General features: G+C 73.3%; 56 protein-coding genes and 1 riboswitch (2 of these 57 running past the window's edge). Of the genes, 22 read left to right on the top strand and 34 right to left on the bottom strand.

What is annotated here, in order from left to right; translation table 11 throughout:
• Both ABZ312_RS12070 and ABZ312_RS12065 read right to left on the bottom strand, forming a co-directional pair.
• A protein-coding gene (locus ABZ312_RS12070; protein WP_500331206.1) for an alpha/beta hydrolase crosses the window boundary here: on the bottom strand, nt 1–513 show its 5' end (the start). Its footprint begins 1,110 nt before the window's first position; 513 of the gene's 1,623 nt are visible here — the first part of the coding sequence; it begins with the start codon at nt 511–513; the stop codon falls past the left edge of the window.
• A gap of 213 nt (nt 514–726) precedes the next feature.
• Complete coding sequence (locus ABZ312_RS12065; protein ID WP_499510395.1) at nt 727–1,884, bottom strand: ROK family transcriptional regulator; 1,158 nt, start codon at nt 1,882–1,884, stop codon at nt 727–729.
• A 128-nt stretch (nt 1,885–2,012) separates the two neighbouring features.
• On the opposite strand from ABZ312_RS12065, the gene ABZ312_RS12060 reads away from it, so the two are divergent.
• The 4 genes from ABZ312_RS12060 (at nt 2,013) to ABZ312_RS12045 (ending at nt 5,414) form a co-directional block, all read left to right on the top strand.
• Nucleotides 2,013–2,459 carry a hypothetical protein gene (locus ABZ312_RS12060; RefSeq protein ID WP_500331208.1) on the top strand — a complete coding sequence of 149 codons (447 nt, stop codon included), beginning with the start codon at nt 2,013–2,015 and terminating at the stop codon, nt 2,457–2,459.
• A gap of 171 nt (nt 2,460–2,630) precedes the next feature.
• Nucleotides 2,631–3,974, top strand: coding sequence for a glycoside hydrolase domain-containing protein (locus ABZ312_RS12055; protein WP_500331210.1), 1,344 nt, complete (start codon nt 2,631–2,633; stop codon nt 3,972–3,974).
• Between the two features lie 98 nt (nt 3,975–4,072).
• A complete protein-coding gene (ribB, locus tag ABZ312_RS12050) occupies nt 4,073–4,723 on the top strand; it encodes a 3,4-dihydroxy-2-butanone-4-phosphate synthase (RefSeq protein ID WP_500437472.1) in 651 nt (216 codons plus the stop codon).
• 4 nt (nt 4,724–4,727) lie between these two features.
• Nucleotides 4,728–5,414 (top strand): HAD family hydrolase, encoded by a 687-nt coding sequence (locus tag ABZ312_RS12045; RefSeq protein WP_500331213.1) that lies wholly within the window; start codon nt 4,728–4,730, stop codon nt 5,412–5,414.
• Between the two features lie 149 nt (nt 5,415–5,563).
• Here ABZ312_RS12045 and ABZ312_RS12040 read toward each other — a convergent pair whose 3' ends face one another.
• Nucleotides 5,564–5,989, bottom strand: coding sequence for a hypothetical protein (locus ABZ312_RS12040; RefSeq protein WP_500437470.1), 426 nt, complete (start codon nt 5,987–5,989; stop codon nt 5,564–5,566).
• 300 nt (nt 5,990–6,289) lie between these two features.
• Here ABZ312_RS12040 and ABZ312_RS12035 point away from each other — a divergent pair, with 300 nt between their 5' ends.
• Nucleotides 6,290–7,048: a hypothetical protein gene (locus ABZ312_RS12035; RefSeq protein WP_500437468.1), complete on the top strand. Its 759-nt coding sequence runs from the start codon at nt 6,290–6,292 to the stop codon at nt 7,046–7,048.
• 180 nt (nt 7,049–7,228) lie between these two features.
• Entirely contained in the window at nt 7,229–9,370 is a 2,142-nt protein-coding gene (locus ABZ312_RS12030; RefSeq protein WP_500437466.1) for a tetratricopeptide repeat protein, read from the top strand.
• A 65-nt stretch (nt 9,371–9,435) separates the two neighbouring features.
• On the opposite strand, the gene mug is transcribed toward ABZ312_RS12030, so the two are convergent.
• From mug to ABZ312_RS11985, 9 genes are all read right to left on the bottom strand, one after another.
• Nucleotides 9,436–9,927, bottom strand: a complete 492-nt coding sequence (gene mug, locus ABZ312_RS12025; RefSeq protein ID WP_500437464.1) for a G/U mismatch-specific DNA glycosylase — start codon at nt 9,925–9,927, stop codon at nt 9,436–9,438.
• A 68-nt stretch (nt 9,928–9,995) separates the two neighbouring features.
• Nucleotides 9,996–11,429, bottom strand: coding sequence for an adenylosuccinate lyase (purB, locus tag ABZ312_RS12020; protein WP_500370968.1), 1,434 nt, complete (start codon nt 11,427–11,429; stop codon nt 9,996–9,998).
• Nucleotides 11,430–12,103: 674 nt separating this feature from the next.
• On the bottom strand, nt 12,104–12,874 hold the full coding sequence (locus ABZ312_RS12015; protein ID WP_500331220.1) for an SGNH/GDSL hydrolase family protein: 771 nt from the start codon (nt 12,872–12,874) through the stop codon (nt 12,104–12,106).
• 37 nt (nt 12,875–12,911) lie between these two features.
• Entirely contained in the window at nt 12,912–13,937 is a 1,026-nt protein-coding gene (locus tag ABZ312_RS12010; protein WP_500331222.1) for a hemolysin family protein, read from the bottom strand.
• A complete protein-coding gene (locus ABZ312_RS12005; RefSeq protein WP_500331224.1) occupies nt 13,934–15,298 on the bottom strand; it encodes a hemolysin family protein in 1,365 nt (454 codons plus the stop codon). The genes ABZ312_RS12010 and ABZ312_RS12005 overlap by 4 nt, the downstream gene beginning before the upstream one ends.
• Nucleotides 15,299–15,480: 182 nt before the next feature.
• A complete protein-coding gene (locus tag ABZ312_RS12000) occupies nt 15,481–15,912 on the bottom strand; it encodes a GNAT family N-acetyltransferase (protein WP_500331226.1) in 432 nt (143 codons plus the stop codon).
• Between the two features lie 69 nt (nt 15,913–15,981).
• Nucleotides 15,982–16,956, bottom strand: a complete 975-nt coding sequence (locus ABZ312_RS11995; protein WP_500437462.1) for a TIGR03621 family F420-dependent LLM class oxidoreductase — start codon at nt 16,954–16,956, stop codon at nt 15,982–15,984.
• 59 nt (nt 16,957–17,015) lie between these two features.
• Nucleotides 17,016–19,583: an ABC transporter permease gene (locus tag ABZ312_RS11990; protein ID WP_500437461.1), complete on the bottom strand. Its 2,568-nt coding sequence runs from the start codon at nt 19,581–19,583 to the stop codon at nt 17,016–17,018.
• Nucleotides 19,584–19,594: 11 nt separating this feature from the next.
• A complete protein-coding gene (locus ABZ312_RS11985; RefSeq protein ID WP_500331231.1) occupies nt 19,595–20,380 on the bottom strand; it encodes an ABC transporter ATP-binding protein in 786 nt (261 codons plus the stop codon).
• Between the two features lie 243 nt (nt 20,381–20,623).
• Here ABZ312_RS11985 and ABZ312_RS11980 point away from each other — a divergent pair, with 243 nt between their 5' ends.
• The 3 genes from ABZ312_RS11980 (at nt 20,624) to ABZ312_RS11970 (ending at nt 21,949) form a co-directional block, all read left to right on the top strand.
• Nucleotides 20,624–21,214 carry a DUF3558 domain-containing protein gene (locus ABZ312_RS11980; protein ID WP_500331232.1) on the top strand — a complete coding sequence of 197 codons (591 nt, stop codon included), beginning with the start codon at nt 20,624–20,626 and terminating at the stop codon, nt 21,212–21,214.
• A gap of 139 nt (nt 21,215–21,353) precedes the next feature.
• Nucleotides 21,354–21,581 carry a toxin-antitoxin system HicB family antitoxin gene (locus ABZ312_RS11975; RefSeq protein ID WP_499510378.1) on the top strand — a complete coding sequence of 76 codons (228 nt, stop codon included), beginning with the start codon at nt 21,354–21,356 and terminating at the stop codon, nt 21,579–21,581.
• Nucleotides 21,578–21,949: a fic family toxin-antitoxin system, toxin component gene (locus ABZ312_RS11970; protein ID WP_500331234.1), complete on the top strand. Its 372-nt coding sequence runs from the start codon at nt 21,578–21,580 to the stop codon at nt 21,947–21,949. The genes ABZ312_RS11975 and ABZ312_RS11970 overlap by 4 nt, the downstream gene beginning before the upstream one ends.
• A gap of 29 nt (nt 21,950–21,978) precedes the next feature.
• On the opposite strand, the gene ABZ312_RS11965 is transcribed toward ABZ312_RS11970, so the two are convergent.
• From ABZ312_RS11965 to bioB, 10 genes are all read right to left on the bottom strand, one after another.
• Nucleotides 21,979–23,982, bottom strand: coding sequence for a YehQ family protein (locus ABZ312_RS11965; RefSeq protein ID WP_500437460.1), 2,004 nt, complete (start codon nt 23,980–23,982; stop codon nt 21,979–21,981).
• Entirely contained in the window at nt 23,979–25,154 is a 1,176-nt protein-coding gene (locus ABZ312_RS11960; protein ID WP_500358535.1) for a VWA domain-containing protein, read from the bottom strand. Before ABZ312_RS11960 ends, ABZ312_RS11965 begins: the two co-directional genes overlap by 4 nt.
• Complete coding sequence (locus tag ABZ312_RS11955; protein ID WP_500437458.1) at nt 25,151–27,520, bottom strand: DUF5682 family protein; 2,370 nt, start codon at nt 27,518–27,520, stop codon at nt 25,151–25,153. The genes ABZ312_RS11960 and ABZ312_RS11955 overlap by 4 nt, the downstream gene beginning before the upstream one ends.
• Nucleotides 27,520–28,647, bottom strand: coding sequence for an ATP-binding protein (locus tag ABZ312_RS11950; RefSeq protein WP_500358537.1), 1,128 nt, complete (start codon nt 28,645–28,647; stop codon nt 27,520–27,522). Before ABZ312_RS11950 ends, ABZ312_RS11955 begins: the two co-directional genes overlap by 1 nt.
• Nucleotides 28,644–32,276 (bottom strand): WGR and DUF4132 domain-containing protein, encoded by a 3,633-nt coding sequence (locus ABZ312_RS11945; protein ID WP_500437456.1) that lies wholly within the window; start codon nt 32,274–32,276, stop codon nt 28,644–28,646. Before ABZ312_RS11945 ends, ABZ312_RS11950 begins: the two co-directional genes overlap by 4 nt.
• A gap of 125 nt (nt 32,277–32,401) precedes the next feature.
• On the bottom strand, nt 32,402–32,965 hold the full coding sequence (locus ABZ312_RS11940; protein WP_500331244.1) for a TetR/AcrR family transcriptional regulator: 564 nt from the start codon (nt 32,963–32,965) through the stop codon (nt 32,402–32,404).
• A 40-nt stretch (nt 32,966–33,005) separates the two neighbouring features.
• Nucleotides 33,006–33,683: a class I SAM-dependent methyltransferase gene (locus ABZ312_RS11935; protein WP_500437454.1), complete on the bottom strand. Its 678-nt coding sequence runs from the start codon at nt 33,681–33,683 to the stop codon at nt 33,006–33,008.
• 143 nt (nt 33,684–33,826) lie between these two features.
• Nucleotides 33,827–34,558 (bottom strand): dethiobiotin synthase, encoded by a 732-nt coding sequence (gene bioD, locus ABZ312_RS11930; protein ID WP_500437452.1) that lies wholly within the window; start codon nt 34,556–34,558, stop codon nt 33,827–33,829.
• Nucleotides 34,555–35,847 carry an adenosylmethionine--8-amino-7-oxononanoate transaminase gene (locus ABZ312_RS11925; RefSeq protein WP_500331249.1) on the bottom strand — a complete coding sequence of 431 codons (1,293 nt, stop codon included), beginning with the start codon at nt 35,845–35,847 and terminating at the stop codon, nt 34,555–34,557. The genes bioD and ABZ312_RS11925 overlap by 4 nt, the downstream gene beginning before the upstream one ends.
• Nucleotides 35,840–37,063, bottom strand: a complete 1,224-nt coding sequence (gene bioB / locus ABZ312_RS11920) for a biotin synthase BioB (protein WP_500358545.1) — start codon at nt 37,061–37,063, stop codon at nt 35,840–35,842. Before bioB ends, ABZ312_RS11925 begins: the two co-directional genes overlap by 8 nt.
• Nucleotides 37,064–37,210: 147 nt before the next feature.
• On the opposite strand from bioB, the gene ABZ312_RS11915 reads away from it, so the two are divergent.
• Nucleotides 37,211–38,359 carry an 8-amino-7-oxononanoate synthase gene (locus ABZ312_RS11915; RefSeq protein ID WP_500437449.1) on the top strand — a complete coding sequence of 383 codons (1,149 nt, stop codon included), beginning with the start codon at nt 37,211–37,213 and terminating at the stop codon, nt 38,357–38,359.
• A gap of 2 nt (nt 38,360–38,361) precedes the next feature.
• On the opposite strand, the gene ABZ312_RS11910 is transcribed toward ABZ312_RS11915, so the two are convergent.
• Complete coding sequence (locus tag ABZ312_RS11910) at nt 38,362–38,613, bottom strand: DUF397 domain-containing protein (RefSeq protein ID WP_500331253.1); 252 nt, start codon at nt 38,611–38,613, stop codon at nt 38,362–38,364.
• 15 nt (nt 38,614–38,628) lie between these two features.
• Nucleotides 38,629–39,480 (bottom strand): helix-turn-helix domain-containing protein, encoded by an 852-nt coding sequence (locus ABZ312_RS11905; RefSeq protein ID WP_499510364.1) that lies wholly within the window; start codon nt 39,478–39,480, stop codon nt 38,629–38,631.
• A gap of 288 nt (nt 39,481–39,768) precedes the next feature.
• Here ABZ312_RS11905 and ABZ312_RS11900 point away from each other — a divergent pair, with 288 nt between their 5' ends.
• Entirely contained in the window at nt 39,769–40,203 is a 435-nt protein-coding gene (locus ABZ312_RS11900) for an ATP-binding protein (RefSeq protein WP_500331255.1), read from the top strand.
• 12 nt (nt 40,204–40,215) lie between these two features.
• Here ABZ312_RS11900 and ABZ312_RS11895 read toward each other — a convergent pair whose 3' ends face one another.
• From ABZ312_RS11895 to ABZ312_RS11880, 4 genes are all read right to left on the bottom strand, one after another.
• On the bottom strand, nt 40,216–40,860 hold the full coding sequence (locus ABZ312_RS11895; protein WP_500331257.1) for a GNAT family N-acetyltransferase: 645 nt from the start codon (nt 40,858–40,860) through the stop codon (nt 40,216–40,218).
• 77 nt (nt 40,861–40,937) lie between these two features.
• Nucleotides 40,938–41,411: a C40 family peptidase gene (locus ABZ312_RS11890; protein WP_500331259.1), complete on the bottom strand. Its 474-nt coding sequence runs from the start codon at nt 41,409–41,411 to the stop codon at nt 40,938–40,940.
• Nucleotides 41,412–41,414: 3 nt separating this feature from the next.
• A riboswitch (cyclic di-AMP (ydaO/yuaA leader) is annotated at nt 41,415–41,567 on the bottom strand.
• A gap of 348 nt (nt 41,568–41,915) precedes the next feature.
• On the bottom strand, nt 41,916–42,221 hold the full coding sequence (locus ABZ312_RS11885; protein ID WP_500331261.1) for a hypothetical protein: 306 nt from the start codon (nt 42,219–42,221) through the stop codon (nt 41,916–41,918).
• 6 nt (nt 42,222–42,227) lie between these two features.
• Entirely contained in the window at nt 42,228–42,869 is a 642-nt protein-coding gene (locus ABZ312_RS11880; RefSeq protein WP_500331263.1) for an ATP-dependent Clp protease proteolytic subunit, read from the bottom strand.
• Between the two features lie 84 nt (nt 42,870–42,953).
• Between ABZ312_RS11880 and ABZ312_RS11875 the strand changes: the two genes are divergently transcribed.
• The 9 genes from ABZ312_RS11875 to ABZ312_RS11835 all read left to right on the top strand — a co-directional run bounded on the left by ABZ312_RS11875 (nt 42,954) and on the right by ABZ312_RS11835 (nt 48,539).
• The gene (locus ABZ312_RS11875; RefSeq protein WP_500331264.1) at nt 42,954–43,247 is read left to right on the top strand and encodes a type II toxin-antitoxin system Phd/YefM family antitoxin; all 294 of its coding nucleotides are present in this window, start codon (nt 42,954–42,956) and stop codon (nt 43,245–43,247) included.
• 103 nt (nt 43,248–43,350) lie between these two features.
• Nucleotides 43,351–43,488, top strand: coding sequence for a hypothetical protein (locus tag ABZ312_RS11870; protein WP_500331267.1), 138 nt, complete (start codon nt 43,351–43,353; stop codon nt 43,486–43,488).
• Between the two features lie 115 nt (nt 43,489–43,603).
• Nucleotides 43,604–43,906: an urease subunit gamma gene (locus tag ABZ312_RS11865; RefSeq protein WP_499510356.1), complete on the top strand. Its 303-nt coding sequence runs from the start codon at nt 43,604–43,606 to the stop codon at nt 43,904–43,906.
• 10 nt (nt 43,907–43,916) lie between these two features.
• Entirely contained in the window at nt 43,917–44,228 is a 312-nt protein-coding gene (locus ABZ312_RS11860; RefSeq protein WP_499510355.1) for an urease subunit beta, read from the top strand.
• Nucleotides 44,221–45,942, top strand: a complete 1,722-nt coding sequence (locus ABZ312_RS11855) for an urease subunit alpha (RefSeq protein WP_500331269.1) — start codon at nt 44,221–44,223, stop codon at nt 45,940–45,942. Before ABZ312_RS11860 ends, ABZ312_RS11855 begins: the two co-directional genes overlap by 8 nt.
• A gap of 16 nt (nt 45,943–45,958) precedes the next feature.
• A complete protein-coding gene (locus ABZ312_RS11850) occupies nt 45,959–46,633 on the top strand; it encodes an urease accessory protein UreF (RefSeq protein ID WP_500358551.1) in 675 nt (224 codons plus the stop codon).
• A gap of 12 nt (nt 46,634–46,645) precedes the next feature.
• Nucleotides 46,646–47,341, top strand: a complete 696-nt coding sequence (gene ureG, locus ABZ312_RS11845; protein ID WP_500326860.1) for an urease accessory protein UreG — start codon at nt 46,646–46,648, stop codon at nt 47,339–47,341.
• Complete coding sequence (locus ABZ312_RS11840) at nt 47,338–48,099, top strand: urease accessory protein UreD (protein WP_500358553.1); 762 nt, start codon at nt 47,338–47,340, stop codon at nt 48,097–48,099. Before ureG ends, ABZ312_RS11840 begins: the two co-directional genes overlap by 4 nt.
• The gene (locus tag ABZ312_RS11835) at nt 48,096–48,539 is read left to right on the top strand and encodes a type II toxin-antitoxin system PemK/MazF family toxin (protein WP_499510350.1); all 444 of its coding nucleotides are present in this window, start codon (nt 48,096–48,098) and stop codon (nt 48,537–48,539) included. The genes ABZ312_RS11840 and ABZ312_RS11835 overlap by 4 nt, the downstream gene beginning before the upstream one ends.
• A gap of 60 nt (nt 48,540–48,599) precedes the next feature.
• On the opposite strand, the gene ABZ312_RS11830 is transcribed toward ABZ312_RS11835, so the two are convergent.
• Nucleotides 48,600–48,911, bottom strand: a complete 312-nt coding sequence (locus ABZ312_RS11830) for an antibiotic biosynthesis monooxygenase family protein (RefSeq protein WP_499510349.1) — start codon at nt 48,909–48,911, stop codon at nt 48,600–48,602.
• 658 nt (nt 48,912–49,569) lie between these two features.
• Nucleotides 49,570–49,926 (bottom strand): LysR substrate-binding domain-containing protein, encoded by a 357-nt coding sequence (locus ABZ312_RS11825; protein ID WP_500437447.1) that lies wholly within the window; start codon nt 49,924–49,926, stop codon nt 49,570–49,572.
• 131 nt (nt 49,927–50,057) lie between these two features.
• Between ABZ312_RS11825 and ABZ312_RS11820 the strand changes: the two genes are divergently transcribed.
• Nucleotides 50,058–51,659 (top strand): alpha/beta hydrolase, encoded by a 1,602-nt coding sequence (locus ABZ312_RS11820; protein WP_500326866.1) that lies wholly within the window; start codon nt 50,058–50,060, stop codon nt 51,657–51,659.
• A gap of 81 nt (nt 51,660–51,740) precedes the next feature.
• Here ABZ312_RS11820 and ABZ312_RS11815 read toward each other — a convergent pair whose 3' ends face one another.
• From ABZ312_RS11815 to ABZ312_RS11800, 4 genes are all read right to left on the bottom strand, one after another.
• Entirely contained in the window at nt 51,741–52,103 is a 363-nt protein-coding gene (locus ABZ312_RS11815) for a cupin domain-containing protein (protein WP_500326867.1), read from the bottom strand.
• A 9-nt stretch (nt 52,104–52,112) separates the two neighbouring features.
• Complete coding sequence (locus ABZ312_RS11810; protein WP_500326869.1) at nt 52,113–52,943, bottom strand: TIGR02452 family protein; 831 nt, start codon at nt 52,941–52,943, stop codon at nt 52,113–52,115.
• A 38-nt stretch (nt 52,944–52,981) separates the two neighbouring features.
• Entirely contained in the window at nt 52,982–54,040 is a 1,059-nt protein-coding gene (locus ABZ312_RS11805; RefSeq protein ID WP_500326871.1) for an NAD-dependent epimerase/dehydratase family protein, read from the bottom strand.
• Nucleotides 54,041–54,132: 92 nt separating this feature from the next.
• The gene (locus ABZ312_RS11800; RefSeq protein WP_499510343.1) at nt 54,133–54,849 is read right to left on the bottom strand and encodes a lysophospholipid acyltransferase family protein; all 717 of its coding nucleotides are present in this window, start codon (nt 54,847–54,849) and stop codon (nt 54,133–54,135) included.
• Between the two features lie 244 nt (nt 54,850–55,093).
• On the opposite strand from ABZ312_RS11800, the gene ABZ312_RS11795 reads away from it, so the two are divergent.
• A protein-coding gene (locus ABZ312_RS11795) for a S1 family peptidase (protein WP_500437445.1) crosses the window boundary here: on the top strand, nt 55,094–55,457 show its beginning. 827 nt of this gene lie beyond the right edge of the window; only the first 364 of its 1,191 coding nucleotides appear in the window; the start codon lies at nt 55,094–55,096; its stop codon lies off the right edge, out of view.

Here is a 55,457-nt window from a genome sequence, read left to right as displayed (position 1 = left end):
GGGGGAGCGCTGGTGGCCCGCCGGGTCCTGGCAGGACAGCGGCGCGGAGTGGCCGACCCCGCGGGGGTCGAAGCCCACCAGGTCGTACGTCCTGGCCGCGGTCTCCCAGACCTTGCGGGTGACCGCGCCCACGCCGGGCCGGCCCACCGCCGGGAACCACAGCCCCGACGAGCCGGGGCCGCCCGGGTTGAACACCAGGGCACCCTGGCGCACCGAGGCCGGGCCCGCCGCGCGCAAGCGGCTCACCAGCAGGCCGATCGTCGCGCCGCCCGGCTCCGCGTAGTCCACCGGCACCCGGACGGTGCCGCACTGCACGGGCGCCTTGAGCCCGCTGTCCGCCGGGCACGCCCCGAAGACGATCCTGGTGGCCCCGGCCGTCCGGGCCGCGACCGTGGCCCCCGCCATCCGCAGCTGCTCGGCGACCAGGGGATCCGGGGAGTGCCCGGCGGCCGGGGCGGTCGCCGCGCCGGCCGCCAGCACCAGGGACACTGCCAGGACCACTGCTCGCCGCACGAGGGGACGCCCTTTCGCCGGCCGCGCCCGCCGGCGCGGCACGCTCGCCGATGCGACGGATCGTCGGCTGGTCGGACAAACGGGCCAAGCAGGCAGGCCGGTGAGCCGCGGAATTTCGCCCGTATTGCCCTGGCCGGTGGTTCGCGTGGTCGGCGGTGGGGCGGGCCGGTGGGGGCCGGCCGATGGTGGTGCGGCCCGGCTCGCGTCGCGCGCTCAGCGGCCGAGCAGCGAGGTCCTGGCCACCGCGAACAACTGCTCCTCGACGTGGTCCAGCGCGAGCCGCAGGGCCCCCGTGGCCACCGCCTCGTGCCCCAGCGCCGACAGCGCCACCTCCGGCGGCCGCAGGCAGTAGCGCGCCAACTCCGTGCGCAGCGGCTCCAGTACGCCGTCCAGTCCGGCCGCCCAGCCGCCGATCACCACCAGTTCCGGGTCTATCGCCTGCACCAGCGCCGCCACGTCGTGCACCAGGCGCTGCAGGAACCGGTCGAAGGCCTCCCGCGCCTGGACGTCGCCCGACCTCGCGAGCGCGAACACCTCGGCCACCGCGGACTCGTCCAGCGGGTGCAGCGGTGTCCCCGTCGTGGACAGCAGCCGCTCCGGCCGGGCCTCCCGGCCCAGCAGGTGCAGCGCCCCGATCTCGCCCGCGGCCCCGCCGAAGCCGCGGTGCAGCCGGCCCCCGATCAGGGACCCGGCTCCGGGGCTCAGCCCCGCCAGCACGAACACCACGTCGTCGGTGCCGACGGCCGCGCCCTTCCAGTGCTCGGCGACGGCGGCGGCGTTCGCGTCGTTCTCCACCAGGACGGGGCAGCGGAACGACCGGCGCAGCCGCTCGCCCAGCGGCAGCCCCGTCCAGCCGGGCAGCGCCGTGCTCAGCCGGACCGCGCCGTCGGTCTCCACGATCCCCGGGCTGCCCACGCCGACCGCCCACAGGGTGCTGCGGGCCACGCCGGCCTTGCGCAGCAGCTCGGCGACGGTGCCGCGGACCCGCTCCAGGCGCTCCTCGGCCGGCAGGGTGTCGGCGACGTCGTGCGCCAGCGACCCCAGGACGCGACCGCTGAGGTCCGACAGCAACGTCCGGATCTCCCGGGCCCCGATCTCCACGCCCAGCAGGTGCCCCGCCTCCGCGTGGAAGCGGAACCTGCGCGCGGGACGGCCCTGCTTGCGCGCGTCACCGGGCTCCTGCGGCGCCTCCACCACCAGGCCCGACTCCGTCAGGCCCTCGATCACGCCCTCGACGGTCGGCCGTGACAGCCCCGTCGTCTGCACCAGTTCGGTCAGGCTCACGGCGGGCTCGCCGCGCAGCGCATGGAGCACCACCGCGGAATTGATCCGCCGGAGCAGGGACGGGTCCCCGCCGGTGAGCCGCCCCAACGTACGTCCTCCCAGCTTGCGCGCGTGTTGGCCGGATCGTACCCGTCCCGGCGGCCCGCGGCGAGTAGCTCCGGCACAGGGTTACTGACTCGATGTCAAGTGTCACAGGCGCGGGGTTTACTGGAGCCATGGACCTGCCCGGCCACGTGGCCGTCGTCGACGCGCTGCGCGCCCGCCCCTTCCCGGCGCGGCGCGAGCGCTGCGGCGCGGTCGACAGCGGCCCCGGCCACCACATAACGGACCTCCGGATCAGTGAGGACTTCTGGGACGCGGACGGGGACCCCGGGTACAGAGGGCAGGTCGAGGACGACATGGAGGCCGAGTGTCAGGCCCTGGTCGAGGTGCTCACCGAACGCTGGGGCGCGCCCGAGACGGTCGACCTCGCCGCCCACCTCGAACGCTCCTTCCACGGTGAGCCGGTTCCGCCGCCGCTGGACACCCTGTGCGGCTACGCCTGCGAGGCATGGGCCTGGCGCGTCGGGGACCGCTGGATAGGGGTGTGCGTCGGCCAGGGGGACCCTGAACTGCCCTTCCAGCTCATCGCCGCCGTCGGCGACGCCGCGGTCGTACCGTGACCGCGTCGCACTCCTCGACGCGGTCGCCGCACCCCCACTACCCTTTGTCCGCAACGGCCTGATGTGTCGTCATGCGCGACGATTCCCGCCCCGGGGCCCGGCACACACGGCGCGGACGGCTGACCCAGTGATTCCGGCGCCATGGCGCCGTGCCGTACCCGGGGGGCCGTCATGCCGAACCCGCACTTCCTCCACCGCGCCGCGCGAAGACTCCTCGCCGCCGCCTCCGCCCTGCTCCTGGGCGGCGCCACCGCCCTCGTCCTCGCCCCCGCGGCCTCCGCCGAGCCCGCCACCGCGGCCGGCTACCCCGCGGGGGCGGGCGCCACCCGCTACTCCGGGCTCGCCTTCGACACGTGCACCGCGCCGCCGCTCACCACGATCCAGGCGTGGAACGCCTCCCCGTACCGCGCGCTCGGCGTGTACGTATCGGGGGTCAACCGCACCTGCGCCCAGCCGCAGCTCACCGCCTCCTGGGTGACCTCCGTCGCCCGGCTCAAGTGGCGCCTGCTGCCCATACACAAGGGCCTGCAGCCGCCCTGCGGCGCCCGGCCCGGTGACGCCAAGATCAGCACCACCCCCGGCTCCGCGCGGACCGAGGGCACCAGGGCGGCCGGCGAGGCCGTCGCCGCGGCCAAGGCCCTCGGCATGCAGCCCGGCAGCGCCCTCTACAACGACATCGAGAACTACGCCCAGGACGACGCCGCCTGCCGCACCGGCGTCCTCACCTATCTGTCGGCCTGGACGAAGGAACTGCACCGGCTGGGCTACGTCTCCGGCGTCTACATGAACCTCAACCTCGGCGCCAAGCAGCTCGCCGACGTCTACGCCTCCGCCTCCTACGCCCGCCCCGACGCCCTGTGGATCGCCCGCTACGACGGCGCCGACACCCTCAAGGGCTGGACCGGCGTCGCCGACGCCAAGTGGCCCGTCCACCAGCGCGCGAAGCAGTACCGCGGCGGCCACGACGAGACCTACGGCGGCGTCACCGTGAACATCGACAACGACCGGCTCGACGCGCCCGTCGCCACCGTCGCCCTCGGCTACACGGTGACGAGCTCCACCGCCCTCAAGGCGCGCAGCGGCCCCTCGACGACCCATCCCGTCGTCACCACCCATGCGCCCGGCTCCGCCCTGCGCGTCGTCTGCCAGGCCCCGGGCCTGAAGGTGGGCACCACCTCCGTGTGGGACAAGCTCACCGACGGCACCTACGTCAGCGACCACTACGTCAGCACCCCGTCGGCCACGGGCTACAGCGCCCCCCTGCCCCGCTGCGTCCTGCCCTACCAGGTCACCGCGCCCGGCGGCCTCACCGAACGCAGCGGTCCCGGCACCTCCTACGCCGCCAAGGGCACCTCCCCGAACGGCGCGCTGGCCTGGGTCGTCTGCCAGAAGTCCGGATCCAAGGTCGGCGCCACCAAGATCTGGAACCGCCTCGACAACGGCCGCTACGTCTCCGACCACTACGTCGCCACGCCCGGCACGACGGGTTACAGCAAGCCGATCCCGCGCTGTTGAGCGGGGAAAGCCCGTTCGGCGTACGGACTTCTCAAGCTCCCCCGTTCGGTCACCGATGCATCCCGCAGGAAGCGCTACTGCGAGGAGAGGTTGGATCTGTGACGTCAGCATCGGCGCCGCGCTCGGCTGCGGGCCTGGACGCGGTGGCGACCGCCGTCGGCGACCTGCGGGCCGGGCGGCCCGTCATCGTGGTCGACGACGAGGACCGCGAGAACGAGGGCGACCTGGTCATGGCGGCCGAGTTCGCCACCGCGGAGACCATGGGGTTCTTCGTCCGCTGGACCAGCGGCCTGATCTGCGCGCCCTTGGCGCCGGAGATCGCCGACCGCCTGGAACTGCCGCTGATGGTCCCGCCCGGCCCCGGCCTCGACACGGCGGCGTACACCGTCTCCGTCGACGCGGTCGGCGTCGGCTCCGGGATCTCCGCCGCGGACCGGGCCCGGACGGTACGGACGCTGGCCGGCCGGGCGACCCGGCCCGACGAACTGCACCGCCCCGGGCACGTCTTCCCGCTGCGCGCCCGCCCCGGGGGGATCGCCGAGCGGCGCGGGCACACCGAGGCCACCGTCGACCTGCTGCGCCTGGCCGGGTTGCCGCCGGTCGGTGTGATCAGCGAGGTCTGCGAGGACGACGGTTCGGTCGCCCGTTTCGACCGGCTGCGGGCCTTCGCCGACCGGCACGGCCTGGCGCTCATCTCGATCGAGCAGCTGTCGAACGGGCCGCGCCTCGCGGACCCCGCGACGGTGTGACCGGATGAGCCGAGCGACGATCTTCGACCTGGACGACACGCTGGTCGACAGTGCGGACGCATGGGTCCGTGTCTGCGCGGCCTTCGCCGCCCGCCACGGTCACCGCTGGCGGGCGCAGGACACCGCCGCCCTGCACGGCAACGGCGGCTGGGCGGCGTACGTCGCCGGACTGTGCGGTGGCACGGCGAGCCCCGCCGAGGTGGTCCAGGCCTGCACCACCGCGGCGACCGGCGAGGTGGCCGCGGGCCGGGTCCGGGCGCTGCCCGGCGCCGTGGACCTGGTCCTCGAAGCCGGACGGCACGGCCCCGTGGGCCTGGCCACGGCCAGCCCGCGCCGCTTCGTCCTGGCGGTCCTCGACGGACTGGGCCTGACGGGACGGTTGAGCGCCGTCGTGTGCGGGGAGGACGTGGCCCGGGGCAAACCCGCGCCCGACCCCTACCTGCGCGCGGCGGCCGAGATCGGCATGCCGCCGTCCGGCTGCCTGGCCGTCGAGGACTCCCCGGACGGCATCCGCTCGGCGACCGCGGCCGGCATGCGCGTCCTCGCCGTCCCCCGCGGCGGCATGCCGCTGCCGCCCGACGTCGCCCACCTGCCCGCCGCCCAGGCCCCCACGACCGCCGCCGCCCTCCCGCTCCTGACCCGGCTGCTCGCGCCACGTCCCGGACCCCTGGTCCACGGGGGCACCCCGTGAGCGGCCTCCGGGACCGGGCGGGCGGTGTCAGGACGCGGCCCGGAGGGCGGCGTCCCACGCGCCGGGGCTGCGGTGGTGGTTCCGGTGCCCCGCGGCCAGGTGACCGGAAGCGTCCACCATCTTCCCCATGCCTCGGGAGCTCGGGTTGGTCACCGAGGTTCACCTCGCTCGGAGACAGAAGTGTTCCCGAGGCTGATCCCTCCGTTCACCGTGTGGGTCTGGACCACCGTGCCCACCCGGGCGTTGCCGGTCACCTCGTTATGCACTCCCGTCGACTGCGGGACGGAGGCATGGACGGCACCAGTGGTTTCGAGCCACTGGCGCAGGGCAGCCGCGAACTCGACGCTGCGTCCCGCCTCTTCCAGCACTGTTCCGATGAGCACGCGGACTTGCTCCGGATCGTGAGGATCCGGGGCGGACGTCTCCTCTTCCGAGCTCGTCCCTGAACGACCGAGGCACCGGCGCACGAGATCGATGAGTGACGTCCACGCCTCGCGCCCCGCCTCGGTCGCGGCGCCGGAGGCCGCTGCGCTGACCATCGTGGCCACCACCTGGGCCGAAGTAGCGTCGGGCATCGGTATCCCTCCCCTTTTGTCGCGCTCCACGGTATCGTTGCCGTCACGCTCCGCACAGGAGGTGAATGTGTCACCGGCCCAACGGATGCAGGGTGGGAACGGCCGAGCATGTGCGGGTGCCAGGGTGTCGTGAGACCGATGCTCGCGGCCGGCGGTCGATCGTGAGGACGACATGTGGGTACTGAGCCCGTGGACATCGCCCTGGCTGCGATGCGAGTGGATGACAGGTCGGTGAGACTAGACTGCTCCGGCGAGTGGTTGAGGGAGCACTCCGGCCGTGTGTCGGTTTGCGGAGTCCGGATGGCGGCGGCGGACGAGGTCCGCGACGGCTTCGCCGAGCACGCGATCGTCCCGGACGCGGCAGTGCCCTTGACCCCTGCGCGACTCAGGCGTCTGGTGCCGTCCCTTGCCGGTGCCGACACCCCGCCGGGCCTGTGCCTGGGCTTCGGCCGGCTTCGGGACTGCGAGGGCGTGGTGGCTGCTGCCGCGGCCGAGGCCCGGCAAGCGAACTTCGTCCCTCATCAGGGATCCTCGTACAGGCTCGGTCTGCACCGAGCACGGCTGGTGGACGTGCTCCGGGCCCGGCCGGGCACCCGCACGACCACGGTGATGGATCCGAGGATCACCCAGTACTCGGAATCCGGCCCGGCCCGATGGGTGGGGCTGCACTACGACAACACCCTCACGGAAGCCGGCGAGGGTGAGCGGTACCCACGAGGCATTCGCGTCGAGTCCTCGGAACAGCGTGTCCTCCACAACATGGGGCCAGGGTCACGCGCAGTCGTCGTCGCGCTGAATATGTCCGCCCTCCACCTCTCCGACCGGGTGAGGCACGGAGACAGCGGCAATATCCCGACCACCGCGCAGTTGCGGGAGTTTCTTGTCGGGCACCCGTCCGAGGTGTCGAGGATCGTGTGTCTGGTCTGGACGATCGAGGTGGGTGACCTCGTCGTCCTGCCGGCGGGAACAGCGTTGCACGACGGTTCCATGGTGGGGCTTCGGATGCCGTCCAACGCACTGGTCTTCGCCGGGCAGTTTCCCCGCGGGGCGTTCGGCTGAATCAGGACAGCGTGCCACATGTCGCCCCGCGGGCCGCCCTCACGTCGAAACGACTTGTCGGCGAGGCGGCATCGGCATTGCCGATCCGGTGCGACCCATACATCCGGTTTGCCCGTCATGGACAGTGGGAGGCGGGCGCCGCTAACCTGTCGAGAACCATTCTGAGATGGGTGTGGCCTCATGGCAGACCGTAACGATCCACGTCCATCCCAGGGGATGCACAACGAATTTCCCGGGACGGCTGATAACGTCATACAGGCACGGAAAATCGTTGGAGATGTCCACATTCACTCCGCGCAGCGCGGGCCGTTGGTCGTTCCCCGACAACTTCCTTCAAGGCCGACCCACTTCACCGGCCGGACGGTCGAGTTGGCCCAACTCGACGCGTTCCTCGCTCACTATGGTGCCGGACTGCAGTCCACCGTGGTGATCTCGGCCTTCGCCGGCGTCGGCAAGACCGCCCTGGCCGTTCACTGGGCCCATTCCGTGCGTGAGCGCTTCGCCGACGGTGACCTGCACCTCAACTTGCAGGGCTACGACACAGGCCCTCCGCTCTCCGCCCATCAAGCCCTTGAGTACTTCCTCGTGAGTCTCGGTGTCCATGCGGCCAGCATTCCGGCCGATTTGGACGGCAGGACGGCGTTGTACCGGCAGGTCACCAGTGCGCGTCGCCTCGTCATCCTCCTGGACAATGTGCGTAGTGCCGCCCAAGTGCGGCCGCTCCTCCCCGGGTCGTCGTCCTCGCTGGTACTGGTGACCAGCCGCAGCCAGCTGGGTGGCCTGGTTGCCCGGGAGGGAGCGCATCGCATCGACCTCAAGACCCTCACGTCCGAAGAGTCGGTGGATCTGTTGCGATCCATTCTGGGCAGGGAGCGTGTGGACGCGGAACCTCACGCGTCCGCCAGGCTGACCAGCCGTTGTGTCCAGCTCCCTCTGGCCCTGCGCATCGCTGCCGAACGGGTGGCGATCCACCCGAGCCTTTCCTTGGAACACCTCGCGACCCAACTTGAGTCTGGGAATCGCCGACTGGACGCGCTGGCTACCTACGACGACGACGAGTCGACCGCGGTCAGGGTGGTCTTCTCCTGGTCCTACCGTGATCTGTCTGCGGAAGCGGCACGCACGTTCCGCATGCTGTCCCTCATCCCGGGTCCCGACTTCAGTGTTGCGGCGGCCGCTGCCGTCACCGGCCGCTCATTGGGGGAGACCGTTCGCTATCTGGGGCGGCTGGTCGGTTCTTACCTGATCGAGGTCGTGGGACCGGATCGGTACCGATTCCACGACCTGCTGCGTGACTACGCCTGCGAATGCGCTTCGGATGACGACGAGCAGACCCGCTCGGAAGCGGTGAAACGGCTCCTGACGTGGTATCTGCTGTCGGCGCAGAAGGCAGCACTCCAATTGGCCCCCCGGTCGAGATCCAGCGCTGCCGGCGCCTCAGGGGGAGACGACCCAGCGGGCCTGCCGGTGCAGAACTTCCCTACTCAGGCCATGGCGACAAAGTGGTGCGAGCTGGAGATCCTCAATCTCCTTGCCGCTTGCCGCCTGGCCGTCGATGCCGGTGAGTACGCCGTCGCGTGGCAACTTCCCCTGGCCCTCAGGTGGTTCTTCCAGCTACAGCGGCCGACCACCGACTGGGTCGAGGCTTGCCAGATCGCTGTGGGCGCGGCTGCACGCCTTCGGGACCGGCAGGCGGAGATGAACGCGCTGCGCAACCTGGGAGCTGCTTTCGCGTACTGCGCACGGTTCGAGGAGAGCTTGCAGAGCAACACCGAGGCGCTGGCCGCGTGCCGCGAGCTCGGCGAGGACGAGGGGTGGTGCCTCAACAGCATCGGGGACGCCTTGTCGTGGCTCGGTCGCTCTGAAGAGGCCGCCGACATCCTCACCGAGGCTCTGGCCGTCGCCGAACGGAATGGCAATGCCACCTTGGCCGCACACTCCCTGGAGAACCTCGCGCCTGCCTACCGCGCCTTGGGGCGCAATAACGAAGCGATCTCCTCGCTACAGAGGTCTTTGTCGATCTTCCACGAGCTGCAGTATCCGTTCGGAGAAGCTTTGGTGCTCGACAAACTGGCCGACACTCACCTGGCCTTGGGGCATTTCGACGAGGCGGCAGACTTCGGCTTGCAGGCGCTGGCTTTGCACGTGGCCGTGGGTAACCGCCTACATGAGGCGGCTACGTTGCGCATCCTCGCGCGGGCGCATCAGAGCAGCGGCCGGTTGCTGGAGGCCAGGGATCACTTGCGCCGGGCCGTGGAGATCTTGGAGGCCCTCGGCCACCCTGACGCCATAGGGATGAGGGACGAATTGGGCTCCCTCTGACCAGGGGCGGCCGACGATCCGCGACAGAACGAGCTCGGAAGGAATGAGCGCATGTCGCCCGGCCGCTACTTCTGGCCCGACGCGTCGCGGAGGCGGCCGTATTCCTCCGTCATCGCCTGCGTCGACCAACCGGCGTTCAGGCCGCTGGGGTTGGGCAGGGCCCAGATCCGGGTGCCGCCGACCGTGCGTTCCTGGGGGCCGATGCGGGCGCGGGGCTCGGCGAAGGCGACCCGGTAGGCGGTGACGCCCACGACGGCGAGCCAGCGCGGCTCGTGGCGCAGGACCCTCTCCGTCAGCAGCCGCCCGCCCTCCAGCAGTTCGTCGCGGGTCAGTTCGTCGGCCCGGGCGGAGGCGCGCGCGACGACGTTGGTGATCCCCAGCCCGTACGCCAGGAGTTCGTCCTGCTCCGCGGGGTCGAGCCGGCGCGGGGTGAAGCCGGAGGCGTGCAGCACGGGCCAGAAGCGGTTGCCGGGGCGGGCGAAGTGGTGACCGGTGGCGGCCGACATCAGCCCGGGGTTGATGCCGCAGAAGAGCACCCCCAGGCCGTCCGCGATCACGTCGGGGATGACGCGGTCGCGGGCGGCCTCCAGCTCGTCCTGGGTGGGGCGGGTGCGCCCGACCGTGGTCAGAGGATGGCCCCGGGGGTGTAGGCGGCCGCCTGCGGGTGGCGCTCGGCGACCTCGCCGACCCGGCGTACGACCTCCGCGACCTGGTCCGCGGCCGCACCCGTGAAGGAGAGGCGGTCGGCCATGAGCGCGTCCAACTGGGCGCGGTCGAGAGGGATGCGCTCGTCCTCGGCGAGCCGGTCCAGCAGCTCGTTGCGCTCCACGCCCTTCTCGCGCATCGCCAGCGCGGAGGCGACCGCGTGCTCCTTGATGACCTCGTGCGCCAGCTCGCGGCCGACGCCGGCCCGCACCGCGCCCATGAGCACCTTCGTCGTGGCGAGGAACGGCAGGTAGCGGTCGAGCTCGCGGGCGATGACGGCCGGGAAGGCGCCGAACTCGTCGAGGACCGTCAGGAAGGTCTCCAGCAGGCCGTCGAAGGCGAAGAACGCGTCCGGCAGGGCGACCCGGCGCACCACGGAGCAGGAGACGTCGCCCTCGTTCCACTGGTCGCCGGCCAGCTCGCCCACCATCGACGCATAGCCGCGCAGGATGACCGCCAGGCCGTTGACGCGCTCGCAGGAGCGGGTGTTCATCTTGTGCGGCATGGCCGAGGATCCGACCTGGCCGGGCTTGAAGCCCTCGGTGACCAGCTCGTGGCCGGCCATCAGGCGGATCGTCTTGGCGAGCGAGGACGGCGCGGCGGCCAGCTGCACCAGCGCGGTGACGGCGTCGTAGTCCAGCGAGCGCGGGTAGACCTGGCCGACGGAGGTGAAGACCTCGGAGAAGCCGAGGTGCGAGGCGATCCGCCGCTCCAGCTCGGCGAGCTTGGCGGTGTCGCCGCCGAGCAGGTCGAGCATGTCCTGCGCGGTGCCGACCGGGCCCTTGATGCCGCGCAGCGGGTAGCGGCCCAGCAGGTCCTCGACCCGAGCGAAGGCCACCAGCAGCTCGTCGGCCGTGGTCGCGAAGCGCTTGCCGAGGGTGGTGGTCTGGGCGGCCACGTTGTGCGACCGGCCGGCCATGACCAGCTCCGCGTACTCGGCGGCGAGCCTGCCGAGCCGGGTCAGCACGGCGACGGTGCGGTCGCGCACGTGCTCCAGGGAGAGCCGGATCTGCAGCTGCTCGACGTTCTCGGTGAGGTCGCGCGAGGTCATGCCCTTGTGGACGTGCTCGTGCCCGGCGAGGGCGTTGAACTCCTCGATGCGCGCCTTGACGTCGTGCCGGGTGACCTTCTCCCGCTCGGCGATCGACGCCAGGTCGACCTGCTCCAGCACCCGCTCGTAGTCCGCGAGGGCCTGCTCCGGCACCTCGATCCCCAGGTCCTTCTGGGCCCGCAGCACGGCCAGCCACAGACGGCGCTCCAGCACCACCTTCTGCTCGGGGGACCACAGGGTGGCGAGCTCCGCGGAGGCGTAGCGGCCGGCCAGGACGTTGGGGATGCGGGGCTTGGAAGTCACGTAGCGAGATTCTACTGCGCGTCGGCGCAGGTCAGCGCCCCGCACCGGTCTATGCGCGTAGCGCCGTGGGGGCCCGGGAGTGCCCGGGGGTACGCGGGCTGGGTCCGTTCGTCGCCGGACCGACCACCGAGGGCCACCCGGAAGGCTTACGGCGCCCGATAGGCCTGGCGGAAGGCCCGGGGCCCGCGCGACCTCCAGCCCGCCCGCCTCCCCGGCGGCAACGCCCGCCCCGGGCGGTCCCGGCGGTGCTGACGTCCGGACCTGTCACGACTGCCGGTCATCCGTCCGGCTCGGCCCGCGCGAGCTGGTGGAGATCGCGCCAAGCAGGCGCCCTGGTCGGTGGTCGACGGCAAGTTAGGTCATGCGCATGCCGTCATGGCCGAATGCGATCTAGTCGCCCGGACATGATCTCCATAGCGTTTCCCCGACCCGGATCCGCAGATGAGGGGAGGGCACATGCGCGACATCGGATGGCCGGCGAACGACATCCAGTGGGGCTCCTACGACATCAACTGGTAGACCCCGCACATGACGAAGGCGCCCCGCCGTCCCGTGGGCCGGCGGGGCGCACCCGCGGGCCGGGCCGTGGCCAGGTGTTCCCGCATTGTTGCCCGCGGCGGAACGGACGGACGGGGGCTCGTCGGACCTCTTGCCGTGGCGCCGCCGGGGCCCGCTCAGAGCTCGAACGGCACCAGTTCGGCGCGCTTGGGCGGCAGGCCGTCGCCGGAGGAGCGGCCGGTCAGGCGGCGGCCGATCCAGGGGACGAGGTGCCGGCGCGTGAAGCGCAGGTCGGCGGCGCGGCGGGCGGGCCACGACAGGGGCACGTACGTGGGGAGCGGCTCGGTCCAGTCGAACTGCGGGGTGTGGCCGAGGGTCTGCCAGACCGCCTCGGTGACGCGGCGGTGGCCCTCGCCGTCCAGGTGCAGCCGGTCGTCCGCCCACAGCCGCGGGTCGCCCAGCACATGGGCGCCGTACAGGTCCACGACGAGCGCGTCGTGCCGGGCGGCGAGGTCGTCGACGAAGCCGAACAGCTGCTCCATGCGGGGCAGGAATCGGGTCGCGACCGGGCCCCGGCGGGCCGGGCTGCGCATCAGCACCAGCTGCCGGCAGTTCGGCGCCAGCCGCTCCACCGCCTCCTCCAGCAGCGCGCACACCCTCGCCACGTCGCACTTGGGGCGCAGCACGTCGTTGAGCCCGCCCACCAGGGTCACCAGGTCGGCCTCCATCGAGGCGGCGGTCTCCACCTGCTCGTCCACGATCTGCTGGATGAGCTTCCCGCGTACCGCCAGGTTGGCGTAGCGGAAGCCCGGCGCGTGGGCGGACAGGCGCCCGGCGAGGAGGTCCGCCCAGCCCCGGTAGGAGCCGTCGGGGAGCGCGTCGGACATGCCTTCGGTGAAGGAGTCGCCGAGCGCGACGAAGCTGGTGTGGGTGGCGTTCATCTGCATGGCGCGCGTGATCCTACCGGCCCCGCGGACCGTCGCTTCAGGCGGCCGGTGCGTGGCCCACGAGCTCCTTCAGCACGTCCTCCATGGTGACCAGGCCGATGCCGCGGCCCTGGTCGTCGACGACCGCCGCCAGGTGCGCGCCGCTGGCCCGCATCGCCGCCAGGACGTCGTCCAGCGGGGTGGCCGCGACGACCCGGGTGATCCGGCGCAGGGCGCCCCGCGGGAAGGGCTGGTCGTGGCGGCTGGGGCCGAGGGCCAGGGCGTCCTTCACGTGGAGGTAGCCCAGGATGCGGCAGGCGTCGTCGGTCACGGGGAAGCGCGAGAACCCGGACCGCGCGGCCAGGCGCTCCAGCCCCGCCGGGGTTATCCCGAAGCGGGCGGACACCACGCGCTCCCACGGGACGACGACCGCACGGACCGGGCGGCGGCCCAGTTCGAGGGCGTCCTGCAGGCGGATCGCGGCGCGCTCGTCCAGCAGCCCGGCCTGGCCGGCGTCGGTGACCATCCGGGCCAGCTCGTCGTCCGAGAACACCGCCGCGACCTCGTCCTTCGGCTCGACCCGCAGCAGCTTCAGCAGCCCGTTCGCGAAGGCGTTGATCGTGAAGATCACCGGGCGCAGCGCCCGCGCCAGGGTGACCAGCGGGGGACCGAGGACGAGGGCGGTCCGCTCCGGGGCGGCGAGCGCGATGTTCTTCGGCACCATCTCGCCGAGCAGCATGTGCGCGTACGTGGCCAGGGTCAGGGCGATCGCGAACGACAGGGCGTGGATGGCGCCCTGCGGTACGTGCAGCAGGTGGAAGAGCGGCGCGAGCAGGTGCTCGATGGCCGGTTCCGCGACGATGCCCAGCACCAGGGTGCACAGCGTGATGCCCAGCTGGGCGGCGGCCATCAGGGGCGACAGGTGCTGCAGACCCCACAGCACGTGGCGCGCCCCGCGCTCCCCGGCCTCCGCGCGGGGCTCGATCTGGCTGCGCCGGACGGAGATCATCGCGAACTCGGCGCCGACGAAGAAGGCGTTCACGACCAGGGTCAGCGCGCCGATGAACAACTGCAGGAAGATCATCGCGCACCCGCCGTCCCGTCGTCCGCGTCCTGCGGGGCGAGCCCGTTCTGCGCGCGCGGCGCCGGCGAGATCAGCCGTACGTGCGCCGCACGGTGGTGCGAGTCGTCGGTGACCTCGACCATCCAGCCGTTCACCTCGACGGTGTCGCCGGTGGCGGGGATCCGCCCGAGCCGCTCGGCCACCAGGCCGGCCAGTGTCTCGTAGGGGCCGTTCCCGGCCCGCAGGCCGATGTGCGCGAGCCGGTCGGTCCGCACCGCGCCGTCGGCGTCGTAGACGCGGCGGCCGGTGCGGTCCTGGTGGATGAAGGCCAGGTCGGGGGTCTCCTGCGGGTCGTGCTCGTCGCGGACCTCGCCGACGACCTCCTCCACGATGTCCTCCAGGGTGACGACGCCCGCGGTGCCGCCGTACTCGTCGATGACGACGGCCATGCTCATCGAGCCGGAGAGCCGGTCCAGCAGCCGGTCCACACCGAGCGTCTCGGGGACCGGCACCGGCTCCCGCAGCAGCGGGGTGATGGGGTGGCCCTCGCGGCGTTCGTAGGGCACGGCCAGGACGTCCTTGATGTGGACGATGCCGATGACGTTGTCCAGGCCGCCGCGGTGCACGGGGAAGCGGGACAGCCCCGTGGCGCGGGTGATGTCGGCGACGTCCTGGCAGGTGGCGCCCTCCTCCAGGGCGACCACCTGGACCCGGGGGGTCATCACGTTCTCGGCCGTCAGCCCGGCCAGGCTCAGCGTCCGTACGAACAGCTCGGCGGTGTCGGCCTCCAGCGCGCCCGCCCGGGCGGAGTGCCGGGCGAGGGCCACCAGCTCCTCGGGGCTGCGGGCCGAGGCGAGCTCCTCGGTGGGTTCCATGCCCAGGCGGTGCAGCACACGGTTGGCGGTGTTGTTCAGGTGGCGGATCAGCGGGCCGAAGGCGGCGGTGAAGACGGTCTGCGGCGGGGCGACGGCCTTGGCCACCGGCAGCGGCCGGGAGATCGCCCAGTTCTTGGGGACGAGCTCGCCCACCACCATGAGCACCACCGTGGACACGCCGGTGCCGAGCACCAGGCCCAGCGACGCGGCCCCGGCGGCGGACATCCCCAGCGCGCGCAGCGGGCCGGCCAGCAGCTCGGCGATGGAGGCCTGCGCCAGCATGCCGATCACCAGGCCGGTGACGGTGATGCCGAGCTGGGCGCCCGACAGCTGCACCGTCAGGCTGCGCACGGCCCGCAGGGCCGCGGAGGCACCGCGCTCGCCCGCCTTCTCGGCCCGTTCCAGGTCGGTGCGCTCGACCGTGGTCAGGGAGAACTCCGCGGCGACGAAGACGGCGCAGGCCAGGGTCAGCAGCAGGGCGACGGCCAGGAGCAGCACTTCGGTCATCGGGACACCTCCGTCCCATGATCGGTCAGGCCGGGGTGGACCGCGCGCTGCAGGCGTGGGCGACGGGAAGGGAGACGTGACGGACTCGCAGGGTCGTCCATACGCCCATCGTAGGAAGCGCGGGCGCAACGGACAGCCCGGGAACGCGGCCAGGGAGGTGCGCCCCGGACCCGCCCGGCGCGCTACCGGGTGCGCTGGAAGGGCTTGGTCCAGCGGCGCCAGTGGTGCTCGGGCGCGTAGCCCGCCGAGCGCCAGGCGTGGTGGGCGCGCTCGTTGCGCTCCAGCACCATGGCGTCGCCACGCCGGCCGCCCAGCGCGGTGAAGCGCTCCTCGGCCGCCGCCAGCAGGGCCCGGGCGATGCCCTGCCGCCGCCGCTCGGGGTGGACCGCCAGCCGGTACAGATGGCAGCGCCAGCCGTCGAAGCCGGCGATGACCGTGCCGACGAGCACGCCGCCGTCCTCGGCGAGCAGCAGGGCCTCGGGGTCGCGTGCGATCAGGCGCGCCACGCCCTCCGGGTCGTCGCTGACGCTGGTGCCCTCGGCGGCCGTCTTCCAGAAGTCCAGCACCCGTTCGGCGTCGGCCGGTACCGCGTTGCGTATCCCGAGATCGTCCATGAGGGTCAGCCAACCATCCTCCAGGCCCGGGCGGCGAGCGTATGACGCCTCCCCGCGCTCCTACCCGTCTTACTCGTGCACTTCCTCGTGCCCTTCGCCTGCTTCGTCGCGGCGCAGCTCCTCGATCACCGGGGCGAACGCCTCCATCGAGGGTTCCAGCACCGTGACGTAGCTGAAGCCGAAGCGCTCGCGGCCCCGCCGCAGCTGCTCCGCGATCTCCGCGACCGTGCCGACGAGTAGCGTCGGCAGGTCGAGCAGCTCCTTCTCGTCCAGGTGCGGCGCGTGCGGGGCGAACTCCCCGGCCGCCGCCCCGCGGTCCTCGGTGATCACGACCCGCTGGACGAGGACGTTGAACTCGGGGTCGGTGCCGTACGACGTGGCGAAGCCGCGCGCGGTGGCGACCCGCTCCTCCACGGTCGTGGCGGACAGCAGCCGCAGCGTGCCGTCGTCCTTGGCCGGGTCGGCCTCGGCGCCGGTGAAGGCGACGACGGCCGCGTGCCGTGCCGCGAGGCGCAGCATGCGCGGGCCGTTCCCGCCCAGGAGCAGCGGGGTCAGGGGCGCACCGGCGCCGTCCGTTCTGCCTGATCCCGTTCCGTCCGTTCCCGTTCCGTCCGTTCCCGTTCCGTCCGTGCCGTGCGGCCCCGCGAGCAGCCCGGTCAGCGCCTCGACGGTGCGTTCCAGGTGGTCGACCCGGTCGCGGGCGGTGCCGTAGGCCAGGCCCGCGCGTTCGGACTCGGCGCGCACGTACCCCGCGCCGAGGCCCAGCTCCAGGCGGCCGCCGGTGAGCCGGGCGGTGGTGGCGACCTCGCGGGCGAGCAGGACCGGGTTCCAGAACGCGGCGTTGAGCACGAAGGTCCCCAGCCGTGGGCGCCGCGTGGCGTTCGCCGCCGCGACCAGCGAGGGGAACGGCGCGGGCCAGTCCAGGTGGTCCGGCACCTGGAGGACGTCGTAGCCGAGTGCCTCCGCCCGGCGGCACTTGCGCTCCCACGCGTCGCCCTGCGCGGGCTCGAGCAGATTCACACCGAACCGGAACCGTCGTGCCATGACCGCCCCCTCGTCCCGACCCTTCCGCCGGTCAACGACCTTCCCCGCCCGCGGGTCGCTCACTCGTGGGCGATCGCGGCGAGGACGTTCATCCTGGAGGCGCGCAGGGCCGGCAGCAACGCCGCGACCAGGCCGACCACCACCGAACCGGCCATGACCGCCCCCACCGTGGTCCACGGGACGGTGAACGCCCGCATGCCCTCCAGCGCCAGCACCTCGTGCGTGACCACGCCCCAGACCAGCCCCAGGGCGAGCCCCAGCACCGCGCCGAAGACCGCGATCACCACGGACTCCAGCCGGATCATCCGGCGCAGTTGCAGCCGCGACAGACCGATCGCCCTGAGCAGCCCGATCTCCCGGGTGCGCTCGATCACCGACAGGGCGAGGGTGTTGACGACCCCCAGCACGGCGATGATGATCGCCAGGCCGAGCAGGGCGTACACCAGGTTCAGCAGCACGGAGATCTGGGTGCGCACCAGTTGCTTGTAGTCGGCCTGGTCACGGACCTCCACCTGCGGGTACGGCTTGAGGGCCCGTTCCAGGTTCGCGCGTAGCGTGGGCTTGTCGGTGCCGGGGGCGGCGTTCACGTAGAGCGCGGCGTCCTGGCCGCGGGGGAGGAACCGCTCGGCGGTGGCCAGGCCCATGGTGAGGGTGGCGTCGTCCCCGAGCAGGGTGCTCTGGCTGGTGGTCAGCGCGCGCAGGGTGAACGTCGTGGAGCGGCCGTCGACGAAGCGCACGGGGATGCGGCTGCCCACGCGCAGCCCGTGGTGGGCGGCGTACGCCGCGGAGAGCGAGAGGCTGTCGCGGGCCAGGGCGTGCGCCGTGTCGCCCGCGGCGTAGTCCAGGTTGAGCGCCCGGTCCGCGCCGGGGCCGATCGCGGTGCCCGTCAGCTTGGTCGTGCGGTGGTCGGGCAGGGTCATCAGGACGGAGACGTAGCGCACCCGCACCACCTCCCCGGCCCCGGGCACCTTCCGGACGCGGTCGGTGATCTCCGGGGAGAAGGGCGCGAAGTGGTCGCCCTGCACGACGTAGTCCGCGCCCAGGGCCTTGTCGATCTCCTGATCGAAGGAGCTCGCCATCGACGTGCCGGCGATGGACATGCCGGTGACCAGGGCCAGCCCGATCATCAGCGCGCCGGCCGTCGCACCCGTGCGGCGCGGGTTGCGCAGCGCGTTGCGCTGGCTCATCCGCCCCACAGGACCGAACACGTGGGGGAACGCCCCGCCGAGCACCCGGATCACCGGCCGTACCAGCAGCGGCCCCACGACCACCGCCGCGATCAGCGAAAGACCGATGCCGATCCCCAGGAACGTCGCCGCGTCACCGGTGCTCCCGGCCACCGCCGCCCCGGCCAGCGTCCCCGCGGCCACCAGCGTCGCGACCGCGCCGCCCACCGCCCGCGACCGCAGGCTCCGCCCGCTCCCGGCGACCTCGGCGTCGGACAGCGCGGCCATGGGGGAGACCCGTGCCGCCCGGCGCGCCGGCAGGTAGGCCGCGACCAGCGTCACCAGCAGACCGACGGCGTACGCGGCGACCGGCACGCGCCAGCGGATGACCATCTCGGCGGCGTCGATGTTCATCCCGAACACCCCGAGCAGCCGGAAGAGGCCCGCCGCGAGTCCGACTCCGCAGACCAGGCCGACGGTGGAGCCCACCGCCCCCAGCAGCAACGCCTCCACCAGCACCGACCGCCGCACCTGTCCGCGTTCCGCCCCGAGCGCGCGCAGCAGGCCGAGTTCCCGGGTGCGCTGGGCGATCAGCATCGAGTAGGTGTTGACGATCAGGAAGACCCCGACCAGCACCGCGACCCCGGCGAAGCCCAGCATCACGTACTTGATCACGTCCAGGAAGGTGGCCAGGCTCTCCACCGCCGACTTCGCCTGCTCCGCCTGGGTCGTGTACGTGTAGCGCGGACCGAGCGCGGCGGCGATCCGCTTCTTCAGCACGTCGTCCGAGACCCCGGGTGCGGCGTCGGCCTGCACCGAAGTCGCGACACCGGTCCGGCCCAGCAGGCGGGACTGCGAGGTGGGGGTGTCGACGAACAACAGGGCGGCGCCCGGATTGGTCGTGGTGAAGGTGGCGATGCCCACGAGCCGGACCGAGAACGCGCCCGGCTGTGCCAGCACCCGCAGCCGGTCGCCGATCTCCAGGTGACGCTTCGCCGCGGTGTCGGCGTCGATCAGCGCCTCGTCGGGGCCGTGCGGCGCGTGCCCGCTGGTCAGCCGGACGGGACTGCGCGGGTTCCCCGACCAGTTGGTGGCCACGGTGAGGGCGCCGGTGGTCGGCTCCACCGGCCGGCCCTCCGCGTCGACGACGGTGGTGTTGTGCACGGTGACGTCGATCCGCGCGTCGGCGACGCCCCGTACCGCCTTCACCCGGTCCAGCAGGGACGCCGGCAGGGTGCGCACCTGGCCGGAGGCGAACTGCTGGTCCTCGCTGAAGGCCTCCGGGGGGCCCACCGTCACATCGGCGGCCGTCGAGGCGAACAGGCGGTCGAAGGTGCGGTTGACGGTGTCGGAGAAGATCATGCTGCCGGTGACGAAGGCCACCGACAGCAGGACGGCGAGCGCGCTGAGCAGCAGCCGGCCCTTGTGGGCCAGGAAGCTGCGCAGCGTCGCCCGGAGCATTTCGCCGGTGCCTAGCCGTGCTTGCGCAGCGCGTCGAACCGCTTGAGCCGTTCCAGGACGCCGTCCGCGGTGGGCCCGTGCATCTCGTCGACGATCCGTCCGTCGCCCAGGAAGAGCACCAGGTCCGACCAGGCCGCCGCGGTGGGGTCGTGGGTCACCATCACCACGGTCTGGCCGAGGGCGTCCACGGCCTCGCGGAGGAAGCCGAGCACCTCGGCGCCCGCCTGTGAGTCGAGGTTGCCGGTCGGCTCGTCGGCGAAGATCAGCTGCGGCCGGGAGGCCAGGGCGCGGGCGCACGCCACACGCTGCTGCTGCCCGCCCGACAGCTGCGCGGGACGGTGCCCCAGCCGGTCGCGCAGGCCCAGGGTGTCGATCACCCGGTCCACCCACTCCCGGTCGGGCCTGCGGCCGGCGATGTCCATGGGCAGCGTGATGTTCTCGGCCGCCGTGAGCGTCGGCAGCAGGTTGAACGCCTGGAAGACGAAGCCGACCTGGTCGCGGCGGAGCCGGGTCAGTTCGCGTTCCGCCAGACGGGTGATCTCGGTCTCGCCGATCCAGACCTGCCCCGAGGTGACCGAGTCCAGCCCCGCCAGGCAGTGCATGAGCGTGGACTTGCCGGAGCCGGACGGCCCCATGACGGCGGTGAAGCGGCCGCGGGCGATCTCCACGTCCACCGCGTCCAGCGCCACGACCCGTGTCTCGCCCGTCCCGTACGCCTTCGTCAGCGCGGTCGCCCGCGCGGCGGGCTCCGCTCCCGCCTCGATGCCCTCTGTGTCCGCTGCCGTCCATGTCGACACGCTTGCCCCCCAAGATGAGGAAGTGCGTACTTGTCCGTATGCGACCCGAGCGTAGGTCGTCGGGTGCGGTGCCGCATCGTCCCCGAGGGTGAGCGCCGGGGGCGCGCGGGCGGCCGCCGTGCGACCGCGAGTTCGTCCGGCCGAAACCGGCCGGCCGTCCCGGTACGTCTGTAGGTGCACCCGGGCAGGGCACGGTGTGGCCGGGTGGGGGACGAGGGCCAGTACCGAGGGGGGACCGAATCGATGGTGCACGCACGTATCCGGACCGGGTCCGGTGACCGCAGGCGCACGCGGGCCTGGGCGGTGGCGCCCGTGGTGGCGCTGCTGGCCCTGGCGCTCCAGGGGTGCCAGGACCCGGCGGCCGACGACGCTGGCGACGAGCCGTCCGCGACCGCGCCGGGCACCCCGGGCGCGGCGGGGTCGTCCGCGGCGTCCCCGGGGCAGCCGTCCGCGTCGTCGCCGGGCGGGACGGCCGGCGACCCGTGCGCCCTGGTGACGCAGGAGGAGGCCGAGCGGCTCGCCGGTACGGCCCTCGAACCCGGTCAGGACCTGGAAGGGACCTGCACCTACCCCGCACCGGAGTCCGGCCCGACGGCCCAGGTCGAGGTCTTCGCGGGGGAGTCGGGGAAGAACTACTACGACGCCGAACGCGGGCTCGGCCACGAACTGAAGCCGCTCGACGGCATCGGCGACGAGGCCTGGCTGGAGGACGGTTCGGTCTTCCTGCGGGTGTCCGGGCAGTGGGTCGCGATCCGGCTGGTCCGCAACGAGGAGCCGTCCCGGTTCGACGAGCCGCTCGAGGAACTGGCGCGCACGGTGGCGGGCCGCCTCTGAACGCGCTCCCCGTCCCCCCCCCCCCCCCGGGCCCCCCGGGCCCCCCCGGGCCCCGTCGGGCCCCGGGGCGCACGGGCCCAGGGCGGATGCGCCCGGGAGCCGCTTGTCACTGCTAGTGCATCGGCGCTAGCTTGAGGGTATGGCCAAGACGCAGTTGAACGTGCGGGTGGACGAGACCACCGCCGCGGCCGCCCGCGAGCGGGCCGCGCAGCGGGGCGTCAGCGTCAACCGGTACATCGAGGAACTCGTCCGGAAGGACGCGGGGGAAGCGGGCCGCAGCTTCGTCGAGGCCGCCGCCGACTTCATGCAGCGCTACGAGTCCGTCTTCGCCGAGGAGTTCGGCACGGAGCGCGAAGGACGCCGTTGACCCTGCAGATCGACCTCGCCTGGCTGCTCATGGTCGCCGAGCGCAACACCCCCGGTGACCCCCAGGTGACCGACTGGGGCGCCCTCGTCGCCGCGGTCGGCCGCCACCAGGCGGAGATATTCGGCGTCCCCGTCTACGCCGACCCCCACGAGCGCGCCGCGTGCCTGCTGCAACTGCTGGTCCACGTACCGGCCCTGGAGCGGTCCAACGCGCTCTTCGCCTCCGCGGTCGCCTACGCCTACCTGGTGGCCAGCGGCCTGAAGGTCGCCACGTCCCCTGAACGGGTGCGCGACCTGGCCCGGCTGGTCAAGGGCGGCACCGCCGACGTGCACGAGATCGCCGACGAGCTGCGCTCCTGGTGCGTCTGAGGCCCGGCCGCAGACCGGGTCGGCCGTCGTCAGGCATCGGCCTCCTGGTGCAGTTCGAGGCTGACCAGAAAGTGGATCACGGCGTCCACCCACGGAGCCGTCGCTGCCCCGGCTGTTTCCCCGTCCAAGCTCCTGGCGAGCGAGTCGAGCAGCGCCGCGGCGGACTGGAGCCCGGTACGGCGGAGTCCTGCGGCCGCCCCTGCGAGCCGGTCGCGAGCCGAAGGACCGCGGCCGCGCAGGCCGCTGTGCGCGATGTCCGCGAGGGCGGACAAGCCCGATTCGAGTGCCTGGGCGATCGGGTCGGAGGTGCGCGGAGCAGCCTCGGCGAGTGCACCCGTGCCCTCGCCCGCTTCGAGGTCGGGTACGACGAGTCCGTCCTCGGTGAGGACGGCCAGCGGGTCGAGCACGGGACGGCCGCCCTCCCGGCCCAGCAGGCCGCTCACGAATCGGACCCGGGGGCTGCCGAGTGCGGTGGCCAGCGCGTCCAGGCCGCCGGGACAGGCGGGGTTGTGGTCGGCACGGACCACCGCCGCGTTGCCCGACGGATCCCGGACGACCGCTTCGAGTCGTTGCTGGGCGGCGTCGTAGCCGACGGACTCGACGCAGGCCACGGCCAGTACCCGGGCGGTGTCGGCCTCCACCCTGGGCCGGATCAAGTGCGGTGGCCGGCCCGCCCAGGAAGACAGCGCTGCGGCGAGATCGCTGATCAGGAGGGTGTCGGGGAGATCGGCCCAGGCCGAACCGAGCGGCGTGACACTCGTGGCGGCGATGCGTCCGCGTCCGATGGTCACGGTGCGGCTGGGACTGCGGGAGATGTGCTCGCTGACGACGTTGGCCCCGGACAGCGCCCGCAGCGGGGATCCGAGCAGGCGGCGTGAAGCCAGGTCGTGGCCGGTGAGGGAGTGGCCTTCCGCCACCTCCCAGCGCTTGCGCAGGACCAGGGCGATCCCGGCGGCCGGGTGCGCGAAGTACACCTCGGCGGTGCGCTCCGACGCCGTCCGGCCGGTGACCCGGCAGCCGAGGGAGACCAGCCGTACCCGGCGCAGCGGGGTGTCGGCCGGCTCCTGCGTACCGAGCACGCCGGGGCGGTCGGACCCACCCGCGCGACGGCGGGCGTGCAGTTCGGCGAGGAGGTGGGCCACACGCCCGGCCTCGTGGTGGGCATCGCGCCCGGCGTAGGCGTCGACCTGGCGGCGCAGGTCCGCCATGATCGCGGCGGGCCAGTGGAGCGAGGCATGCGACAGCTGCGCGCCGGCGCGGGCCAATTGCGCTGCGAACACCGGGGTCGTGTGCGCGATGCCGTCCAGCAGCAACTCATCGGCCAGGGCGACGGCGGCGTCGAGCGCGTCGTCCGCGTCCGGCGCGGCGGGCGGGCGTCCGCCGACGACGACCTGCGCGTCCGCGCCGACCGCGGCGTCGCCGTCCGCGGCGCGGAAGGCCCAGACCGCAAGCGTGATCATCTCCCCGCGGCGCGGGGCCGCGGCGTCGGTGAGGGCGTAGCCGAGCTGGTGCGGGACGGGGAAGCGCACGGTGCACGTCGGCAGATCGACCGTCGGCACGGGCCGCACCGCGTTCGGGCGGTGCACGGTCGCCGAGAAGCCGCGGTCCCGAATCCGGCGCGCGGCCAGCAGAGCGGCCCGTCCCAGCCCGGCTTCGAGTGCGGCGTCGTCGAACTCGCCCGGCGACCACGCGGCCACCTCCGGGCCCGTGGGTTCGGCGGTACCGTCCAGCCGCTGGTACGCCAGTACCAGGCCGATCCGATGGCGGCACACCCCGGTCGCCCCGCAGCTGCACTCCGCAGCCTCCAGGCCGGTGCCGACGGGCAGCCGTGTCCGGGTGCCGTCCGGGTAGGTGCCGCAGACGGTTCCGTCGGCCTCGCAGCTGACGTCCGGCCCCGAGCCGGCATCCACATCCTTGGCGGCGCGCTTCACCAAGCCGCGGTTGGAGAGGGAGGCGAGCGTGTCGGTGCTGAGGGCCAGCAGATCCTCGCGCGGCGGCGCGCCGGCAGCCGAAGAAGTCGTCGTACCGCTCACCGGGCCACCTTCTCGGCGACGAACTCGGCCAGCCGCCCAGGGGTCATGGCACCCACGTGGGCTCCCTCCTGGGCCAGCCGGGCCGCGAGTGCCCGGTCGTAGTCGGGGTTGGCCTCCTCGTCCAGCGCGGCCAGGCCGAGCACGGTGGCGCCCTGCTGGACCAGGCTGCGCACGGTGCGGACCAGCCGATGGGCATCGCCGCCCTCGTAGAAGTCGGACACGATCGCGACGATGGTGCGGCGCGGGTTGTCCACCAGGTCCGCGGCGTAGGCGACGGCGCGTGCGATGTCCGTGCCGCCACCGAGCTGGACCCGCATCAGCAGCTCCACGGGGTCGGTGACGTCCGCGGTCAGATCGACCACCTGGGTGTCGAAGGCGACGAGGTGCGTGCGGAGACCGGGCAGGCTCCACAGACAGGCGGCGGTGACCGCAGAGTGGATGACCGAGCCCGCCATCGAGCCGGACTGGTCCACCAGCAGGATCAGCTGCCACTGCTGGAGGTGCCGCCGAGTCCGTGAGTGGAAGCGCGGCCGCTCGATCAGTATCCGGCGCTCCGCGGGCTGGTAGTGGGCCAGGTTCGCCCGGATCGTGCCCCGGAAATCGAAGTCCCGCGCCAGCGGCAGCCGGCTGGGGCGGCGCGAGCGGGCGCCCGCGAAAGCCTGGCGCACCTCCGGGCGCAGCCGTTCCATCAGATCCCCGACCACCGCCTCGACGATGCGCCTGGCCATCGCCAGCACCTGCGGGTTCATCAGGTGCTTGGTGCGCAGTACGGCGCGGAGCAGGGTCGCGTTCGGCTCCACGCGGGAGAGCACGTCGGGGTCGGTGACGATCTCGTTGATCTCGTACTGCTCCACGGCGTCGCGCTCGAGCCGCTCGACGGTCTCCTTGGGGAACAGCCGGTGGACGTCGTCGAGCCAGTCCACCGCGGTGATCCGGGAGGCCCCGTCACCGCCCTCCCGTCCTGCGGAGGCGCCACGGCGCACCCCGCGTCGCTCCAGGTCCGGGTCGCGGCCGTAGAGCCAGTCCAGTGCCACGTCGCGGGCGGCGGCCTGCGGGCCGAGCGGGCCCGTGCAGCGGTCGGCCGGCGCCCCCAGGATCAGCCGCCACCGCTCCAGCCCGGCGTCGGGGAGCTGCGGGGCGGAGCCGGCCGTGGGGTGGTTGCGCTCGGTCATCGCTTCGCCTGCCCGGCTCGCAGACCGTACCTGTCGAGCAGGCGGATCACGTTCTCCTCCAAGGCGCGGGCGCGGGCGAGGACCAAGGGGTCGGCGGACGTGCGCAGCAGTGAGCGGGCCGAGCCGCGCCGGCCGCGACGCTCCAGCAGATGCTCCGCGATGCGCTCGCGCTCACGGGGCGGGAAGAAGGCGAAGGCCTGCCGCAGCGCGGGCAGGCCGATCAGGAAGTCCGTGTCCGCCATGGAGACGACGATCTCGTCGAGCACGTCCAGCAGGGAGGGGCCCGACCCGTCGGCGACCGTTCCACCGCCGGCCGTCAACTCGTCCCGGGCCAGGGCGAACAGTCCGGCCAGCCAGTCGCCGAGCTCCTCGGGATCCGAGGTCGCGAGGAGACGTGCCTGGCCGACGGCGTCGTCACCGGCCGGACCGAGGGACAGCCGCAGGCCCAGAGCCGCGCCACGCAGGTCCGCGGGGGCGGCGGCGTCGGCACCGATCCGCCGGGCCGTGTCGGCCGCCGCCGTCGGGGAGAGCGTCAGAAGGCGCTCCGCGTGCCGCAGTGCGTCGCGGGCGGCGGACAGGGCCCGCAGCCGGGCGAAGTCGACGCCCTTGCCCCCGTGCAGGCCCTCGGCCAGCCAGAACACCCGGTCGACCGCCTTGTCGACGACTTCGCCGAGCAGGGGATTCCCGGCCATGCCGTACACGCGGTCGTGCCGCCACAGCTGGAGCGCGGTGGTCAGCACCGCACCAGCCGGGCCGAGCTCACCGAGCCCGCCCACGCGAGACGCCAGGGAGCCCAGCAGCTCGGTGGAGAGCGTGTCCGCACCGCAGAGCACCGCGTCGAAGAGCACCTCCGACAAGGTGGCCGTGGCCGAATCCGGCGACCCACCGGGTGTGCCCCCCGCGGACCGCACGCGCGCCGACAGCGCCACGGCGGCGGCCTCATCCAGTCGCGCGCCGTACGCACCGGCCTCGATCAGCGCGGCCTCGCGTCCGTGTGCCGGGCCGGGCTCCCAGCGTTCGGCGAAGACCGGGTCCGATCCGGTCGCGGGGCCCGAGGTGCGGACGTGCCCCGGAACGCCCAGGACACGCAGCCGGTGCAGCAACCGGCTGCGGGCGAGGCCGGCCGGCTCGGTCAGGTCGGCCGTGACCCGTTCTCCCAGGACGATCCCGCACTGCTGCAACTGGGCCGCCACATCCAGGACGAGCGGCGGGGCAGGCGTGTCCGGATGCAGGAGGCCGGTCCGGTCGCCGGTGCTCGCGGCGACCATCTCGACCACCGCCGGATCCTTGCCCGGCGTGAGCGTGCCGTGCCCGGTCCAGGGCAACGGCTGCTCCAGAGCATCGCTGATCACCGTGGCCGCCAGGCCGTCGAGCACATCGGTCCGGGCCGGCAGCGGGTGCCCTCGCATCGCGGCCAGACCCTGGGAGAGGCTCCTGGCCGCGATCAGATCGGCGGTCGACACCGGAAGGCGTCGTCCTCGCAGCCGTCCGACGACCTGTTCCAGCAGTCCGTCCGCCGCCGCAGCGGGGCCGTGCTCCCACAGCAGTTGGTAGTAGCCGGGCGAGGGCATACCGGACTGGTAACCGGCGAAGGCGTCGAGCTGGTGGAAGGAGTACGGCACCAGGAAGCTGCCGCCGACGGCCCCGGCGGGCGGTTCGGGAATCCCGGGCCACGGCGCCGACGTGGTCCCCGGTGCGTCCGTGGTGCGGACCGGTGGCGCGGCCAGCGCACGCAGCGCCGGCGTGTGGAATCCGCCGGTGACCACGAGCACCGGCCGCTCCTCCGCCCGGGCGGCCGCGGCGCGGATCCAGGAGGCCATGTACTGCTCCCGCGCCCGGTCGCCCTGTTCGGCATCGGAGTCGCCCCGAACCAGGTCGAAGTAGGCGTCGAGCCGCCGCTGGAGCCCCTCAGGACCGGCGATCTCGAACAGCCGGTCCCACAGCGCGTCGACGCAGTCCACGTCGAACCGGCTGCACAGGCGCTGGGTCGCCGCCACGTAGCGGGCCTCGGCGTCTGCGTAGCGGTTGGCCAGCGGCTCGGGGCGCCCGGTGAAGGCCGGGTGCCAGGCGGGCAGGTCGATGAAGCGCACCTGTGCGCCGACGGCCCGGCCGGACCGCAGCGCGACCCACTCGGGGGAGTAGTCGCACAGCGGTGTCCAGGACGTCGCCGTGCGCTCTTCGTCGCGGTAGTGGCTGAACACGGCGATCGGCAGCTCATGGCCCAGCAGCAGCTCGTCCAGCCGCCCGTTCATGTCGGCCGGCCCCTCCACCAGTACGTAGGCCGGCCGGAGCGCCTCGATGGTGCGGGCCACCAGGAGGGCGCAGGCCGGCGAGTGGTGGCGAACGCCGATGAAGACCGTGGTCATCAGTCGGCCAGCAGGTGTCGTGCCTCGTGGAGGGCCTGCCACTGGGCGCCGTGCCGACGCCCTGCCTGCTGGTCGAGGAACCGGCGCAGCCGGGCCAGGTCCTCCGGGCTGTCCTTGGCCGCGGTGCCGGCCAGGCAGGTGACCAGATCGGCGGCGTCGCCGGGCTCCCCGCGCAGGAACCAGCCGCGCACGCCCACCGCGTGCGCCACCGAGACGGCCTCCGCGGTGCTCATCACAGCGGAGAGCCGCTCGCCGGACGCCTGCTGCCCGCGCAGCTCGCGAAAGGTCCCCACCAGTACCTCGAGCACGTCGCGGTCCGGCGGCGCCTCCACCCCGGACCGGCGCAGCAGGGCTCCCGCCTCCGCTTCGACGAGTGCGAGCTCGGTGTCGAAGTCCGCGATGGGGAAGACCGTCTCGAAGTTGAATCGCCGCTTGAGCGCGGCGCTCATCTCGTTGACGCCCCGGTCACGGGTGTTGGCGGTGGCGATGACGTTGAATCCGCTCCGCGCGAAGACCATTCCCTCGGGACCGTCCAGCTCCGGAACGGCCAGGACGCGTTCGGACAGCAGCGAGAGCAGGCAGTCCTGCACCTCCAGCGGACAGCGGGTGATCTCCTCGAAGCGGACGATCCGGCCCTCGGCCATGCCGTGCAGCATCGGCGCGGGCACCAGCGAGCGCGGTGAAGGCCCCTCGGAGACGAGCAGCGCGTAGTTCCAGGAGTACTTGATCTGGTCCTCGGTGGTGGCCGCGCCGCCCTGGACGGTCAGCGTCGAGGTGCCGCTGACCGCCGCGGCGATCAGCTCCGACAGAAGCGACTTTGCCGTGCCCGGCTCGCCGACCAGCATCAGGCCGCGGTTGGTCGCCAGCGTCACCAGCGCGCGCTCGACCAGGGAACGGTTGCCGACGAACTTGCGGCTGATCCCGGCCTCCGCGTCCCCGACGATGAAACGGCGCGCCGCCCGCAGGCTCAGTTGCCACCCCGGCGGGCGGGGGTCCTCGTCCCGGGCCCGGAGAGCCGCCAGTTCCTCCGCGTACCTGACCTCGGCAGGGGGGCGCTGCAGCGGGGGGCCTTCCGGATCCAGGGCCCGGTCGGGCCGGGTCGCGGATGCGTCGTCGACGGCGGTCACCGGGCCGTCACCCCTTCCAGGTCGGCGAGCAGTTCGGAGGCGGCGATCGGGTCGAGGTCGCCGAAGCGCAAGGGGTACTCCCGGCTGGGCCAGTGGTCGCAGGGCTCCGTGTCCAGCCAGACCGTCTCGAAGGTCTGGTCGGGGAACATGTCGACGACGCCGACGGCGATGCCCTCGTCCAGGGCGATGACCAGGTGACAGCCCTCGGCGAGCCGCTTGGAGAACCACCGCTCGACGCCGGCGTCCTGCGGCTCCCCCCGCTCCCACCCCCGCTTGGTCAGTCCGAGCAGGCGGCCCACCGGCACCTTGCACCCCTCGAACCGGTGCAGGCGGTTGGCGGTCTCCTCCTGCGGCGTCAGCCGAAGTACCGGTCGGCCGAGCTGCGGGAAGGGCTGGAGGATCTCGTAGTCCGCGAACAGCTCGGACCACTCCGGCACCGTGTCGCCCAAGTGCAGCGGATGGGCCAGCCGGACCGTCGCCTCGGCGGCGAGCGTGAACTCGTCGTCGTCGACGTCGGCGAAGCTGCGGTCCTCGGCGACCCTGAAGGCGGTCGCCGCGCCGGCCGCGTCGGCGAGCCAGACCAGTCGGCGCACCAGGTGCCAGACCAGGGGGTGCTGCACGAACAACTCACGGAACTCCGCCGCGGTCCAGGTCCGCTGCGTGACCATGGCCGCCTCCAGACGGCGGATCTGGTCGGAGGCGATGGTGCGGACGTCCTTCTTCAACGCCGCGAAGCGTTTGCGCTCGGCCGGGGCGAGCTCCTGGTCGTCCTTGACGCCGGGGGCGGGCAGATCCTTGCGGCGCTTCCCGTCGGCGTCCAGCACGAAGGGGCGCAGCTGCTCGTCGAAGCCCACGGTGAAGCGGCGCGTGCCGTAGTCGACGACCGTCGTGCCGTCCGGGTCCAGTCCGAGATCGGGCACCAGTCGGTCCGCCAGCTGCTCGCCGGTCAGCCCGAGTCCCTCCGCCACCTCGGAGATCTTCTCCTGGGCCCGGACCTTGAGCGCCTTGAACTTCACCCGCTGGGCGACGCCGTGGAGGTGCATGAGGGCGACGTCGCTGCCGATCTCGGCCAGCACGTTCAGGCCCTCGACCGCGCGGTGGTGCGCCCCCTGACCCGGCCAGTCGCGCAGGATCGGAGTGAGCCGGCGCACCGTCTCGTCGTCCCCCAGCCGACCGAGCGCGTGCAGGATCCAGCTCTCCTTGGCCGGCATGGCCGCCTGCCGCCACTCCTCGAACAGGGCCCAGACGAAGGCGGCCAGCGAGTCGGCGCGGCACGCCTCTCCGACGACGGCGACCCCGGGGTACGGGTCACCGGGTTTCGACAGGGCGAGCATGGTCAGCACGTGGCGGACCGCCTCCTCCGGCAGTGCCTCGCCGGAGGGGAGCAGGATCTGCGGGAGGACCGAGGGCTGCACCCAGCTGGGCAGGGCCGGTATCCGGGCGGGGAGCGCGATCTCCAGGGGGTCCGCGGCCAGCGTCTCGGCGACGATCTCGGCCGCCTCGCCGCCGTGTGCCGCGGTCACGGCGGCCAGGACGGCGTCCGTCCCCTCGGCGGACGCGACCAGGCGCAACGCCTGTTCGGCCGCCTTCCGGGCCGGGCCGGGCTGCCCGACGGCGTCCGGTACGAGCAGCAGGCCCGCGTCGATCCCGTACCGGGCGAACCAGGAGCGGGCCGTCATCTGCACCGACTTGAGCCGGACCAGCCCGTCCGCCATCAACCGTGCCGCGCCCAGATCGAGGAAGGGCATCAGGAGCGGGGTGAGGTGCGCCGGCTTGGCCGAGGCCACCTTGAGGGCGAGCGGCAGCGCCGCCATGCCGTATTTGGCGACGACAGGCTTGAGGAGGTCCACGCCACCCCAGAGGTCCTCCGGCGACCACTTCTCCAGCCAGGGCGAGAGCACGTCGAGTGGGCCCTGGACGAAGAAGCGCGTCGAGTGCCACAGGCCCGATTCGCGTCCGACGATCTTGCGGGCCTCCTGGTCCCAGTCGGTCGTCCGGGGGTATTCCCAGCCCCAGGACGGGTGCCCGGCCCAACGCTCCCTTTCACCCTCGCGCCACGCCAGCCGCCGCGTGCCGTCCGGCAGCAGGCCCGTGAGCACCCGTGGCTTGAGGGGCGTTCGCCTGCGCGTCCAGGGCGGTGAGACGAGCAGCGCCGGCAACACCTCCGGTGCCGCCTCGGTGACGCGCTCGCGCGCACCGTCGAGCGACCGCACCAGCTCCGCCTCCGCGGCGCCGAGTCGCGGCAGCAGCTCGGGCAGCTGGGCGTTGTTCAGCATCACGTGCGTGTTGAGGAGTTGGCGTGCCGCAGGGGCGTTCTTCCCGTCCTTCAGGCCCGCTTCGGCGAGCAGACGCAGGGCCCGGCCCGGGTAGCGCTGCATGGCCTCCTGTATGGCGGGGCGGATGTGCTTGTTGTCCAGACGGGACAGCAGCAGCCTGAAGGCCTCGTCGGTCGGGAAGTTCGCCACCGCCATGGTGATGCTCCGGAACTGGTCGGAGTCCCAGGACCGTTCGATCGCCTCGTCGAGGAAGGGCACGCACTCCGTGCCCAGGCCGTCGGCGAGCGTGGCGACCAGTGTCACGGACCAGCCGCGCCAGACGAGTTTGGGGGCCGTGCCGAGCCGGCCGACCTGCCCGGGATCGTCGAGCGCGCAGAGCAGCAGCGGCCGGAGCACGTCACCGCCGGATCCGTATCCGGGCTCCTCGGCGATGCACTCGTCGGCCCAGCCGGGCGTGCCCGGCGCGAGATAGGCGGCGACGACCCGGCGCCGCGCGGTGGTGCGGCACTCACGCAGCGCGGTGACGGTCTCCCGGTAGCTCTCGTCGTCCGTGCAGGCGAGCAGCGCACGCACCCGGTCCGCCAGCTGACGTGCGGGTTGGGGCGTGATGTGGTCGGTCAGGCCCCGGAAGCGCAGTGTCGGGATGCTGTGACCCTGTCGATACCGCTGGCCGGCGTCGATGTCGAAGACCTCCACCACCGCCCGCGCGGCGAAGGCCGGCCCGTGGCTCGCGGCCCACGCGTCGGCGAACGGGAAATCCTCCCTTGCGGCGGGGGGCCAGACCGGCGTCACCAGGTTCGCCAGGACGGCTGCCCCGCGGGGGTCCGGCTTCCCCGCCAGATAGGCGCGCGCTGCCTTGACCAGCGCCGGATCCGCCTGCTGTGCGGCGAGAACCTGCTCGATCCAGTCCAGCTCGGCCACGATCCGTTCCTGGACCTGATCGATGGCATCCGGCGCCGGCACGGCGGCGGGCCGCCGAACCCCGCCGCGGCGCGGGTGCAGCACCCGGCGCCATGAGCCGGGCAGGACGAACGTGTCCTCGTCGGGAAGTCCGCCCTCCGGCGGCGCCTCCGGCAGCGGCTGTGATTCCGGCTTGGCCGCTGCCGCTGCCGCTGCCGCTGTCGGCTCCGGCTGCTGCGGCGCCGACGAACCGACCTCGAGGTAGCCCTTGCGCTCCTTCTCGGCGACCAGCTTGCCGAAGTGCAACGATGCCGCTTCGGCCGACCCCAACTCCTTCTCCTGGAGCCGCCCCTCGGCGCCTATCCGGCCGTAGCGCACGGTCACCAGCGCGCCGTCGACCGCCGCTTCCCAGAATTTCGCGGATCCACCACCGACAAGTTCCCAGCGCCGCACAGCAACCCCTCCCACCCACGACCGCACACCGGAGGCATCACTCGTCCGGTGATCAACGGGCGTCACCCTAGTAGTCGCCTGTGACAAGCGGTCCGGCGCAGGGGCCGTCCCTCGCCGGACGCCGCTCAGGCCCGCTGTGCCAGCAGGGCGAGCGCGCCGCTGACGGCCTGGTCGAAGGGCGCGGCCGAGCCGGCCGCGCGGGCGAGCACGTAGCCGCCCTGGAGCACGGCCACGAGCGCGGTCGCGATGTCGCCGGTGTCGAGGCCGGGCGCGATCTCCCCGCGCGCCTGGCCCTCGGCGAGCACGTCCGCGAGCCGGCCGCGCAGCCACTCGAAGGTCTCGTCGAGCGGCGCCCGCAGTTGCGGGCTGGCGACGACCTCCGGGTCCTGGGTGAGCCGCCCGATCGGGCAGCCGCGCAGCACGTCGCGTTCGCGGCGCAGGTACCGCGAGACCCGCTCGACCGCCGAGCCCGGGCCGGCGAGTTCGCGCTCGGCGGTCTGCCGCATCTGCTCGGCGGTACGGCGCACGGCGGCGAGCGCGAGCTCCGGCTTGCCCGAGAAATGGTGGTACATGCTGCCCTGGCCGACGCCGGAGCGTTGCTGGATGGCCTTCGGGCTGGTGCCGACGTAGCCGCGTTCCCAGAGCAGTTCGCGGGTGCTCTCGATCAGGCGTTCCGACGTCGTCTCCATGCCGGCAGTGTACATACCAGTAGGTACAGGGCGGTGGAGCTCAAGCGGGGCGGCGCGCGGTGGCCAGGATGTGCGGGGCGCTCGGCACGGGCAGGGTGAGGCCCTTGGCGCGCTCCGGAACACGGAAGCGGCGCAGCTCCAGCACTTCGAAGCCGGCCGCCTCGACCGCGGCGAGCGTGTCCCGCCCGGTCCGGCAGCCGCCGAACAGCAGCGGCCACACGGTGCGGTCCACCGCCCACTGCAGCGCCGCGTGCGCTCGGCCCTCGGCCCGGCAGTGCTCCAGCAGCCGCAGTTCCCCGCCCGGGCGCAGTACCCGGCGGAGCTCGGCCAGGGCGCGCTCTTGGTCGCGTACGGAGCACAGCACCAGCGAGGCGACCGCCGCGTCGAAGGCCTCGCTCTTGACCGGCAGTGCCTCGGCGACCCCGGGTACGACGTCCACCGGCACCTCGGCGTGCTGCGCGGCGTCGACGGCCAGCCGGCGCAGATGCCGTTCCGGCTCGATCGCCACGACCTCGGCGACGGTGCGCGGGTAGTGACGGAAGTTCAGCCCCGAGCCCGCGCCGATCTCGATGACCCGGCCGGTGAGTCCCGCGAGCACGGTCCGCCGGTGCGCGCCGAAGCCCGCGCGGGCGTCCATCACCGGACCGCAGCGGGCGTAGAAGCGGGCGAACAGCGGGTGGTGGACGGCTTCGCTCGTCACTCCGGTACGGCTCCTCATGGCCGGACCCCCTTCGTCTCGGCACCCCTCACTTCCGATTCTGCCGCTTCTGAGCCCGTCCCAAGCCTCCCCGTTGCGGGGCAGATCCGGCGTGTCGCCCGCCGTCCGCCCCGGACGCGGCCGGGGCCGGACGGCGGTGCGGGTCAGGCGGGGTCGGCGGGCGCCCAGTACGAGGTGAAGGCGGCGGTGTCCCAGATGCCGCCGATGCGGGGGGAGAGCCAACCGGGCGCCGCCTGCCGGAAGTCGGCGGGGTCGAGGGCGGCCGCGCCGGCGGGCAGGGCGCCCACGAGCGGGGCGCCGGTGACCTCGGGCAGGTCGGCGAGGTTGCAGCGGGCGGCCAGGTCCGCGTCGTCCGGCCAGCTGCCGATGACGACGCCCGCGCACTTCAGGTCCCGCGCCTTCAGGGCCTCCGCCGTCAGCGCGGCACCGTTGAGGGTGCCGAGCCCGGCCGGGGCGACCACGAGCACCGGGGCCGCGAGCATCCGTGCCGCGTCCGCCAGCGTCGAGCCCGTGTCGTCGAGACGGACGAGCAGCCCGCCCGCGCCCTCGACGAGGACGATGTCGTGCACCGCCGCCAGCTTCGCCGCCGCCTCCGCGATGTCGGCCGGGCCCACCGGGGCGAGTCCGGAGCGTCGCGCGGCCGTGGCGGGCGCCAGCGGCTCGGGGTACCGGGCCAGTTCGACGCCGGTGACCTCGGGACCGGCCAGCCGGGTGACCTCGGCGGCGTCGCCCGGCTCGCCGGGGCCCACCCCGGTCTGCGCGGGCTTCAGGTAGGCGACGCTGTACTCGCCGAGCAGCACCGTCGCCGCGATCGCGGCCGTCGTCACCGTCTTGCCGATCTCCGTGCCCGTACCGGTCACGAACAACACCGTCATGCCGCCTCCGCCGCCGCGCGCACCGCCGCGCAGATGCGCGCGACGTCCTCGTCCCCCGTGACGTACGGGGGCATCGTGTAGATCAAGTCCCGGAACGGCCGCAACCATACCCCGCTGCGGGCGGCGGCCCGCGTCGCGGCGGCGAGGTCGACCTGGTGGTCGAGCTGGACGACACCGATCGCGCCCAGCACCCGCACGTCGCGTACCCCGGGGAGGCCGGCGGCGGGTGCGAGCCCTTCGCGCAGCCCGGCCTCGATCCGCTTGACCTCCTGCGCCCAGTCCTGGCCGAGCAGCAGGTCGAGAGAGGCGCAGGCGACCGCCGCGGCCAGCGGGTTGCCCATGAAGGTCGGGCCGTGGGCGAGCACCGGCACCTCGCCGCGGGAGATCCCGTCGGCGACGCGCGCGGTGCACAAGGTGGCGGCCATCGTGAGGTATCCCCCGGTCAGGGCCTTGCCTACGCACATCACGTCCGGTGAGACGCCCGCCTGGTCGGCGGCGAACAGCGTCCCGGTCCGCCCGAAGCCGGTGGCGATCTCGTCGAACACCAGCAGCACGTCGTGCTCGTCGCAGGCCTCGCGCAGCACCCGCAGGTAGGCGGGGGAGTGGAAGGTCATGCCGCCCGCGCCCTGCACGACCGGCTCGACGACGACCGCGGCGAGTTCGTGCGCGTGAGCGGCGATCGTCTCCCGCAGGTGGCCGGCGTACGCCTCCTCGTACGCGGCCGGCGGCGCGTCCGCGAAGACCTGCCGGGGCAGGACGCCGGACCACAGCCCGTGCATGCCGCCCTCGGGGTCGCAGACGGACATCGGCTGCCACGTGTCGCCGTGGTAGCCGCCGCGCCAGGTCATCAGGCGCTGCTTCTCCGGCCGTCCGAGCGAACGCCAGTACTGCAGGCACATCTTGACCGCGACCTCGACCGACACCGAGCCGGAGTCGGCGAGGAAGACGTGCCGCAGCGGATCGGGGGTGATCTCGACCAGGCGGGCGGCGAGCCGCACGGCGGGCTCGTGGGTGAGCCCGCCGAACATCACGTGGCTCATCCGGTCCAGCTGGCCGCGGGCGGCCTCGTTGAGCACCGGGTGGTTGTAGCCGTGGATCGCCGACCACCAGGACGACATCCCGTCGACGAGTTCGCCCGCGCCTTCGAACGGCTCGGCGAGCCGCAGCCGGACCCCGGCCGCGGACGCGACGACGAGCGGTTCCTGACGGCCCGGCATGGGCCCGTACGGATGCCAGACGTGCTGCCGGTCCAGTGCCAGCAGCTCGCCCGGGGTGAGCGGCTCAGGCATTGGGCGGCAGGTCCGTGCCGGTGCCGCGGCGGCGCACGGCCACCAGGTCGGTGCGGGCGGCACCGGTCGTCGCGGGCTGCGCGAGGTCGCCGTGGCTGTCGCCGTGGGCGTGGCCGCCGCAGGGGCCGCAGCCGCCGCCCTCGCCCTCGCCGTGCGAGCCGCAGCCGGCGGAGGAGTGGGAACCGCAGCCCCCGGCCGCGGCCGCCACGTCCGCCCGGTGCTCGGGCAGGGTCACCTCGCCGGCGCCCTCCACCTCGAAACCGGCGTCCGCGATCATGTCGAGGTCGGTCTTGCCGGCTTGGCCCTCGCTGGTGAGGTAGTCGCCCAGGAAGATCGAGTTCGCCAGGTGCAGCGCGAGCGGCTGCATGCTCCGCAGGTGCACCTCGCGGCCGCCCGCGATGCGGACCTCCACATCGGGACAGACGAACCGGACCATCGAAAGAATCCGCAGGCACCGCTGCGGGGTGAGGTTCCACTCCTTCGCCAGCGGGGTGCCCTCGAAGGGGATGAGGAAGTTCACCGGGACGGAGTCGGGGTCCAGCTCGCGCAGCGCGAAGACCACGTCGACCAGGTCCTCGTCGCTCTCGCCCATGCCCGCGATCAGTCCGGAGCAGGCCGAAAGGCCCGCCGCCTGGGCCTGTTGCACCGTTTCGACCCGGTCCGCGTAGGTGTGCGTGGTGGTGATGTCCCCGTAGGTGGCCTCGGAGGTGTTGAGGTTGTGGTTGTACGCGTCGGCGCCCGCGCCGCGCAGCCGCTCGGCCTGCCCGTCGGAGAGGAGGCCCAGGCAGGCGCAGACCTCGACGGCCTCGTTCTGCTCCTTGATGGCCTCGATGGTCTTGGAGACCCGGTCCACGTCGCGGTCGGTCGGGCCGCGTCCGCTCGCCACCAGGCAGACCCGCTTGGCACCGCCGGCGACCCCCGCCGCCGCGGCGGCCGCCGCCTCGTCGGGCTTGAGCCAGGTGTACTTGAGGATCCCGGCCTCCGAGCCGAGCCGCTGCGAGCAGTACGAGCAGTCCTCCGGGCACAGTCCCGACTTGAGGTTGACCAGGTAGTTCAGCTTCACCCGGCGGCCGAACCACGCGCGGCGCACCTTGCCGGCCGCGGCCACCACGTCGAGGAGTTCGTCGTCGGAGGTCGCCAGCACGGCGAGCGCCTCCTCACGGGTGGGCAGCTCGCGGCGCAGGCCCTTCCCGACCAAAGCATTCAGCAGATCCATGTCGCGATCCTGGCGTACCGCACGCGCCCGGGCCAATGGGGCATCCCACAAGACCGCTCGCTCAGGGTGTGTGCATCACCACACCGTGCGAGACGATCCGGCACACTACGGTGGCGCCGAACCCTCCGCCGACCCCAGGGGACGACCATGAGCCGCGACCCGTTCGACTGGATCGACGCGCACGCCGAACGGCGTCGCGCGGCCGGGCTGGTGCGCACCCTGCGGCCGCGGCCCGCACGGTCGCCCCTGCTGGACCTCGCCTCCAACGACTACCTGGGGCTCGCCCACCATCCCGAGGTGACCCGGGCCGGTGCGGACGCCTGCCTGCGCTGGGGCGCCGGCTCGACCGGTTCACGGCTGGTCACCGGCAGCACCGAGCTCCACGCCGAGCTGGAGGCCGAACTGGCCGCCTTCTGCGGCTTCGAGGCGGCGCTGGTCCTGGCCTCCGGGTACGCCGCCAACCTCGCCGCCGTCACGGCGCTCAGCACCGAGCCGGGCACGCTCCTCGTCTCCGACAGCGGCAACCACGCCTCGCTCATCGACGGCTGCCGGCTCTCCCGCGCCACCACCGAGGTCGTGCGGCACGCCGATCCGGACGCCCTGCGCAAGGCGCTGACCGGCCACGACGGCTCCGCCGTGGCCGTCACCGACTCGGTCTTCTCGGTGGACGGCGACGCGGCCCCGCTCGGCGCGCTGGCCACCGCCTGCCGCGAGCACGGCGCCGCGCTGCTGGTGGACGACGCCCACGGGCTCGGGGTGCTCGGTCCCGGAGGCCGGGGGGCGGCCGCGGAGGCGGGTCTGGCGGGCGCGCCCGGACTGGTGTGCACCGCCACGCTCTCCAAGTCCCTGGGCAGCCAGGGCGGCGTGGTGCTGGGACCGGCCCGCGTCATCGAGCACCTGGTCAACGCCGCGCGGACGTTCATCTTCGACACGGGCCTCGCCCCGGCGGCCACCGGCGCGGCGCTCGGTGCGCTGCGTCTGCTGGGGCGTGAGCCGGAACGCGCCGTACGGGCCCGGGCGGTCGCCCGCGAGCTGTACGAGCGGCTGGTGGGGGCGGGCCTGGACGCCACCGCGCCGGACGCGTGCGTGGTGTCGGTGCGGGCGCCGTCGCCCGAGGCGGCCGTCGCGTGGGCCGGGGCGTGCCGTGAGGCGGGTCTCGCCGTGGGCTGCTTCCGGCCACCGTCCGTGCCCGACGGGATCTCGCGGTTGCGGCTCACCGCGCGGGCGGACCTGACGGACCGGGAGATCGGCGACGCCGTGGGGACGATCGTCCGTACGGCGCCGCCGCGCCCCTGAGTTCAGGGGCGTTCGGTCAGGCTCCCCGTCGTCACGGCGGTGAGGAACTCCGCCCAGGCCGCCGGGGGGAAGAGCAGGGCGGGGCCGCGCACATCCTTGGAGTCGCGTACGGCGAGCTGTCCCGAGAGCGGCCCGTCCCCGATGAGGGCCGTCTCGACGCAGTTGTTCGCCGCCGTGCTGTAGCTGCTGCGTCGCCAATTCACACCTGAGAGGGACGCACTGGAGGTGACGTACTGAGGCAGAGCGTTGGACATGGGGGGTGTGCCTCCTTACGCGCCTTTGCCGATGCCGGAGATGAAGGACAGCGACTGCTCACTCGACAGGGCATGGGAGCGCAACCGATTGAAGGCAGCACCGTACGCCCTGACGTCCTCGTGCTGATCTAGATAGAGACTACTCGTCAAATGGTCGAGAACAACCACGTCGAGATCAGCAATGCGCGGAAATGAGAAGATTACGAAAGGGCCTGTGACGCCTATATGCCCACCGGCCGAGAAAGGCAGCACCTGCAGATGCACATGAGGCAGTGAACCCAGCTCCACAAGATGGCTCAATTGCGCCGCCATCACTCCGGGACCCCCGACCCTGCGGCGTAGCACCGCCTCGTCCAGCACCGCCCACAGCTCCAGCGGAGGATCGGCGCGCAGCACCGCCTGGCGGGCCATCCGCACCTGCACCAGGGTCGCGATCTGCCGCGGACCGAGCTGCGGCAGGACGGACCGGGTGAGCTCGCGGGCGTAGTCCGGGGTCTGCAGCAGTCCCGGTACCACCGTCGTCTCCAGGGTCCGCGCCCGGCAGGCGTCGGTCTCCAGGGAGATGAAGTCCCGGTAGGCGGACGGGAGTTCCTCGCGGAACTCATGCCACCAGCCACGCCGGTCGCCCTCGCCCGCCAGCGCGGAGAGCATCTCCCGCAACCGCTGGTCGCGCACCCCGTACACGTCCAGCAGTGCGGTGACGTCCTCGGGGCGCACGCCGCTGCGGCCGGTCTCGATCCGGCTGACCTTGGACTGGTGCCATCCCAGGCGCTGGGCGGCCTCACCGCTCGTGAGCCCCGCCGTGTCGCGCAGACGACGCAATTCCGAGCCGATCTTGCGGCGGCGTACCGCCGGCACCTGCTGCATGGTGTGTGCACCTCCCGGTTCCCGGCACCCCCGCCGGTCCCCGGGCGAAGTCTGCCGCGCAAATACGTTCTCTCGTAGCAGAGTTCACCGCTTTGGGCGACAGATATATGCATATAGCTGTGGTGACACCCGATTAAGGGCACGATGAGTGACACTCTGGCGCGTGAGTGCCGAACGGGGACGTGCCGCGCGGAAGGCGGGGCACGGCGCCGCCGGCCGTCGCGCGCGCGGCCACGGGCGCGGCAGGCGCCGGCGTCCTGGTCACGGCGGGAAAGGGACAGCGTCGCCATGGCAGACCACCAGGAAGCATCCGTCACCCTGCCGAGCGACCCTGCCTCGGTCCCCGCGGTACGTCGCTACGTGAGCGAGCTGCTGGTGGAGTGGGGCATGCCCGAGGACTCGGACCCCGCCGACTCCGTCCGGCTCATCGTCTCCGAGCTCGCGACCAACGCCGTGCTGCACACCCTCGGCCAGTCCCCCACCTTCACCCTCGACGTCCAGTTGGACCGGGACGAGCAGCTGCGCATCGGTATCACCGACAGCCACCCCCGGTGGCCCCAGCGGCTGCCCGCCGCCGTGCAGCAGGACAACGGCCGCGGCATGGTGATCATCCGTCACCTCACGGCGGAGGCGGGTGGCACGCTCCTGGTCACCCCCACCGCGGAGGGCGGCAAGACGGTGTGGATCAGCCTGCCCTGGGCCACCGCCGCCGCCGTCGAGTGACCCCGGCGGCCCTCAGCCCTCCCGGGTGAGCAGCAGCGCCTCGGCGCCCATCGGCACGAAGCCCGCCGCCGTGAACGCCCGCACGCTCGCCGCGTTGCCCGGGGCGATCTGCGCCCACACCGTCCCGCCCTCCGGGACGAGATGACGTGCCGCCAGCGCGAGCCGGCGGCCGAGGCCCGCACCGCGCGCCCCCGGATCGACCTCCACGGCCGCCTCCCAGCGGCCCGCCACACCCCGGCCCGTCAGCACGGTGCCCCCGGGCACCGTCCACGCCCGTACCCCGTCACGGTGCCGCAGGGCCCGGACGATCCGCGGATGACCCCGGTCGGCGGTCTCCCGCAGGGGCAGGCCCAGGGCGGCCGGCGGAGGCCCCGGCAGGGCCGGGGCGGCGGTCAGCAGGTCGACGTTGTTCACCGTGCGGTCCAGCAGTCCGCACAGCGCGGTGAGGAACGGCGGATTGAGCGGCGCCGAGAGGTCGCCGGGCGGGAGCAGTCCGCGGATCCGCTCCGGATCGGCGTCCGCGAAGACCACGGCATGGGCGGTGAAGGCGATCACCCCGGCGTCGCGCGGCGCGGGCTGCGGCACGACCGTCACCGAGCCGTCGGCGGGCGGGAAGACGCCCGCGGCGGCGTCGGCGAGGATCCGTATCAGGGACACACCGGCACGCTACCGGCACGTCCGCGGCGCCGGCCGCGTTGCCCGGGAGCCCCGGCTCCCGGGCAACGCGACCGGGGTCACTTCACCCGGCCGTACCAGACGCTGCGGCTCCAGATCTTCTCCAGCCGCACCCGCCCGCCGGGTTTGGGGGAGTGCCAGATCTTCCCGTGCCCGGCGTACATCCCCACGTGGTACACGTTGCTCCCGTAGTGGAAGAAGACCAGGTCACCACGGGTCCGTGAGGACTTCCGGATGTGCCGGACGCTGTTGTACTGGGCGCCCGCGGTGCGGGGGAGCTTCTTGCCCGCCTTCTTGAAGGAGTAGAAGGTGAGCCCGGAGCAGTCGAACCTGCCGGGGCCGGCGGCCCCGTACTGGTACGGCGCGCCCCTCTTGGACGCCGCGATTTTCAGCGCCTTGGCGGAGACCGCCGCCGCGTCTGCCTGCTGGGCGAGCTCCGGCAGTACGGCGGGACCGGCCACGGCGGCCGCCGTGAGGGCGGAGACCGCTCCGAGCCGGCACAGGACCCCGGACATGGCTGTTGGCGCACTCATGCGCAACCCTTCGTCGTCCGCCTGCGAAGGATGACCTGTCGGGTTCGGGCAGGCGAAGATGCCCGGCCGCGCTGCGGCTTCACCCCAAGGGTCCGGCGACCGGACCCGTACTGCTCGGGTCCTCCGCTCCTGCCGATGAGTCGTCGTCGACCTGGCATCCGCGCGGCGGCAGGATTCGGCGTCCGCACGGACCGCCCCGCCGGGATGACGGGGGCTTGTCGTCGAAGGGATGATCACCCACCGAAGCGGCCGATTCCCAGCACAACCGGTCGAATGTGAGTCTGTTCACGACTCACCTATTCGGGTGGACTCCGCGACACGGGACCCGGACTGACGACTCGAAAGGAGTCGAACACCAGGGACGGAGCGTCAGATTCCGGATGTGTGCGGCCATATCGCGCAACTCGGGGCCACCCGGCCGTCCACGGCAGATACAACGATCGGGCGAGTCCATTCGGTTCGAGTTCGCGCCGCCCGAACGGACCAGTGTGTCGTGACGCGCCGTCAGCACGGCCGTGGTGGCGGCAAGGTGACCTGACCGGTGCGCCGTTCGCCGTCCAGCACCCGCAGCGCCCGTTCCATCGTCGCCGTGTGCACCTCGCCCTCCCCGCGCATGTGCATCAGCGTCAGCGCGTCACGTAGCTCGGCCGCCCTCCCCACCAGGGCCTGCGCGGCGCGCAGCGCCCCGTAGGTGTCCCGGGAGCGGGACGGGTTGATCCGGCCCAGCAGGTCCACGACCTGCAGGTAGGTGTCGATCAGCTCGCCCTCGGCCCGCGTCAGTGCGGGGAGCGGGGGAAGTTCGGGCACCACGACCGGTCACCGCAGGGCGCGCGGGGCGCGGCCGGCGCCGTCCTTGCGGCTCAGCGTCAGCCGGTCCACCAGGCCGTAGGCGAGGGCCGACGGTGCGTCAAAAATGGTGTCCCGTTCGATGTCGGCCCCGATCCGCTCCGGTGCCTGACCGGTGTGGCGTACCAGCAGCTCCTCCAACTGCTCCCGACGGCGGAGCAGTTCCCGGGCCTGGATCTCCAGGTCCGCGGTGGTGCCCTGGATCACCTCCGCGAACGAGGGCTGGTGGATCAGCACCCGCGCGCCGGGGGTCATCAGCCGCTTGCCGGGCGCTCCGGCGGCGAGCAGGACGGCCGCCGCCGAGGCCGCCTGGCCGACGCACACCGTCGACACGTCGCAGCTGACGAACTGCATGGTGTCGTAGATCGCGGTCATCGCGGTGAAGGACCCGCCGGGAGAGTTGATGTAGAGCGAGATGTCCTGGTCCGGGGCGGCGGCCTCCAGGTGGATGAGCTGGGCCATCACGTCGTTCGCCGAGATGTCGTCGATGGGCGTCCCGAGCAGGACGATCCGCTCCTGGAGCAGCTTGGAGTACGGGTCCATGGTCCGTACGCCCTCGCTGGTGCGCTCGGTGAACTCGGGCAGGACGTGGCGGGCGGTCGGTCGAAGCATCGCTGCACCTCCGTGGGCACCCGGGCAGGGGTGCCCGTCGCTGTAAAAAATGTACAGGACGTACATCTCGTTATGATGGGGAGCATGGCCCATGAAGTCCCGGTGACACAAGCGCGTGCGGAGCTGGCGGAACTGATCAACCGCGTCGTCTACGGCGGTGAGCGGGTGGTCGTGACGCGTCACGGCAAACCGCTCGTCGCCCTGGTATCCGCCGCTGACCTGCAACGACTCCAAGAACTGGACGCCGCTCCCGAGGAGGCGGTGGTCAGTACGGTCTCCTCGGTGCGCGGGGTGGTGTCCGCCACGGGCGAACGCCGCCGGTTCGGCATCGCCGCGGAGCACCGCGGTACGACGGACGCCCATCACGACGGGGTCTGAGCGGTTCGTGGCGGCGCGGACCTGAGGGAGCCGATCCGCCGGCCGTCCCCGAGGGGGTCGTGTGTGCCGGCTCGCCCGGCGGCCGGGGCAGGGGTGCGCCCGGGTGGTCGCCGGACTCGTGTCGTACGCGGAGGAGCGGGAACGCCGTGGCATGCTGCCGGAGGAGGCCGGGCCCGACGAGGTCGCCCGCACCCCGCTCCCCCGCGCGCCCGCCGGCTTCACCCCGGAGCCCGGGAGTTAACGCGGACGAAACGCCGCCGAACTAGCCTGCGGCTGCCGGACAACGGCAGGGCGGATCCGCCGGCCGGGGACGCCCCCGTGGGTCCGTTCACCCGGGACGACTGCGAGGTGTGGCCATGCAATTGACCCCCCACGAGCAGGAACGCCTGCTCGTCCATGTCGCCGCGGACGTGGCGGAGAGGCGGCGGGCCAGGGGCCTGAGGCTGAACCACCCCGAGGCCATCGCCCTGATCACCTCGCACCTCCTCGAGGGCGCCCGGGACGGCCGCAGCGTCGCCGAACTCATGGCCTCCGGCCGCAAGGTGCTCACCAGGGACGACGTGATGGAGGGCGTGCCGGAGATGATCCACGACGTCCAGGTCGAGGCCACCTTCCCGGACGGCACCAAGCTCGTCACCGTCCACGAGCCGATCGTCTAGGGGGCGCCGCGTGATTCCCGGGGAGATCCTCCACGCGGGTGAGCCCGTCGTGCTCAACGCGGGCAAGCCGGTCACCCGGCTGACCGTGCTCAACTCCGCCGACCGGCCGGTCCAGGTCGGTTCCCACTACCACTTCGCCGAGGCCAACCCGGGTCTCGTCTTCGACCGCGCCGCCGCCCGCGGCAAGCGCCTGGCCGTCGCGGCCGGGACCGCCGTGCGCTTCGAGCCCGGCATCCCCGTCGAGGTCGAGCTCGTGCCGCTGGGCGGCGCGCGGATCGTGGCGGGGCTGCGCGGAGAGACCGGAGGTGCCCTCGATGGCTGAGCTCTCGCGTGCCGTCTACGCCGACCTGTTCGGGCCGACCACCGGGGACCGTATACGGCTCGCCGACACCGACCTGCTGATCGAGGTCGAGCGGGACCTGTCGGGCGGCGCCGACGGCTCGGGCGACGAGGTCGTCTTCGGCGGCGGCAAGGTGATCCGCGAGTCGATGGGGCAGGCCCGGGCCACCCGGGCCGAGGGCACCCCCGACACGGTGATCACCGGCGCCGTCGTCCTGGACCACTGGGGCGTGGTCAAGGCCGACATCGGCATCCGCGACGGGCGGATCGCGGCGCTGGGCAAGGCCGGCAACCCCGACACCATGGACGGCGTCCATCCGGACCTCGTCATCGGGCCCGAGACGGAGGTCATCGCCGGCAACGGCAGGATCGTCACCGCCGGGGCCGTCGACGCGCACGTCCACTTCATCTCCCCGACGATCGTGGACGAGGCGCTGGCCGCCGGCATCACCACGCTCGTCGGCGGCGGCACGGGCCCGGCCGAGGGCACCAAGGCCACCACCATCACGCCGGGGCCCTGGCACCTGGCGCGGATGTTCGCGGCGCTGGAGCACTACCCGGTCAACATCGGCCTGCTCGGCAAGGGCAACACCGTCTCCCACGAGGCGATGCTCTCCCAGTTGCGGGGCGGGGCCGTCGGCTTCAAGATCCACGAGGACTGGGGCGCCACCCCGGCCGCCATCGACGCCTGCCTGACGGTGTGCGAGGCGACCGGCGCCCAGCTCGCCGTCCACACCGACACCCTCAACGAGGCCGGCTTCGTCGAGGACACCCTCGCCGCCATCGCCGGCCGGGGCATCCACGCGTACCACACCGAGGGCGCGGGCGGCGGGCACGCGCCGGACATCATGACCGTCGTCGCCCACCCCAACGTCCTGCCGTCCTCGACCAACCCGACCCGGCCCCACACCGTCAACACCGTCGAGGAGCACCTCGACATGCTGATGGTCTGCCACCACCTCAACCCCTCCGTGCCCGAGGACCTCGCCTTCGCCGAGTCGCGGATCAGGCCCGGCACGATCGCGGCCGAGGACGTCCTGCACGACCTCGGGGCGATCTCGATCATCTCCTCGGACTCGCAGGCCATGGGACGGGTCGGCGAGGTCGTCCTGCGCACCTGGCAGACCGCGCACGTCATGAAGCGGCGGCGCGGGGCCCTGCCCGGCGACGGACGGGCCGACAACCTGCGCGCACGTCGATATGTCGCCAAGTACACCATCAACCCCGCCGTCGCCCAGGGCCTCGACGGCGAGATCGGCTCGGTCGAGAGCGGCAAGCTCGCCGACCTGGTGCTGTGGGACCCGGCGTTCTTCGGCGTCAAACCGCACCTCGTGCTCAAGGGCGGCCAGATCGCCTACGCGCAGATGGGCGACGCCAACGCCTCCATCCCGACCCCCCAGCCGGTCCTGCCGCGCCCGATGTTCGGCGCGATCGGCCGCGCTCCCGCCGCCAACTCCTTCACCTTCGTGACGCACACCGCCCTCGACGAAGGCCTCCCCGAACGCCTCGCCCTCGGCAAGCGGTTCCTCCCGATCCGCGACACCCGGCGCGTCACCAAGGCGGACATGCGCGAGAACGACGCCATGCCGCACGTCGAGGTCGACCCCGACACCTTCACCGTCCGCATCGACGGAGACGTCGTCGAACCCGCCCCGGCCGTGGAACTCCCCATGGCCCAGCGGTACTTCCTGTTCTGAACGGAGCAGGGGGACGATGAACCGCGCCGCGCTGCTGCTGCTCGCCGACGGCCGCTTCCCCGCCGGGGGCCACGCCCACTCCGGAGGGGCCGAGGCGGCCGTCACGGCGGGCCGCATCACCGGCCCCGACACGCTCGAGGAGTTCTGCCGGGGCAGGCTGCACACCACGGGCCTGGTGGCCGCGGCGCTCGCCGCCGCGGCCGCCGCGGGCGCCGACCCGCTCGCACTGGACGAGGCCGCCGACGCCCGTACCCCCTCGCCCGCGCTGCGGCAGACCGCCCGCCGCCTCGGCCGCCAGATGACGCGGGCCGCCCGCGCCGCCTGGCCGTCGCCCGCGCTCGACGCGCTCGCCGCCGCCCGGCCGCGGGGGGCCCACCAGCCCGTCGTGCTCGGCGTGACCGCCCGGGCCGCCGGCCTCACCCCGCTGGACGCCGCCCACGCGGCGGCGTACGAGGCCGTGACCGGCCCGGCCACCGCCGCCGTACGCCTGCTGAGCCTCGACCCGTTCGCGGTGACCGCCGTGCTGGCCCGGCTCGCCCCGGACCTGGACGAGGTCGCCGGCCGGGCCGCCGACGCCGCCCACCGCTGCCTCACCGAGGGCACCGACGCCCTGCCCGCCGCCTCCGCGCCGCTGCTCGACGTGTACGCCGAGGCCCACGCCGGGTGGCCCGTCCGCCTCTTCGCCTCCTAGGGGGACCCCCTCATGCACCTCGACCACGACCACACCGTCTTCCCGCAACGGCACACCTGGGCCACCCCAACCGCCCGCCCCGACGGCAGCCGCCGCGCCCTGCGCATCGGCCTCGGCGGCCCGGTCGGCTCGGGCAAGACCGCCACCGTCGCCGCGCTGTGCCGCGCGCTGCGCGAGGAGTTGTCCATCGCCGTCGTGACCAACGACATCTACACCCGCGAGGACGCCGACTTCCTCCTGCGCAAAGCCGTCCTGCCGCCCGAGCGGATCGCCGCGGTGGAGACCGGTGCGTGCCCGCACACCGCGATCCGCGACGACATCTCGGCCAACCTCGAGGCCGTCGAGGACCTGGAGGACAGCGTCGGGCCGCTCGACCTCGTCCTCGTGGAGTCCGGTGGCGACAACCTCACCGCCACCTTCTCCAAGGGCCTGGTCGACGCCCAGGTCTTCGTGATCGACGTGGCCGGCGGCGACGACATCCCGCGCAAGGGCGGCCCCGGGGTCACCACCGCGGACCTGCTGGTCGTCAACAAGACCGACCTCGCCCCGTACGTCGGCTCGGACCTCGGCCGCATGGCGCGCGACGCGAAGCGGCAGCGCGGCGACCTGCCGGTGGTCTTCACCTCCCTCGTCGCCGAGAACGGCGTCGCCCCCGTCGCCGAGTGGATCCGTACGCGGCTGACGGCCTGGGCGGCGGTCCCCGCGTGAGCGGCGTCCACGCCACCGCCCGGATCACCGCCGTCCCGGACGGCCGCGGCGGCACCGCACTGCCCGAACTCACCGGGGAGGGGCCGCTCGCGCTGCGCCGTACGCGGTCCGCCGACGCACGGGCGGCCCGGGTGACGGTCGTCGGCGCCATGAGCGCGCCGCTGGGCGGCGACCGGCTGGCCGTGCACGTCACCGCCCGGCCCGGCGCCGTGCTCCACGTGGACGCGGCGGCGGCCACCGTGTCGCTGCCCGGACGGGGCGGGGAGCAGGCGCGGTACGACGTACGGCTCACCGTCGGCGAGGACGCCGTGCTGCACTGGCTGCCGGAGCCGCTGATCGCCGCGGAGGGCAGCGACCTGCTCATGACCACGACGGCCGAACTCGCCCCGGGCGCCCGCCTCGTGCTGCGCGAGGAGCAGATCCTCGGCCGGGCGGGGGAGCGGCCGGGCGGGCTCACCACCCGCCTCACGGTACGGGTCGGGGGCCGTCCGCTGCTGGACCAGCAGCTCTCCTTCGGGCCGGGCGCGGCGGGCTGGTCAGGGCCCGCCGTCCTGCACACGCACCGGGCGGCGGGCCAACTGCTGGTCGTGGACCCCGCGTTCACGGACAAGCCGGTGGAGGCACGGGTGCCGGTGCGGGACGCAGAACAGGGCGAGGCCGTGCTGACCCCGCTCGCCGGTCCCGCCGCGCTGCTGACCGCGCTCGCGCCGGACGGGCTGTGCCTGCGCCGCATCCTGTCGGCTAGCGTGGCCCCGTGACGTCGATAGACACCGAGAACCCGGGCCGTTACGGCCCCAGTGCGACCACCGAGGCCCAGCCGGAGCAGGTCGGCCCCGTCCGCACCGAGTACGCACCCGCCCACGACGGCGACCCCGACCCGGGCGAGATCGTCTGGACGTGGGTGCCCTACGAGGAGAACGACGGCCGCGGCAAGGACCGTCCGGTCCTCGTCGTCGCGCGCGAGCGGACCGACACGCTGCTCGCCGTGCAGCTGTCCAGCAAGGAGCACAACGACGACCGGGAGTGGGTCGCCATCGGCTCCGGCCCGTGGGACAAGTCCGGCCGCCCGTCCTGGGTGAACGTCGACCGCGTGCTGCGCGTCCACCCCGACGGCATGCGCCGCGAGGCCTGCGCGCTGGACCGGGGCCGCTTCAACATCGTCGTGAACCGGCTCAAGGAGCTGTACCGCTGGCGCTGACGCGCACGCGGACCGGCCCCGGGGGCGGCTACCGTCCCCGGGGCCGGGGCCTTCACGGCGTCACGGCTTCACGTCGGCGACGACCGCGTACTGCGTCGACTCGTGCTCCACGATGCACTCGCGCAGCCCGACCCGCCGCGCCTTGAAGTCCTCGCTCGCCAGGTAGGCGAGGTACTGGTCGAGCGACCGCCACTCGCTGGTCACGATCCAGCTGTCCGGGTCCGCGTGGGACCGGCACAGCTGCGAGCTGATGAAGCCGTCTGCCGAGACGATGCCTTGGTGCACGAGGTCGTATGCCGCCGCATACTGATCCCCCTTGCCCTCGTGCAGGCGAATCCGCAGAACGACGCGTGTCTTCGGTGTGCTGTCCATGGGACCTCGATCCTTGGGGGCGCGAGGACCGTGCGCACGCCGCAGCCGCGCTCAGGACGGTGGCGTGGGGCCCGGGCGGGCCGTTCGATCGCACGGGGCGGCGCGGGAGTCGCGTGGCAGGGGCCGTCGAGCGCGGGTCCCGGGACGGTCGCCCGGGGGACCGCCTCGTCCACCCCGGGGGGATGGGGCGCCCAGATACCGCCGTCCCTCGACTGTGCGGCCGTCACCTGGGCGGGGCAAAAGGCACTGGGCCGAACGGGTGAGCCCCGTCGGCCGCTGCGGGCCGGGCGCCCTGGTCAGCAGGCCGGTCAGCACAGCCGCCCGGCCCGCGCCGCCGCGGTGCAGCACCTCCGTACGGTGGACCAGCCGCGGTGCGGTGAGCGGCACCACGGCGACGCCGGGCGCCCCCCCCCGCGGCCGCGGAGCACGGCAGCAGCGCCGGACCGAGCCCCGACCTGACGAGTCACCGTCCAGACCTCGGGCCCCTCGTGCCGCACGCCCGCCCGGAAGCCGTCCCGGCCGCGGCCGGATGCAGCAGCGCCGGTGGCAGCGCGGCGGCCGGCGCGTCGACCCACAGGGCGTCCGTGAGGTCCGGCCAGCCGCACTCCCCGCCGGCGGGGCCGGCGGGCCGGCGGATGATCCTCCGCCAGGACCACCGTCAGGTCCTCCTCGGAGCAGCGCACCGCGTGCAGCGGGCCGGCCTCGGCAGCCGCAGCGGATCGCCGGACGCCGCCGCGCCGTCGACCAGCCCGACGTCGAGCCCTCCTGCCGCCACCCCGGTGACGACCTCCGCGCGGTCCAGCTCCCGCAGCGTCACCCGGGCGCGCGGGCGCAGTTCCCGCAGCCGTGCCAGGGCCCTCGCCGTCCGGGCGCCGGCCGCCAGGGGCGAGGCCCCGGCCACGACCCCGACGGCGAACCCCGGGTCGCCGAACTCCCGGGCCACCCGTTCCACCTGGCGGCCCTCGTCCAGCCGGAGCCGGCCGGCGACGGTCCGGTGACCCGCGCACGCCGCCAACCGGAGCTCCCGCCTTATGCGTTGGTAAAGAAACACTCATAAGATCTTCTCCCCGGGGCCTCCGGGACGAAAGGATCCCCCTGCAGTTGCGTTCAGGCCGCCACGAGCGGCACCAACAGCAGGGGGAGTTCATGGTGAGACGCACGGCCGTGCTCGGGCTGACCGCGGCCCTGATAGCCGGCACCGTCGCCACGGCGGCACCGCAGACCGCGGTCGCCCGCAGCGCGCCGAAGGCCCACGGACACAGCGGCGCCGCCGAGGCCCGCGGCGTCCGGATCGCCGCCGCGCACGCGGCGAAGAAGGGCATCGACTGGGCCGCGTGCCCGGCCGACTGGGGCATCGCGAACCCCGTCCAGTGCGGCTGGGTGACCGTTCCGGTCGACTACGCCAAGCCCTTCGGCAAGACGATCAAGATCGCCGTGGACCGCATCGGCAACACCGGCACCGCCGCCGAGCGCCAGGGCGCCCTCATCTACAACCCGGGCGGGCCTGGTGGCTCCGGCATGCGGTTCCCGCTCCGCGTGACGACCAAGAACCCGATCTGGGCGGCGACCGCCAAGGCCTACGACTTCGTCGGCTTCGACCCGCGCGGTGTCGGCCACTCGGCGCCCATCTCCTGCGCCGACCCGCAGGAGTTCGTGAAGGCCCCCAAGGCCGACCCGGTTCCCGACAGCGAGGCCGACAAGCGGGCGCAGCGCAAGCTGGCCGCCGAGTACGCGGAAGGCTGCAAGGAGCGCACCGGTGCCGCGATGCTGTCGCAGATGACGACGGCCAACACCGCCCGCGACCTCGACGTCGTCCGCGCCGCCCTCGGCGAGCGCAAGCTCAACTACCTCGGTGTCTCCTACGGCACCTACCTCGGCGCCGTCTACGCCACGCTCTTCCCGTCGCACGTGCGCCGCATGGTCGTCGACAGCGTCGTCAACCCGTCCCGCGACCAGATCTGGTACCGGAACAACCTCGACCAGGACGTCGCCTTCGAGGGCCGCTGGAACGACTGGAAGGCCTGGGTCGCCAGTTACGACTCCGTCTACCACATCGGCAACACCCCGGCGAAGGTCCAGGCGAAGTGGGAGCAGTTGCGGGCCGCCGCCAAGGCGCACCCCATCGGCGGGGTCGTGGGCCCGGCCGAACTGCTCGGCCTCTTCCAGAGCGCGCCGTACTACGACTCGTCGTGGGCGGCCGTGGCCGGGATCTGGAGCGCCTACCTCGCGGGTGACACCCAGGCGCTGGTCGACGCCGCGGCGCCCGACCTGTCGGACACCGCGGGCAACATCTCCTCGGAGAACGGCAACGCGGTCTACACGGCGGTGGAGTGCACCGACGCCAAGTGGCCCCGTGACTGGCGCACCTGGGACCGCGACAACACCCGTCTGCACGCCAAGTACCCGTTCCTGACCTGGTCCAACGCGTGGATGAACCTGCCGTGCGCCACCTGGGGCGTCCCGCAGCAGAACCCCGTGGAAGTGCGGACCGGCCACGGCCTGCCGCGCGTCATGATCGTCCAGAGCACCCGTGACGCGGCGACCCCGTACACCGGCGCCGTGGAGCTGCACAAGCGGCTCAAGGGCTCGCTCATGATCACCGAGAAGGGCGCCGGTTCGCACGGCGTCACCGGCCTGGTCAACCCCTGCATCAACGACCGGGTCACCGGCTACTTCGTGACGGGCAGGCTCGACCGGTCCGACGTGACGTGCGCCCCGCACGCCACGCCGGTGCCGCCCACGAGCTGACCCTCCGCGGTACACAGGCGGACGGCCCCGCGGCGCCCACAGGGGCGCGGCGGGGCCGTCCGGCGTTCCGGGCCCGTCCGGCTATCCGAGCCGTACCCCGGTCGTGCCCGTGCCCTCGTTGCCGTCGCCGGTGTTGACCGTGCCGCGCGGCTCGAACATCAGGATGCGGGTGCCCTCCTCGGCGCGCGGGCGGTGCGGGACACCGCGGGGCACGGTGAACACCTCGTGCGGGCCGAGGGTCACCGTACGGTCCGGCAGCTCCAGGTGCAGACGGCCGGCGAGGACGAGGAAGAACTCGTCGGTGTCCGCGTGCGCGTGCTCGGTGAAGTCGCCCTCGACGTTGGCCACCTTCACGTCGTAGTCGTTGACCTCGGCGAGGACGTGCGGCATCCACTTCTGGTCCACGGCGTCCATCACGGTGTCGATGTTGCGTTTGTCGCTCATGGGACTCCTCTACCCGGGGAAGGCGGCGGCGAAGGCCGCTCGGGTGGGCGAGTCCGCGCGCCGGTCCAGTACGGCGAAGACGACCCGGCCGAAGCGGTCCGCGAACCGGCCGCCCGGCCAGAGGTGCTCGCGGAAGGCGGCCGCGACCGCGGCCGGGTCGTTGCGGAACACCCCGCAGCCCCAGGCGCCCAGCACCAGGCAGGGGTAGCCGTGCGCCGCGGCGACCTCGAGCACCCTGCCCGCCCGCGCCGTCAGGGCGGCCGGCACCCGGTCCGTGGCGCCGGGGTCCTGGCGGGCGATCACCCCCGCGTTCGGCGCGGCGGAGGTGAGGAAGCCGGCCTCGAAGGGCTCGTCCAGCAGGACGCCGTGCTCGTCGCGGAAGACCGGGACGGCGGGGGAGTGGATCACCCGGTCGCTGTAGAAGGGGCTGCGGTCGGCCCGGTGCCAGTCGTAGAACTGCCTCGCCGTGAGCAGCGTCGTGTACAGCGCCGACGCGCGGCACACCGCCTCCTCCTGGGCCTGCGCCCCGTTGAGGTAGCCGCCGCCGGGGTTGCGCGCCGAGGCGAAGTTCAGCACGGCGACCGGGACCCCCGGTGCCTGCCGCACCAGGCGGCGCGCGGCCTGCAGGCTGTCCTCGCCGGTCACCTCGAAGGCCGTGGGCCCGGTGCGTTCCGTGCGGGGGCCGGGATCGACGGGCCCGGGGCCGTACATCCGCGTCCCCCGCACGGCCCGCGCGACGGCCTCCCCGATCGCCACCTCCACGCCGCGTGCCGTGCGGTACCGGCCGGTCGCGACGAGGCCTTCCGTCTCCTTGGCGAGGGCCCGCAGCCGCGCACTCATGTCCGGTCCTTTCCCACGCCCCGAGGCTAGTGGGGCTCTCAGGGCGCGGCGAGCGGTTTTCCGGAGGCCAGCCAGCGGTCCTCGGCCGCGTAGTCGAACAGGTCGCCGAACCGGTCGTACGTCGACGCCAGGACGGGGAAGGCCTCCCGCCAGTCCCGCCCGCCGAGCCGCTCGACCAGCCAGGCCACGTTCTCCGGCAGCGACTGCACGTAGCCGGTCACGGCGCGGTAGCCCAGCTCGCGCTCCGCGGCCGACATGTCGAGCACGAAGGGGTGGGCCGTGGTCCACGGGGTGTCGCCGACGTTCTTCGCCGGGGGAGGGCCGTCCACGGTGTACGTCTCCGTCTCGTGGCCCAGCACCGCGCCGACGGCGTCCGCGATCTCCGCCACCGTCGGGGCGTACGGGTCACCGGCGTTGAGCACCCGGGAGCCCGGGCGGCGGGCGGCCAGCCGCACCAGTTCGGCGAGGTTCGCGGCGTGCACCGGGTGGAAGCGACTCTCCCCGCCGTACGCGAGCACCCGGAACGGCCGCCGGTCCACGGCCCGCTTGACGAAGTACAGCTCCCTGGGCCGCAGGCTGTGCGGGCCGTGGACGGCCCCGGCGCGCAGCAGCGTGACGGGCAACCGTCCCTCAGCCGCGAGGAGGTCGCGCTCCAGCGCCACCTTGCGCGGCGAGTAGCCGCCCTCGCCCGGGGCCAGCACCGGCTGTGCCTCCGTGACGGGCACCGGGAAGACGGGCGCGCCGCCGGGCTCCCCGTCGGTGTCCAGGCTGCGGCCGCGGCCGTCCTCGTAGACGGAGCAACTGGACACGACGACCGCGGAGCCGATCCGGTCCGCCAGGTCCGTCAGCTGCCGCGCGTGCTCCGGACCGTAGGCGACGCAGTCCAGCAGCACGTCGCAGCCCTCGCCGAGCGCCGACGCCAGGGCCGCCGTGTCCTCGCGGTCCACGGCCACCGGCCGTACCCCGTCGGGCCAGTCCACGTCACCGCCGCCCCCGCGGGAGGCGGCCCGCACCTCCCAGCCGTCCTCGGCGAGGGCGCGTACCGACGCCCGGCCGATCTGTCCCGTCGCCCCGATCACGAACGCAGTCCTCGTCATGACGGCGACGCTAGGCGGCCGGTGACGGCGGGGCCAGGCCCGTTCGCCGTGCGCGGATCCGCCCAGGGCGCAACCGCCCAGGGTGCGACCGGTCAGGCGCTGCGGCGCAGCCGGGAGCCGATGCCGGACTGGCCCTGCTGCTCCGCCTTGACCTCGGAGGCGTACCGGTCGACGTACTCCTGGCCGGACAGGCCGAGGATGGCGTACATGATCTCGTCCGTGGCCGAGCGCACCACGAAGCGCTCGTTGTCCATCCCCTCGAAGCGGGAGAACTCCAGCGGCGCGCCGAAGCGGATCGTCACCGGCTTGATGCGCGGCAGCCGCCGGCCGGCGGGCTGGATCTCGTACGTGCCGATCATCGCGCACGGGACCACCGGGACCCCGGCGCGGATGGCCATGGTGGCCACGCCGACCTTGCCCTTGTAGAGGCGTCCGTCGTGGGAGCGGGTGCCCTCGGGGTAGATGCCGAGGAGCTCGCCCTTGGCGAGCACCTTCAGCCCCTCGCGGACCGCCGACTCGCCCGCCTTCCCGCCGGAGCGGTCGACCGGGATCTGCCCGATGCTGTGGAAGAACGCCGCGGTCAGCCGTCCCTTGATGCCGGTTCCGGTGAAGTACTCGGCCTTCGCCAGGAAGGTGATCCGGCGCGGCAGGATCGCGGGCATCAGGAAGTGGTCGGAGAACGACAGGTGGTTGCCCGCGACGATCGCCGCGCCCTCCTCCGGGATGTTCTCCATGCCCTCGATCCTCGGGCGGAACAGCACCCGCAGCAGCGGGCCGAGGACCACGTACTTGAGCACGTAGTAGAACACGGACTGACTCCCAACTGGCGCCGATCGGCTCCGGGGCGGCGTTCTGCCAGGTCACAACGCGGTTCGAGGATGGTCAGTCTAGGCGCGGCGGGTGCCGTGCGTCACCGGGCCCGCACGCGTGCGCCGAGCGATTGGTATGGACATGACTAATCGTCACCTCTAGGCTCGCGACGACGTCAGTTTTGAGAGCGCTCTCACGACCTCCCCTGCACCACTTCCTCCCACACCAGTTAGGGGAACTGCCATGAGACGCAGGATCAGCGCGCGTGCCGCCCTGTCCGTGCTGCTCGTCCTGGCGGGACTGGGCGCGACCTCCACCGCGCTCACTCCCGCCGCCGCCTCTCCCGCCACGGGGAGCGCACCCGCTTCCGCCGCCGGCACGCCGTCCGCCGGGCTCGTCCGGGCCCTCGCCGGAGACCTGGGCCTGAGCGAGGCGCAGGCGCGCGAACGCCTGCGCGACGAGGCCGCCGCCACCCGTCTGGAGCCCGCCGCCCGGCGTGCCGCGGGCGCGGACTACGGCGGGTCCTGGTTCGACGCGCGCACGGGCGCCCTCGTCGTCGCCGTGACCGGCGAACGCAAGGCCGCGGCCGTCCGCGGGACCGGGGCGG

This window comes from Streptomyces sp. NPDC006207, assembly GCF_040613835.1.
In the GTDB taxonomy this organism is placed as follows: Bacteria; Actinomycetota; Actinomycetes; order Streptomycetales; family Streptomycetaceae; genus Actinacidiphila.
The sequence above is the reverse complement of the archived record's forward strand: the minus strand, read 5'-3'. Positions and strand labels throughout refer to the sequence as shown.

Excerpts from the sequence above, each read along its gene's own strand:
- ABZ312_RS11890 (WP_500331259.1), bottom strand. The coding sequence starts at position 41,411 with ATGAGTGCGCCAACAGCCATGTCCGGGGTCCTGTGCCGGCTCGGAGCG.
- ABZ312_RS12005 (WP_500331224.1), bottom strand. The coding sequence starts at position 15,298 with ATGACCGAAGTGCTGCTCCTGGCCGTCGCCCTGCTGCTGACCCTGGCC.
- ABZ312_RS12040 (WP_500437470.1), bottom strand. The coding sequence starts at position 5,989 with ATGCCCGACGCTACTTCGGCCCAGGTGGTGGCCACGATGGTCAGCGCA.
- ABZ312_RS11810 (WP_500326869.1), bottom strand. The coding sequence starts at position 52,943 with ATGAGTGCGCGGCTGCGGGCCCTCGCCAAGGAGACGGAAGGCCTCGTC.
- ABZ312_RS12055 (WP_500331210.1), top strand. The coding sequence starts at position 2,631 with ATGCCGAACCCGCACTTCCTCCACCGCGCCGCGCGAAGACTCCTCGCC.
- ABZ312_RS12030 (WP_500437466.1), top strand. The coding sequence starts at position 7,229 with ATGGCAGACCGTAACGATCCACGTCCATCCCAGGGGATGCACAACGAA.
- ABZ312_RS11990 (WP_500437461.1), bottom strand. The coding sequence starts at position 19,583 with ATGCTCCGGGCGACGCTGCGCAGCTTCCTGGCCCACAAGGGCCGGCTG.
- ABZ312_RS11855 (WP_500331269.1), top strand. The coding sequence starts at position 44,221 with ATGGCTGAGCTCTCGCGTGCCGTCTACGCCGACCTGTTCGGGCCGACC.
- ABZ312_RS11905 (WP_499510364.1), bottom strand. The coding sequence starts at position 39,480 with ATGCAGCAGGTGCCGGCGGTACGCCGCCGCAAGATCGGCTCGGAATTG.
- ABZ312_RS11975 (WP_499510378.1), top strand. The coding sequence starts at position 21,354 with ATGGCCAAGACGCAGTTGAACGTGCGGGTGGACGAGACCACCGCCGCG.
- bioD (WP_500437452.1), bottom strand. The coding sequence starts at position 34,558 with ATGACGGTGTTGTTCGTGACCGGTACGGGCACGGAGATCGGCAAGACG.
- ABZ312_RS11900 (WP_500331255.1), top strand. The coding sequence starts at position 39,769 with ATGGCAGACCACCAGGAAGCATCCGTCACCCTGCCGAGCGACCCTGCC.
- ABZ312_RS11910 (WP_500331253.1), bottom strand. The coding sequence starts at position 38,613 with ATGTCCAACGCTCTGCCTCAGTACGTCACCTCCAGTGCGTCCCTCTCA.
- ABZ312_RS11805 (WP_500326871.1), bottom strand. The coding sequence starts at position 54,040 with ATGACGAGGACTGCGTTCGTGATCGGGGCGACGGGACAGATCGGCCGG.
- ureG (WP_500326860.1), top strand. The coding sequence starts at position 46,646 with ATGCACCTCGACCACGACCACACCGTCTTCCCGCAACGGCACACCTGG.
- ABZ312_RS11850 (WP_500358551.1), top strand. The coding sequence starts at position 45,959 with ATGAACCGCGCCGCGCTGCTGCTGCTCGCCGACGGCCGCTTCCCCGCC.
- ABZ312_RS11955 (WP_500437458.1), bottom strand. The coding sequence starts at position 27,520 with ATGACCACGGTCTTCATCGGCGTTCGCCACCACTCGCCGGCCTGCGCC.
- ABZ312_RS11815 (WP_500326867.1), bottom strand. The coding sequence starts at position 52,103 with ATGAGCGACAAACGCAACATCGACACCGTGATGGACGCCGTGGACCAG.
- ABZ312_RS12015 (WP_500331220.1), bottom strand. The coding sequence starts at position 12,874 with ATGCAGATGAACGCCACCCACACCAGCTTCGTCGCGCTCGGCGACTCC.
- ABZ312_RS11980 (WP_500331232.1), top strand. The coding sequence starts at position 20,624 with ATGGTGCACGCACGTATCCGGACCGGGTCCGGTGACCGCAGGCGCACG.
- ABZ312_RS11820 (WP_500326866.1), top strand. The coding sequence starts at position 50,058 with ATGGTGAGACGCACGGCCGTGCTCGGGCTGACCGCGGCCCTGATAGCC.
- ABZ312_RS11925 (WP_500331249.1), bottom strand. The coding sequence starts at position 35,847 with ATGCCTGAGCCGCTCACCCCGGGCGAGCTGCTGGCACTGGACCGGCAG.
- ABZ312_RS11915 (WP_500437449.1), top strand. The coding sequence starts at position 37,211 with ATGAGCCGCGACCCGTTCGACTGGATCGACGCGCACGCCGAACGGCGT.
- ABZ312_RS12010 (WP_500331222.1), bottom strand. The coding sequence starts at position 13,937 with ATGATCTTCCTGCAGTTGTTCATCGGCGCGCTGACCCTGGTCGTGAAC.
- ABZ312_RS11880 (WP_500331263.1), bottom strand. The coding sequence starts at position 42,869 with ATGCTTCGACCGACCGCCCGCCACGTCCTGCCCGAGTTCACCGAGCGC.
- bioB (WP_500358545.1), bottom strand. The coding sequence starts at position 37,063 with ATGGATCTGCTGAATGCTTTGGTCGGGAAGGGCCTGCGCCGCGAGCTG.
- ABZ312_RS12035 (WP_500437468.1), top strand. The coding sequence starts at position 6,290 with ATGGCGGCGGCGGACGAGGTCCGCGACGGCTTCGCCGAGCACGCGATC.
- ABZ312_RS11865 (WP_499510356.1), top strand. The coding sequence starts at position 43,604 with ATGCAATTGACCCCCCACGAGCAGGAACGCCTGCTCGTCCATGTCGCC.
- ABZ312_RS12060 (WP_500331208.1), top strand. The coding sequence starts at position 2,013 with ATGGACCTGCCCGGCCACGTGGCCGTCGTCGACGCGCTGCGCGCCCGC.
- ABZ312_RS12045 (WP_500331213.1), top strand. The coding sequence starts at position 4,728 with ATGAGCCGAGCGACGATCTTCGACCTGGACGACACGCTGGTCGACAGT.
- ABZ312_RS11940 (WP_500331244.1), bottom strand. The coding sequence starts at position 32,965 with ATGGAGACGACGTCGGAACGCCTGATCGAGAGCACCCGCGAACTGCTC.
- ABZ312_RS11935 (WP_500437454.1), bottom strand. The coding sequence starts at position 33,683 with ATGAGGAGCCGTACCGGAGTGACGAGCGAAGCCGTCCACCACCCGCTG.
- ABZ312_RS11960 (WP_500358535.1), bottom strand. The coding sequence starts at position 25,154 with ATGACCGAGCGCAACCACCCCACGGCCGGCTCCGCCCCGCAGCTCCCC.
- ABZ312_RS12000 (WP_500331226.1), bottom strand. The coding sequence starts at position 15,912 with ATGGACGATCTCGGGATACGCAACGCGGTACCGGCCGACGCCGAACGG.
- ABZ312_RS11875 (WP_500331264.1), top strand. The coding sequence starts at position 42,954 with ATGGCCCATGAAGTCCCGGTGACACAAGCGCGTGCGGAGCTGGCGGAA.
- ABZ312_RS11995 (WP_500437462.1), bottom strand. The coding sequence starts at position 16,956 with ATGGCACGACGGTTCCGGTTCGGTGTGAATCTGCTCGAGCCCGCGCAG.
- ABZ312_RS11830 (WP_499510349.1), bottom strand. The coding sequence starts at position 48,911 with ATGGACAGCACACCGAAGACACGCGTCGTTCTGCGGATTCGCCTGCAC.